The sequence below is a fragment of the Exiguobacterium sp. PHA03 genome, from assembly GCF_041945985.1.
Lineage (GTDB): Bacteria > Bacillota > Bacilli > Exiguobacteriales > Exiguobacteriaceae > Exiguobacterium_A.
The window spans coordinates 1,545,131-1,602,801 of the sequence record NZ_JAUTYQ010000001.1; the positions used below are offsets into that span (position 1 = coordinate 1,545,131).

General features: G+C 46.0%; 53 protein-coding genes and 1 other annotated feature (2 of these 54 running past the window's edge). Of the genes, 14 read left to right on the top strand and 39 right to left on the bottom strand.

Features of this window, described 5'->3' with window-relative positions; genetic code table 11:
- From Q7C19_RS08180 to infC, 4 genes are all read right to left on the bottom strand, one after another.
- Positions 1-63, bottom strand: partial view of a dUTP diphosphatase gene (locus Q7C19_RS08180; protein ID WP_035406331.1) — the 5' portion only. Its footprint begins 420 nt before the window's first position; the window shows 63 of its 483 coding nt (coding positions 1-63); it begins with the start codon at positions 61-63; the stop codon falls past the left edge of the window.
- Positions 64-181: 118 nt separating this feature from the next.
- Complete coding sequence (gene rplT / locus Q7C19_RS08185) at positions 182-541, bottom strand: 50S ribosomal protein L20 (protein ID WP_012371057.1); 360 nt, start codon at positions 539-541, stop codon at positions 182-184.
- 37 nt (positions 542-578) lie between these two features.
- Positions 579-773 carry a 50S ribosomal protein L35 gene (rpmI, locus tag Q7C19_RS08190; protein WP_023469015.1) on the bottom strand — a complete coding sequence of 65 codons (195 nt, stop codon included), beginning with the start codon at positions 771-773 and terminating at the stop codon, positions 579-581.
- 27 nt (positions 774-800) lie between these two features.
- Positions 801-1,331, bottom strand: a complete 531-nt coding sequence (infC, locus tag Q7C19_RS08195) for a translation initiation factor IF-3 (protein WP_035406328.1) — start codon at positions 1,329-1,331, stop codon at positions 801-803.
- A 432-nt stretch (positions 1,332-1,763) separates the two neighbouring features.
- On the opposite strand from infC, the gene Q7C19_RS08200 reads away from it, so the two are divergent.
- Complete coding sequence (locus tag Q7C19_RS08200; protein ID WP_035406325.1) at positions 1,764-3,233, top strand: catalase; 1,470 nt, start codon at positions 1,764-1,766, stop codon at positions 3,231-3,233.
- A 47-nt stretch (positions 3,234-3,280) separates the two neighbouring features.
- On the opposite strand, the gene Q7C19_RS08205 is transcribed toward Q7C19_RS08200, so the two are convergent.
- From Q7C19_RS08205 to Q7C19_RS08265, 13 genes are all read right to left on the bottom strand, one after another.
- Positions 3,281-4,486 carry a glycoside hydrolase family protein gene (locus Q7C19_RS08205; protein WP_375091942.1) on the bottom strand — a complete coding sequence of 402 codons (1,206 nt, stop codon included), beginning with the start codon at positions 4,484-4,486 and terminating at the stop codon, positions 3,281-3,283.
- Between the two features lie 217 nt (positions 4,487-4,703).
- Positions 4,704-6,644 carry a threonine--tRNA ligase gene (gene thrS, locus Q7C19_RS08210; RefSeq protein WP_368914662.1) on the bottom strand — a complete coding sequence of 647 codons (1,941 nt, stop codon included), beginning with the start codon at positions 6,642-6,644 and terminating at the stop codon, positions 4,704-4,706.
- 311 nt (positions 6,645-6,955) lie between these two features.
- Positions 6,956-7,873: a primosomal protein DnaI gene (gene dnaI / locus Q7C19_RS08215; RefSeq protein ID WP_035406319.1), complete on the bottom strand. Its 918-nt coding sequence runs from the start codon at positions 7,871-7,873 to the stop codon at positions 6,956-6,958.
- 12 nt (positions 7,874-7,885) lie between these two features.
- Positions 7,886-9,247 carry a replication initiation and membrane attachment family protein gene (locus Q7C19_RS08220; RefSeq protein ID WP_035406315.1) on the bottom strand — a complete coding sequence of 454 codons (1,362 nt, stop codon included), beginning with the start codon at positions 9,245-9,247 and terminating at the stop codon, positions 7,886-7,888.
- Between the two features lie 72 nt (positions 9,248-9,319).
- Complete coding sequence (nrdR, locus tag Q7C19_RS08225; RefSeq protein WP_035406313.1) at positions 9,320-9,796, bottom strand: transcriptional regulator NrdR; 477 nt, start codon at positions 9,794-9,796, stop codon at positions 9,320-9,322.
- Positions 9,797-9,809: 13 nt separating this feature from the next.
- Complete coding sequence (locus tag Q7C19_RS08230) at positions 9,810-10,178, bottom strand: hypothetical protein (protein WP_035406312.1); 369 nt, start codon at positions 10,176-10,178, stop codon at positions 9,810-9,812.
- Positions 10,179-10,285: 107 nt separating this feature from the next.
- Positions 10,286-10,672: an adenosylmethionine decarboxylase gene (gene speD, locus Q7C19_RS08235; RefSeq protein WP_023469024.1), complete on the bottom strand. Its 387-nt coding sequence runs from the start codon at positions 10,670-10,672 to the stop codon at positions 10,286-10,288.
- Positions 10,673-10,930: 258 nt separating this feature from the next.
- Positions 10,931-11,974: a glyceraldehyde-3-phosphate dehydrogenase gene (locus Q7C19_RS08240; protein ID WP_035406310.1), complete on the bottom strand. Its 1,044-nt coding sequence runs from the start codon at positions 11,972-11,974 to the stop codon at positions 10,931-10,933.
- A gap of 154 nt (positions 11,975-12,128) precedes the next feature.
- Positions 12,129-12,713, bottom strand: a complete 585-nt coding sequence (coaE, locus tag Q7C19_RS08245; protein ID WP_214852872.1) for a dephospho-CoA kinase — start codon at positions 12,711-12,713, stop codon at positions 12,129-12,131.
- Positions 12,710-13,540, bottom strand: a complete 831-nt coding sequence (gene mutM, locus Q7C19_RS08250) for a DNA-formamidopyrimidine glycosylase (RefSeq protein WP_035406306.1) — start codon at positions 13,538-13,540, stop codon at positions 12,710-12,712. Before mutM ends, coaE begins: the two co-directional genes overlap by 4 nt.
- A 16-nt stretch (positions 13,541-13,556) precedes the next feature.
- Positions 13,557-16,154: a DNA polymerase I gene (gene polA / locus Q7C19_RS08255; RefSeq protein WP_035406304.1), complete on the bottom strand. Its 2,598-nt coding sequence runs from the start codon at positions 16,152-16,154 to the stop codon at positions 13,557-13,559.
- A gap of 212 nt (positions 16,155-16,366) precedes the next feature.
- Complete coding sequence (gene pnpS / locus Q7C19_RS08260) at positions 16,367-18,100, bottom strand: two-component system histidine kinase PnpS (protein ID WP_035406301.1); 1,734 nt, start codon at positions 18,098-18,100, stop codon at positions 16,367-16,369.
- Positions 18,097-18,816, bottom strand: a complete 720-nt coding sequence (locus tag Q7C19_RS08265) for a response regulator (RefSeq protein WP_369792024.1) — start codon at positions 18,814-18,816, stop codon at positions 18,097-18,099. The genes pnpS and Q7C19_RS08265 overlap by 4 nt, the downstream gene beginning before the upstream one ends.
- A gap of 211 nt (positions 18,817-19,027) precedes the next feature.
- On the opposite strand from Q7C19_RS08265, the gene Q7C19_RS08270 reads away from it, so the two are divergent.
- Complete coding sequence (locus Q7C19_RS08270) at positions 19,028-19,453, top strand: divergent PAP2 family protein (protein WP_035406299.1); 426 nt, start codon at positions 19,028-19,030, stop codon at positions 19,451-19,453.
- 49 nt (positions 19,454-19,502) lie between these two features.
- On the opposite strand, the gene Q7C19_RS08275 is transcribed toward Q7C19_RS08270, so the two are convergent.
- From Q7C19_RS08275 to dnaE, 11 genes are all read right to left on the bottom strand, one after another.
- The gene (locus Q7C19_RS08275; protein WP_035406295.1) at positions 19,503-20,642 is read right to left on the bottom strand and encodes a zinc-dependent alcohol dehydrogenase; all 1,140 of its coding nucleotides are present in this window, start codon (positions 20,640-20,642) and stop codon (positions 19,503-19,505) included.
- A gap of 326 nt (positions 20,643-20,968) precedes the next feature.
- On the bottom strand, positions 20,969-21,907 hold the full coding sequence (gene mdh / locus Q7C19_RS08280) for a malate dehydrogenase (RefSeq protein WP_056062660.1): 939 nt from the start codon (positions 21,905-21,907) through the stop codon (positions 20,969-20,971).
- A 22-nt stretch (positions 21,908-21,929) separates the two neighbouring features.
- Complete coding sequence (gene icd / locus Q7C19_RS08285; protein WP_290752012.1) at positions 21,930-23,204, bottom strand: NADP-dependent isocitrate dehydrogenase; 1,275 nt, start codon at positions 23,202-23,204, stop codon at positions 21,930-21,932.
- 71 nt (positions 23,205-23,275) lie between these two features.
- Entirely contained in the window at positions 23,276-24,388 is a 1,113-nt protein-coding gene (gene citZ / locus Q7C19_RS08290) for a citrate synthase (protein ID WP_035406285.1), read from the bottom strand.
- Positions 24,389-24,606: 218 nt separating this feature from the next.
- Positions 24,607-25,077 (bottom strand): DUF441 domain-containing protein, encoded by a 471-nt coding sequence (locus Q7C19_RS08295; RefSeq protein WP_035406282.1) that lies wholly within the window; start codon positions 25,075-25,077, stop codon positions 24,607-24,609.
- A 58-nt stretch (positions 25,078-25,135) separates the two neighbouring features.
- Positions 25,136-26,884: a pyruvate kinase gene (gene pyk, locus Q7C19_RS08300; RefSeq protein ID WP_035406280.1), complete on the bottom strand. Its 1,749-nt coding sequence runs from the start codon at positions 26,882-26,884 to the stop codon at positions 25,136-25,138.
- 65 nt (positions 26,885-26,949) lie between these two features.
- Complete coding sequence (gene pfkA / locus Q7C19_RS08305; protein WP_035406276.1) at positions 26,950-27,918, bottom strand: 6-phosphofructokinase; 969 nt, start codon at positions 27,916-27,918, stop codon at positions 26,950-26,952.
- 147 nt (positions 27,919-28,065) lie between these two features.
- Entirely contained in the window at positions 28,066-29,001 is a 936-nt protein-coding gene (gene accA, locus Q7C19_RS08310; protein ID WP_035406271.1) for an acetyl-CoA carboxylase carboxyl transferase subunit alpha, read from the bottom strand.
- Entirely contained in the window at positions 28,988-29,848 is an 861-nt protein-coding gene (accD, locus tag Q7C19_RS08315) for an acetyl-CoA carboxylase, carboxyltransferase subunit beta (protein ID WP_056062672.1), read from the bottom strand. Before accD ends, accA begins: the two co-directional genes overlap by 14 nt.
- Positions 29,849-29,868: 20 nt before the next feature.
- Positions 29,869-30,387, bottom strand: coding sequence for a FadR/GntR family transcriptional regulator (locus tag Q7C19_RS08320; protein ID WP_035406263.1), 519 nt, complete (start codon positions 30,385-30,387; stop codon positions 29,869-29,871).
- 102 nt (positions 30,388-30,489) lie between these two features.
- Positions 30,490-33,651, bottom strand: a complete 3,162-nt coding sequence (gene dnaE, locus Q7C19_RS08325) for a DNA polymerase III subunit alpha (protein ID WP_290772122.1) — start codon at positions 33,649-33,651, stop codon at positions 30,490-30,492.
- A gap of 145 nt (positions 33,652-33,796) precedes the next feature.
- Between dnaE and Q7C19_RS08330 the strand changes: the two genes are divergently transcribed.
- Complete coding sequence (locus Q7C19_RS08330) at positions 33,797-33,991, top strand: YtzJ family protein (RefSeq protein WP_035406258.1); 195 nt, start codon at positions 33,797-33,799, stop codon at positions 33,989-33,991.
- A 65-nt stretch (positions 33,992-34,056) separates the two neighbouring features.
- Here Q7C19_RS08330 and Q7C19_RS08335 read toward each other — a convergent pair whose 3' ends face one another.
- Positions 34,057-34,992 carry a DHH family phosphoesterase gene (locus Q7C19_RS08335; protein ID WP_375091943.1) on the bottom strand — a complete coding sequence of 312 codons (936 nt, stop codon included), beginning with the start codon at positions 34,990-34,992 and terminating at the stop codon, positions 34,057-34,059.
- A gap of 63 nt (positions 34,993-35,055) precedes the next feature.
- On the opposite strand from Q7C19_RS08335, the gene Q7C19_RS08340 reads away from it, so the two are divergent.
- Entirely contained in the window at positions 35,056-35,364 is a 309-nt protein-coding gene (locus Q7C19_RS08340) for a YtpI family protein (protein WP_056062684.1), read from the top strand.
- 52 nt (positions 35,365-35,416) lie between these two features.
- Here the strand turns inward: Q7C19_RS08340 and Q7C19_RS08345 are convergent, their stop codons facing one another.
- Complete coding sequence (locus Q7C19_RS08345) at positions 35,417-36,727, bottom strand: DRTGG domain-containing protein (protein ID WP_023469046.1); 1,311 nt, start codon at positions 36,725-36,727, stop codon at positions 35,417-35,419.
- Between the two features lie 155 nt (positions 36,728-36,882).
- Here Q7C19_RS08345 and Q7C19_RS08350 point away from each other — a divergent pair, with 155 nt between their 5' ends.
- Positions 36,883-37,986, top strand: coding sequence for a M24 family metallopeptidase (locus Q7C19_RS08350; RefSeq protein WP_035406247.1), 1,104 nt, complete (start codon positions 36,883-36,885; stop codon positions 37,984-37,986).
- A 46-nt stretch (positions 37,987-38,032) separates the two neighbouring features.
- On the opposite strand, the gene Q7C19_RS08355 is transcribed toward Q7C19_RS08350, so the two are convergent.
- Positions 38,033-38,758, bottom strand: a complete 726-nt coding sequence (locus Q7C19_RS08355) for an SDR family oxidoreductase (RefSeq protein WP_375091944.1) — start codon at positions 38,756-38,758, stop codon at positions 38,033-38,035.
- A gap of 154 nt (positions 38,759-38,912) precedes the next feature.
- Between Q7C19_RS08355 and Q7C19_RS08360 the strand changes: the two genes are divergently transcribed.
- Positions 38,913-39,350, top strand: a complete 438-nt coding sequence (locus Q7C19_RS08360) for a universal stress protein (protein ID WP_029342342.1) — start codon at positions 38,913-38,915, stop codon at positions 39,348-39,350.
- 110 nt (positions 39,351-39,460) lie between these two features.
- Here the strand turns inward: Q7C19_RS08360 and Q7C19_RS08365 are convergent, their stop codons facing one another.
- From Q7C19_RS08365 to tpx, 4 genes are all read right to left on the bottom strand, one after another.
- On the bottom strand, positions 39,461-40,066 hold the full coding sequence (locus Q7C19_RS08365) for a 3D domain-containing protein (protein WP_035406242.1): 606 nt from the start codon (positions 40,064-40,066) through the stop codon (positions 39,461-39,463).
- 303 nt (positions 40,067-40,369) lie between these two features.
- Positions 40,370-41,581 carry an acetate kinase gene (locus tag Q7C19_RS08370; protein WP_035406240.1) on the bottom strand — a complete coding sequence of 404 codons (1,212 nt, stop codon included), beginning with the start codon at positions 41,579-41,581 and terminating at the stop codon, positions 40,370-40,372.
- A gap of 120 nt (positions 41,582-41,701) precedes the next feature.
- A complete protein-coding gene (locus tag Q7C19_RS08375; protein WP_023469052.1) occupies positions 41,702-42,610 on the bottom strand; it encodes a class I SAM-dependent methyltransferase in 909 nt (302 codons plus the stop codon).
- 100 nt (positions 42,611-42,710) lie between these two features.
- The gene (gene tpx / locus Q7C19_RS08380) at positions 42,711-43,208 is read right to left on the bottom strand and encodes a thiol peroxidase (protein WP_155960139.1); all 498 of its coding nucleotides are present in this window, start codon (positions 43,206-43,208) and stop codon (positions 42,711-42,713) included.
- Between the two features lie 165 nt (positions 43,209-43,373).
- On the opposite strand from tpx, the gene Q7C19_RS08385 reads away from it, so the two are divergent.
- Entirely contained in the window at positions 43,374-44,189 is an 816-nt protein-coding gene (locus Q7C19_RS08385) for an NAD kinase (RefSeq protein ID WP_023469054.1), read from the top strand.
- Between the two features lie 90 nt (positions 44,190-44,279).
- On the top strand, positions 44,280-45,050 hold the full coding sequence (locus Q7C19_RS08390) for a MerR family transcriptional regulator (protein WP_290772137.1): 771 nt from the start codon (positions 44,280-44,282) through the stop codon (positions 45,048-45,050).
- Here Q7C19_RS08390 and Q7C19_RS08395 read toward each other — a convergent pair.
- Both Q7C19_RS08395 and ezrA read right to left on the bottom strand, forming a co-directional pair.
- Positions 45,042-46,601, bottom strand: coding sequence for an amidohydrolase (locus tag Q7C19_RS08395; RefSeq protein WP_375091945.1), 1,560 nt, complete (start codon positions 46,599-46,601; stop codon positions 45,042-45,044). The genes Q7C19_RS08390 and Q7C19_RS08395 overlap by 9 nt on opposite strands.
- Positions 46,602-46,668: 67 nt before the next feature.
- Positions 46,669-48,375: a septation ring formation regulator EzrA gene (ezrA, locus tag Q7C19_RS08400; protein WP_290752050.1), complete on the bottom strand. Its 1,707-nt coding sequence runs from the start codon at positions 48,373-48,375 to the stop codon at positions 46,669-46,671.
- 222 nt (positions 48,376-48,597) lie between these two features.
- Between ezrA and Q7C19_RS08405 the strand changes: the two genes are divergently transcribed.
- The 3 genes from Q7C19_RS08405 to Q7C19_RS08415 all read left to right on the top strand — a co-directional run bounded on the left by Q7C19_RS08405 (position 48,598) and on the right by Q7C19_RS08415 (position 50,597).
- Complete coding sequence (locus tag Q7C19_RS08405; protein WP_023469058.1) at positions 48,598-49,083, top strand: GAF domain-containing protein; 486 nt, start codon at positions 48,598-48,600, stop codon at positions 49,081-49,083.
- Positions 49,084-49,316: 233 nt separating this feature from the next.
- Complete coding sequence (rpsD, locus tag Q7C19_RS08410; protein WP_035406229.1) at positions 49,317-49,916, top strand: 30S ribosomal protein S4; 600 nt, start codon at positions 49,317-49,319, stop codon at positions 49,914-49,916.
- A 153-nt stretch (positions 49,917-50,069) separates the two neighbouring features.
- A complete protein-coding gene (locus Q7C19_RS08415) occupies positions 50,070-50,597 on the top strand; it encodes a biotin transporter BioY (RefSeq protein ID WP_290752056.1) in 528 nt (175 codons plus the stop codon).
- 44 nt (positions 50,598-50,641) lie between these two features.
- Here the strand turns inward: Q7C19_RS08415 and tyrS are convergent, their stop codons facing one another.
- Entirely contained in the window at positions 50,642-51,889 is a 1,248-nt protein-coding gene (tyrS, locus tag Q7C19_RS08420; RefSeq protein WP_035406219.1) for a tyrosine--tRNA ligase, read from the bottom strand.
- A 55-nt stretch (positions 51,890-51,944) separates the two neighbouring features.
- Positions 51,945-52,152, bottom strand: a binding site (T-box leader).
- Between the two features lie 148 nt (positions 52,153-52,300).
- On the opposite strand from tyrS, the gene Q7C19_RS08425 reads away from it, so the two are divergent.
- A complete protein-coding gene (locus Q7C19_RS08425; RefSeq protein ID WP_375091946.1) occupies positions 52,301-54,904 on the top strand; it encodes a transglycosylase domain-containing protein in 2,604 nt (867 codons plus the stop codon).
- A gap of 47 nt (positions 54,905-54,951) precedes the next feature.
- On the opposite strand, the gene acsA is transcribed toward Q7C19_RS08425, so the two are convergent.
- On the bottom strand, positions 54,952-56,655 hold the full coding sequence (gene acsA / locus Q7C19_RS08430; protein ID WP_056062704.1) for an acetate--CoA ligase: 1,704 nt from the start codon (positions 56,653-56,655) through the stop codon (positions 54,952-54,954).
- 146 nt (positions 56,656-56,801) lie between these two features.
- On the opposite strand from acsA, the gene Q7C19_RS08435 reads away from it, so the two are divergent.
- Entirely contained in the window at positions 56,802-57,434 is a 633-nt protein-coding gene (locus tag Q7C19_RS08435) for a GNAT family N-acetyltransferase (RefSeq protein ID WP_023469064.1), read from the top strand.
- Between the two features lie 18 nt (positions 57,435-57,452).
- Positions 57,453-57,671 carry the 5' portion of an acetoin utilization AcuB family protein gene (locus Q7C19_RS08440; RefSeq protein ID WP_035406212.1) on the top strand. The gene runs 414 nt beyond the window's last position, so 219 of the gene's 633 nt are visible here — the first part of the coding sequence; its start codon is at positions 57,453-57,455; its stop codon lies off the right edge, out of view.

The window sequence follows — 57,671 nt, forward strand, 5'->3', positions numbered from 1 at the left end:
ATGTTCTGACTGAATCCGTTTATCCAACTGTTCTTGCATCTCAAAAAGTGTCAACCAATCCATCTTTAATTCTCCTTCTATCTAAAAAAATCATATGACCGTCTCATCGACGTGCCTTCTTATTTTATCATTAAATCGAAAAAAACGTCGGAGAATTAAATTCCCCGACGAATTGTAGAACTTAAGCGTTCAATTTTGCTTTTGCTGTGTCAGCAAGTGAAGCAAATGCAGTTGCATCTGTAACTGCGAGGTCAGCGAGCATCTTACGGTTAACGTCGATACCTGCTAATTTAAGACCATGCATCATGCGGCTGTAAGAAAGACCGTTGATACGTGCTGCCGCATTGATCCGAGTGATCCAGAGGCGACGGAAGTCACGTTTCTTTTGACGACGGTCACGGTAAGCGTACATGAGAGATTTCATGACTTGCTGTTTCGCAACCTTGAAGAGTGTATGTTTCGAGCCGTAGTAGCCCTTAGCTAATTTGAGTTGTTTTTTACGACGTTGACGAGTCGTATATCCGCCTTTTACGCGTGGCATATAAATTCCCTCCTAAATCTGTATACGATTGGATAAATTACTTCGCGATCATGTGACGGATGCGTTTGAAGTCACCCGTAGATACCATGCTAGCTTTACGTAATTTACGTTTCGCTTTTGTTGATTTGTTACCGAACAAGTGGCTTGTGTAAGCACGACCACGTTTCAATTTGCCAGAAGCAGTACGTTTGAAACGTTTAGAAGCACCGCGGTGCGATTTCATTTTAGGCATGAGAGATTCCCTCCTACTTCGATTCGATTAGTCTTCTTTCTTAGGAGCAAGCACGAGGAACATGCTGCGTCCTTCCATCTTCGGTCTCTGTTCCACAACACCGAACTCACTTAAATCCGTTGCGAGGCGTTCGAGAACGCGTCTACCGATTTCCGAGTGAGTGATGGCACGACCGCGGAAACGAATACTCGCTTTCACTTTGTTACCATTCTCCAAGAATTTCTTCGCATTACGGAATTTCGTTTGGAAGTCGTTCTCCTCGATCGTCGGGCTAAGACGAACTTCTTTCATCTGAATCACTTTCTGATTCTTCCGAGTTTCTTTGTCCTTCTTTTGCATCTCGAAACGGTATTTACCGTAGTCCATGATCTTACAAACTGGCGGTGTCGCTTGTGGAGCGACCATGACGAGGTCAAGTTCCGCTTCCTCTGCGAGACGTAGCGCTTCGTTGCGTGATTGGACACCTAGTTGAGCACCATCCGCTCCGATAAGACGAACTTCCCGGGCACGGATGCTTTCATTGATTAACAGATCTTTGCTAATGGTTAGCACCTCCATCGTGCATTGCACGAAAAATGAATGATAGAAAACGCTATAAAAAAAGCGTCGGCAGTTTTTCCCGCCCACACTCATAAGGAACGCCAAGGCACAGCATTTGCTATACATTGCGTATCTTCATGATGAACCAGTACGAGTTATCATACATGGTGAGAAGCGGGATGCTTCTGCTTTGTTGTCATTTCACTTTGCTATCATAGCACTTGTTTTCCCGTGATGTCAAGCCGCTTTCTATGTTCTTACAGAACGTTGCTCACATACTTGATTATAATAGCAATCCTTTTACGGATAAGCAAGAAGTTTCTAACCTGTTTTTCACGGGTACATTCATAACATGAAAAAAGATTCAGAACATTCGCAAGCCAAACTGTTTATTTAGAATGATTATTGTTTTATAATTAATTTAATCTTACATAAAGGGGAGAATAACAGATGACTGAAAAACGATTAACGACCAATCAAGGTGTACCAATCGGAGACAACCAGAATTCACGTACGGCTGGACGTCGCGGACCAACTTTATTAGAAGACTATCAATTAATTGAAAAGATGGCCCATTTCGATCGGGAACGTGTACCTGAGCGCGTCGTACATGCTCGTGGCTTTGGTGCTCACGGTGTCTTCACTGTCAAAAATTCGATGAAAAAGTACACGAAAGCTGCGTTTTTACAAGAAGAAGGGACAGAAGTTCCTGTTTTCGCCCGCTTCTCGACTGTTATTCACGGCACGCATTCTCCAGAGACGCTCCGCGATCCACGTGGATTCTCTGTCAAGTTCTATACAGAAGAAGGAAACTGGGATTTCGTTGGGAACAACCTTCCTGTCTTCTTCATTCGTGACGCCATGAAATTCCCGGATATGGTCCATTCTCTCAAACCAGATCCACGCACGAATATTCAAGATCCTGACCGTTACTGGGACTTCATGACACTTCGTCCGGAATCGACGAACATGCTCATGCACCTTTTCACGGATGAGGGTATTCCTGCAAGCTACCGTAAAATGCGTGGTTCTTCCGTTCACTCGTTCAAATGGGTGAATGCACACGGTAATACGGTTTATGTGAAACTACGCTGGGTACCAAAAGCTGGTGTTCATAATCTCTCAGCTGAAGAAGCAACAGAGATTCAAGGAAAAGATTTCAACCATGCTTCAAACGATACGTTCCAAGCGATTGAAGATGGCGATTACCCGGAATGGGATCTGTTCGTACAGGTACTTGATCCGGCTGACGTCGATCAGTTCGATTTCGATCCGCTCGACGCGACAAAAGATTGGTTTGAGGATGTCATTCCGTTCCAACACGTTGGTACAATGACATTGAACAAAAATGTCGACAACTACTTCGCTGAAACAGAATCGGTTGGTTTTAACCCAGGTGTCTTGATTCCAGGGATGTTGCCATCTGAAGATAAGCTACTACAAGGTCGCTTGTTCTCTTACTCAGATACACAACGCTACCGTATTGGCACGAATTATCAACAACTTCCAATCAACTGTCCGTTTGCACAAGTGAACAACTACCAACGTGACGGTGCAATGCCGGTCGGTCAGCAAACGAGTCCGGTCAACTACGAACCGAACCGTTATCAAGAAGAACCAAAAGAAACACCCGAGTATACGGAAGAAAATCAACCGTTGCTTGATGATAAACACGGTCGTCTCGAAATCGAGAAGACGAATAACTTTGGTCAAGCCGGAGAAGTATACCGTCGCCTGACAGAAGAAGAGCAAGCAGCTCTTCTGAAAAACCTCGTCAACGACCTTCAGCAAGTCCGTCATGAAAATACGGTCCTGCTCGCAATCTGTAACTTCTATCGTGCTGATGCATCACTCGGTCAGAAGCTATCAGAAGCGCTTCAAGTCAATATCGAACCGTTCCTGCAACAAATGCGTTCATAACGCAAAACGAGCACCCTCGACACTAGTCTTGGGTGCTTGTTTGTGTCTTAGTATGGAATAAAATCGTAACGCTCTGCCGTTTTATACGTGAACTCGTTCAGTTTTTTGAATAAGACGATTTGATCGAGTCCAACCTGCTTGACCGTATTTTGTTGCATGTACCGTTTTTGATCTGCTGTAAACGTATTATAGATTGGAGCATATCCGTTACTTTGGAACGGTTGCATTTGAATCGCGCGATCCGCGTCTTCCAATCGATTGTAGCGAATTGTCCCTCCGACAACTCCTCTACCGAGAATCGTCATCGCTTTTCCATCTGCTCGATGCACGTTTCGGATCGTATTGTAGCGGACCGTTGGATTCTCCCAGTTCATCATCGAAATCGCATAATCCTTCGTTCCGTCAATCGTGTTTTTTTCAATCCGGACATTCGTGTGTAATTTGTTTTCCGTGTATTGATGTGTGCCGATTGCCACATTGATGTTACGGAACAAGTTATTACGAATCGTGATGTCTTCATTTGGAGTGCCATCTTGATTCGACCACTTCCAGTTGAAGCCCTTCGTGATTGGATCTGGGGTATCGAGATTAATCGATTCATTCGGACCTGTATTCGGTATCATGACGGCATCGACGAATTTCATGTTTTCGATGACTGCCTTCTTCGTTGCATCAAGTTCCATCGCATGTGAACCCTTTTGATTCCGTACTGTGATGCCGCCGATATATAAGTTTTGATTATGGGCAATAGCGAAAGCCGAACCACGCGCATATTGATTCAAGTCGATCTGTGCATTCCCCTTACCGATGAGTTTAACGTTCTGTGAACCGTTATATTTGCCAACTTTTTTATTCAGACGCAAAACCGATGGCGCAACGAAATCAAAGACACTTGTCGTCGAACTAATCTTTGTCGTCCCTGTCTCTGTCGTCTTTTTGATGATGACACCATCCTCTAGGATCACCGTCGTATTGGACGGGATACCAACACGTAACGGGGACAGATACGTTCCCTTTGTTAGAACGAGGGTGCCTCCCCCTTCTTTTTCAAGTCGTTCCAAATAAGAACGCATCGTATAATGATTGCGTGTCTTTGCATTATAGGTCGTATATTTACGGATTGCTGGGTCAATCGCTTCTGTTTTTGGTGTAATCCGGTATGTTTTTTTAATCGTTGTCGCCTTCGCTTCGCTCGGATGAATACCGATTAAAAGTGAAGAAGCGATGAATACAGCGAGGGTTGTTTTCTTCAATCTGTAACTTCCTTCCCATTCTTCAAAATATTTCATCCACTGAAGGTCTATTATAGTATTTATCCAATTAAAGGAAAAATGACATTTGGTCATTTTAGATAGATTCAGTTGGATGTTCTACCTGTTTCATCGGTATGAAATTGGTTTCTTTCAAGCATCCCATCACAAAAACAATCCGCCCTACATCAGCAGGGCAGATTGTTTTTGTATACTTGAATTATTTTGAACGATTTGCGATTTCTTGCTCTAAATCTGCAACGAATTGTTCGAGTGATGCATTACTCGAGTCTTTTGAACCGTAACGACGAATGTTGACTTCGCGTGATTCAACTTCTTTGTCACCTAAAACGAGCATGACCGGTACTTTATTGACTTGTGCTTCACGAATACGATAACCGAGTTTCTCGTCACGGAAATCTGTTTCGACGCGGATTCCCTTTTTCAACAGGATCGCTTTGATTTCACGGGCATAGTCTTCATGAACACCAGAAACCGGAATCAATTTCACCTGAACGGGTGCGAGCCATGTTGGGAATGCGCCTTTGTATTCTTCGATCAAGTAAGCAACGAATCGTTCCATCGTTGATACGACACCTCGGTGTAAGACGACTGGACGGTGATCTTGTCCGTCGTTCCCTTTGTATGTCAATTCGAATCGCTCTGGTAAGAGGAAGTCGAGTTGGACTGTTGAGAGCGTCTCATCTTTACCAAGCGCTGTCCGAACTTGAACGTCAAGCTTTGGTCCGTAGAATGCGGCTTCGCCTTCTGCTTCGAAGTATTCGAGTTCGAGTTCATCCATTGTTTCTTTCAACTCACGTTGCGCCATTTCCCAGATCGCATCGTTGTCGAAGTACTTCTCTTTGTCCGCTGGGTCACGGTATGAAAGACGGAACTTGTAATCTGTGATCCCGAAATCAGCATAGACTTCTTGAATGAGATGAACGATGGCTTTAAACTCATCTTTCATTTGGTCAGGACGGACGAACGTATGTCCATCGTTAAGAACCATGTAACGAACGCGTTGAAGACCAGTCAAGGCACCAGACATTTCGTAACGGTGCATGCCACCAAGCTCCGCGACACGAAGTGGTAAATCACGGTACGAACGTGGTTCGTTCTTATAGACCATCATATGGTGTGGACAGTTCATCGGGCGAAGAACAAGTTCTTCATTGTCCATCTCCATTTTCGGGAACATGTCATCTTGATAGTGATCCCAGTGCCCCGATGTCTTGTATAGATCGACTGAACCGAGGACCGGTGTATAGACGTGCTCATACCCAAGTTCGAGTTCTTTATCGACGATATAACGCTCGACTGTCCGACGGATCGCTGCTCCTTTTGGTAACCACATCGGAAGTCCTTGACCGACTTCTTGAGAAGTGAAGAATAAACCAAGTTCCTTCCCGAGTTTCCGGTGATCCCGTTCTTTTGCTTCAGCGAGGAAGTGGAGGTGTTGTTTCAACTGATCTTTTGTTGCCCATGCTGTACCGTAAATCCGTTGTAACATCTTGTTTTTCGAATCACCACGCCAGTAAGCACCAGCAATGCTCATCAATTTGAAGACTTGTAGCTTCGCTGTCGCTGGAACGTGTGGTCCACGGCAGAGATCGAAGAATTCGCCTTGACGGTAAATCGTCAAATCCTGATCAGCAGGAATCGACTCGATCAATTCAATCTTCAACGGATCATTGAGTTCTTTATAGATGGCGAGTGCCTCGTCACGCGAGACGACTTCTCGTTCGATCGGCAAGTTTTCACCGGCGATTTTATTCATCATCTTCTCGATTTCTGGAAGGTCCTCTTCTGTCAGACGACGTTCCATATCGATGTCATAGTAAAAACCATTCTCGATTGTCGGTCCAATTCCAAGATGAATCGTTTCATCCGGATACAGACGTTTGATGGCTTGTGCCATCAAATGAGCTGATGAGTGACGAATCAAGTCGAGCCCTTCTTCTGAATCCGGCATGATCAATTCAATTGTACCGTCCTCTTCGATTGGACGACGGTAATCGATGGCGTGCCCGTTCAATTTAGCAGCAAAGGCTTTTTTACGAAGACCTGGGCTGATCGAAGCTGCCACTTCTTCAGCTGTCGTGCCGGCTGCAAATTCCTTTACGGCGCCATCTGGAAATGTAAGTGCGATGTTTGACATGACTGTTTCCCCCTTTTACAAAATAAAAAAGACTCATCCCTAAAAAGGGACGAGTCTTAATCTCGTGGTACCACCCTCGTTCCCGGACCATGCACTGGTTCGGCTCGAACACGCGTTAACGGGCGTGAGGCGCAAACGGATTAGCCCCGTTCGTGCTATGAGGGAGTAAAGACATGAATGATGCCATGAGAAGCTTCCACCGTTCTTCTCTCGCTAGTTTGGTTCATTTCATACTTCATATCCTCAATCGTTGCATCGTCTATTGACGTGTCATTAGTATAACGAATCCGTTGCTTCCTTGACAAGGAAAATTAGTAGCGACGTCGATTTTCACCAAGGAACTCGATTGGTTGCGTCGTCGTCCGGATTCGTTCCATCAGTCGTGCAGCCTTTAATTTATCGCCTTGATCATTTGTGATTCCGAAATGGAGCTCGAGTTCATCATAAGATAAGTTCGAGCTGAATAATGTCGGCAGACGATGCATCATGCGATACTGCAAAATGATCCCGAACAATTCATCCCGTACCCACGGACTGATCGATTCAGCACCGATATCGTCAATCAACAATACTGGAATCGTTTGAAATCCTTCGAGGAATGTATCAAACGAGTCAGACCGAATCCTCCGTTTCGCTTCAGCGACAAACCCCGGGGCATGGACGAGAATCGTTGCAATCCGTTCTTTTTTCAAAGCATTCCCGATCGCAGCCAAAAGGTATGTTTTCCCGACACCAAAGCTACCATGAAGGTACAATCCCTTTACCGTCTCCTTCGAGCGGAGATGATTGAGGAACTGAGACGCCGCACGTAAGGCAAGCTTACGGTCCGTCGTCGACAAGTCAAAATCACTGAAGTTCGCATCGCGGACTTCATCCGGCAGGAACAGGCTCTTAAATTTCTTCTCAAGCGCACGTTCATCCTCTCGGTCTTTTAACGCTTGCGACTTCTCATACGAGACGACGATCTGTCCTTTTTCGACGTGCAGGATCGGCTGGTACCCTTCGATGACTGCCTTACTTTCAATCAGTCGATTTCCGTCCATCTGTTCCGCATATTCATTCAATTTGAGCATGCCCCGCTCGATCATCCGTTGATCGATCTCCGGATGTGTCCGCAAGAACATGACGACACCTGGATGAGACAACACTCGTTGTTGAATCGCTCGAACCGATTCTGCGACGTCCGGTCGACTTAATATTTTTTCGATAGATGATTGAATATGTTCCATGTCTCGACTCCTTTAGTTCCCCTTCAGTTCTCGTAAGATCCGTTCCATTTCTTCATCATCTGGAACATCTGCTTCGAAACTCGCTTTTTTAGAGGCTTCGTACTCCTGCTGTTTTGCTTTCTCTTCTTGCAACCACTTCGGATTCGGACCGCCATTCGTGTTGCTTGTCCGTCCCCGGCGACCACCAACAGTTTGACGCGCACGTTCTTGTTTTTGCTCCTGCTTTTTTGAAATCAACTCATCCTGCTCCTGCGTCTTCGCTAGTGCCTCGGATGCCGTCACGTATCCCTTCTGTTTCCAATCATCAACGATCGATAAGAGGAAGTTCTTGCTGAAGCGATTATCTTTTTTGATGACGAGCGCATAGTAGTACGCAGCATTGACGATCCCAGACGACATCTCATAATCGATGATCAATTGTTGGATCAATTCTTCATCCCGTTCAGACAACGCTTTGACCTTTCGCAACTTCGCTACATAATGCTTCGGATGGGTGCTTTCCATCGTCTCCGTCGCTTCGATGTCTCCGACCTCGATCGTGTCTAGTGAGGCGACCTTCGCTTTTTTCTCCCGGCTGAGTTTTTGTTTCGCTGACAACATCATCTGTTTGCAGCGTTCTTGCTTCTCAGCATCGGTCATCGGCAAGTACGCTTCGTGACGGAAACGGGCATTCAACAGTTCCGCCATCAATGCTTCATTCGACTGCGTGACGTAAGCAAGCTTCACGAGCAGATGATCGATTGCCTTTGAGTAAAATGTTCGTGGCAGGAAACGATCGGTCTGTCGCTTCATCTCTTCTAGATCGAACGAATAGTCGAATTCATATACCGCACGTTCCTGTTTCGCATAAGCTTTCGGCTGATGAGCGGAAGCAAGACCAGCTTTTACGTCGAACACTTGATCAAATCGAACCGTCCGATCAACGATGTTCTTCGGAAGCGGCTCCGTCCGAAAACGATGCTGTAACGACCGGAACCGGATTTCACCGACGCGATAGAACAGCAGACTCGATAACACCCCGTCATTCAAGAAGGTGTTCGGCGCGAGCGGAACCCGGATTTGATAAATGTAACGATAAGCGGCTTGGCGCGCTTCGAACGTTCGAATCAACCCGATCCCTTCTAGCTTAAATAACTCTTCCTTGAACTCATCGACGGAAAACCCGAGTAGTGTTCCGAGTTCCGCATGGGAAATATACTGGGATTTCGTTTTCCCTGGGATCATCTCACTCCAAAACGTTTGATAGAGCCCAAGCGCTTTAACACCGATAATCGGCTGGTATAAATAATATAAAGATTGATAAGCTTCACGGTCGACGACACCATTGCTCATCACTAAGCAAAGGTCGGTACCGGAAAGTTCACGTTCTACCATCTGACTCGTCCTTTCCTTAGGGAGAAAAAGAGAGGTGCGCTGACCGGACAGACGACCTCTCTTATATCACGTTCAATTCTCACGGTCATTTTCCTGATGTCGCTCCATCAGTTCAGAGAGCTCTTGGAAAAAGACATTGATGTCCTTAAATTGTTTATAAACACTCGCAAAGCGGACATATGCCACTTCGTCAACGGATGCTAGTTCATTTAATACGAGACGTCCGACCTGCTCACTTGGAATCTCATGCTGAGCTGTCGCTCGTAATGCCTTTTCGACCCGACTGACGACTGTTTCTAGCTGTTCAATCGAAATCGGTCGTTTTTCACAGGCACGCACTAATCCGCGTAGAATTTTCTCGCGATTGAACTCGTCACGCGTTCCGTCTTTCTTTACGATGATTAAAGGGGTCTGCTCGACCATTTCGAATGTCGTAAAACGATAGCCACAAGACTCACATTCACGTCTTCTTCGAATCGAACCGAAATCCTGGACTGGTCTTGAATCCAGTACTTTTGTTCCGTTAAAATTACAGGCTGGACAGCGCATGCCGTACCTCCGTTCACGTGATTTCTTTTGTTCCAATCATCTTTAATCGATACCCTGCATCAAGTGATGCATAGATTCGCTCAATTTGTTTCTCGAGATCAGGTCCGAGAAGACTTTCACGGTGTAAGAAGAGATCGACGGCAGTACGTCCGCCTGCCACCATGATGACTGTCGCAAGTCCATCGACTTCTTTTAAGGTAAAAGCGAGTTCTCCACGTTCCGCGTCAACACGACGAACCGTTCCGCCATCTTGCTTTAAGATATTTTCTAAACCAGCAAATAACATTTCCACAGTTGCTGCGTAGTAGTGTGTGCGTAGGTTTTCGTTTTTATGTGTATCGGATGTCTCTAGCTGTTTTTGCAAACGTTCCTTCAGTCCCATGGTCATCCTCTTTTCTTTGTTTCTTCTACTATTAAGAATAACAGACGTCAGACATATTAAAAAGCCCTCGTCTGAACGACGAGGGCTTGACGAATTCGTGTGTATTGTCAGTTGACGTGCTGGACAGTAGCCGCTGGAACTTGAACAGGTCCCATACCACGTGGAATTTCGACATTTTCACGGATTTTCGCATCGAGCTTTTCAGCAATGTAGTTCGCTGCGATGGCTGGATCGATCCGATCCCCACAAGTAAAGACATCAACCGATGCATACCCGTGCTCTGGGAAACTGTGAATCGTTAAGTGCGATTCAGAGATAATGACGACGCCACTGACGCCGTGTGGTGCAAACTTGTGGAATGCTACTTCTCGTACTTCTGCACCTGCTTGAAGTGCTGCGTCAACGAAAAGTCGTTCAACGAATTCCATGTCGTTCAATTTTTCAGGATTACAATCCCAAAGTTCTGCAATAATGTGTCTTCCCATAGTATCCATTTGTGGATCCCCCCTACATTCAATGGTCTTCAAAGTAGTTGATCACTTACTTTGCGCCTGAGTCGTTCGCACCCACGGGGGAAAGTTAGTCCAGAGAGGTCCTAACCCTTTAAGCTGCGATTGCCAGACCGATTGAAGTTCACGATTTGAATTATAGCGAGTATCAAAAAGATACACAAGGATAAATTTCAAAAATTAATATATTTTAAGAAAAAAAACGGGACAGCCCCCGTCATTTCTGGGATCTGCCCGTTATAATTAATTCAATTCAAGTTCTTTTTCAACGGTTCCCATCGCCTCTAAGTGTGCCGAGACGAGGTGTACGAGATCGACGACGCGGCATGAGTAACCCCACTCATTATCGTACCAAGCGAGGACCTTCACCTGACGACCACCCATGACCATCGTCGAGAGCCCGTCGACGACCGTCGAACGTTCTTCTCCGTTAAAGTCGATTGAGACGAGCGGTTCCATCGTCATTCCGAGAATGCCATCAAGCGCACCGTCCGCTGCTTTCGTGAAGGCTTCGTTCACTTCAGCGACCGTCGTATCTCGACTGACTTCGACGACGAGATCGACGAGTGATACGTTCGGTGTCGGAACACGAAGCGCGAGTCCATTTAATTTCCCTTCCAAATGTGGCAAGACGAGCGCAATCGCCTTTGCCGCGCCTGTCGACGTCGGAATGATCGATGAGCCGCATGCCCGGGCGCGCCGTAAATCCTTATGCGGGTTATCAATGTTATTTTGATCGTTCGTAAACGCATGAACCGTCGTGACGAGACCAGATTCGATTCCGAATGCACGGTCGATGACTTGTACGACAGGTGCGAGACAGTTCGTCGTACACGATGCGTTCGAAACGATATCATCCGTTTCATGATCATACATGTCATCATTGACACCCATGACAATCGTCCGAACATCCCCTTTAGCAGGTGCCGTGATGACGACCTTTTTTGCTCCTGCCACTAAATGCTTCGCAGCGCCCGTATCCGAATTGAACTTCCCTGTTGCTTCGACGACGATATCGATGCCGAGTTCCCCCCACGGCAATAGCTCAGGATTGCGTTCACTGACGATTTGAATCTCTTTTCCGTCAACCATCAACGCCCCATCGATGATGTCGACCGGATAATTGAATTTTCCGTGTACCGTATCATACTTGATTAAATGCGCGAGTGTTTCGACTGGATAACTCGCATTAATTGCTACGACTTCGCTTTTCCCCTCAGCGATCAGACGTCGAAAGACCATTCGACCAATTCGACCAAAACCATTGACTGCCACCTTGACTCCCATGTGCGGATCCCCCTTCAATGTGACGGATGTAGCTCCGTTTACAGATAGAACTATATCATGAAATGTAAGCGATTTCATTATGTTCTCTAAAAAAAGTGAGAGAAGATGGAAACTTCTCTCACTTCATGTTTTTCATAACTTGTCATCATTTGCATCAATCACCATACCGACTTAACCACTCATCGATTTGTTGGTATAACGAATCAATACTACCGTCATTGAAGAATACATCATCTGCAAGCTCTTTTTTCTGTTCGATGCCGAGTTGCGCATGGATACGTGCATACGCTTCTGCTTCTGATAAATCATTACGTTGCATCAATCTTCTTAACTGCATATCTTCTGGGCAATAGACGACAACGACGCGTTCGAACAGGTTTCGCCAATCCCCTTCTAGCAGTAACGGAATATCAAATACGACGAGAGAATGTCCTGAACGTTCATAGGCATCTGCTGCTTCGAGCATCTGTTGTCGAATACTCGGGTGCATCAACTGATTCAATTGTTGTCGTTTTTCACTATCTTGAAAAATGATTTGTCCGAGCTTTGGACGGACAAGACGTCCTTTTTCAAACGCCTCTGGGAATGCCAGTTGGACTGCATCATATGCTCGCCCTCCCGGCTCAACGACTTCTCGCGCAATGAGATCCGCATCGATGACCGCTATTCCTTTTTGTTTTAAATAGCTAGAAACCGTACTTTTACCGGTTGCGATACTCCCTGTCAGACCGACTCTCATAAGGCAACCTGTTGGCACGTCGGACAGAAATGTGTTCCCCGTCCACCGACTTTGATTTTTTCGATGGCTGTACCACAACGAGGACACGGTTCCCCTTTTTGACCATATACCGCAAGTTGAAGCTGGAATTCACCTTTTCCTGACGGCGAGACATAACTCCGGATCGTACTTCCTCCTGCTTCCACCGCTTGTCGTAAAACGTTGACACCGGCTTGATGAATGCGTGAGATATCGTCGAGTGTCAAGGCGCCGGCTTTCGTCAACGGGTGGACGCGTGCAGCATGAAGGGTCTCATCGACATAGATGTTACCGAGACCAAGGAAGATGGACTGGTCGAGCAGTGCCGTTTTGATTGGACTTCTCTTTTTACGAATTAAATTCTCCGCTAACACTTCTGCTGTAAATTCCGGATCAAATGGTTCACGCTCCAGTTGTGCCAGTGGAGCAGTCTGCATCGCTGTTTGCTTATCACGTAATTCCATCGTTCCGAACTTCCGAACATCATTATAGTGAAGTTCCGAACCATCCGTGAAACGGAAGACGACATGCGTATGTTTATCCCGTTCAACCGGTTGTGGATATGGGAAGTACTTTCCTTCCATCCGCAAATGGCTGACGAGATAAAAACGATCAAAATCAAAGAGCAGGAACTTTCCGCGACGTTCGACGCGTTCGATCCTTTCTTGATGTAAGGCATCTGCAAATGGCGCCACTTCCATCCCCCGAATCATTTTCGGATGGTAGACTTTGACGGAAGAGACTGTCTTTCCAGAGACCGAACGTTCTAAACTGCGGCGAACGGTCTCGACTTCAGGTAATTCAGGCACATCTATTCCTCCTTGCTTACTTCGTTTCGTACCACGTATGCCCTGCGCCCCCATCGACGCGTAGCGGTACGGATAGTTCGACGGTCTGCTCCATCGCTTGTTTGACAAGTGCTTGTAAAGCGTCGAGTTCTTCGTCTGGTGCTTCAAAAATCAATTCATCGTGTACTTGTAATAACAAGCGTGCCTTCAGATTAGATGCTTTCAAAGCAGCATGAACATCAAGCATTGCTTTTTTAATGATATCTGCAGCCGAACCTTGAATCGGTGTATTGATCGCAGTACGTTCAGCAAAACCACGTAAGTTAAAGTTTTTCGAATTGATATCCGGAATATTGCGGCGACGGTTCATCAACGTTTCGACGAATCCATTTGCTCGTGCCGTCTCGATTGCTGTATCCATGAACTGTTTGATTTGCGGGAACAACTCGAAATAACGATCGATGAATGATTGCGCTTCTTTGCGTGTGATGTTCAAGTTTTGAGACAATCCATAATCGCTGATTCCGTAAATGATTCCAAAGTTGACGGCTTTCGCCTGACGCCGCATGTTTCCTGTGACATCTTCCGGTTCGACACCGAAGACACTACTTGCCGTTTGAGTATGAATATCCTCATCATGGAGGAACGCATCGACAAGCGTCTGATCCTGCGACATATCGGCCATGACACGTAATTCGATTTGTGAATAATCAGCAGCGTACAATGACCAGCCTGTTTGACTCGGAACGAAGGCTTTTCGAATCTTCCGTCCTTCTTCAATCCGGATCGGGATATTCTGAAGGTTCGGATTGACCGAACTTAAACGACCTGTTTGAGCGATTGTCTGAGCAAAACGAGTATGGATTTTTCCATCTTCCTTGATGACTTTTTGCAATCCTTCAACATACGTCGACTGCAACTTTTGCAGTTCTCGGTAAAGCATGATGTGATCGATGACTGGGTGCAGCGGACGCAGTTTTTCAAGGACATCTGCGGCAGTCGAGTAGCCCGTCTTTGTTTTCTTAAAGGCAGGGAGCTCGAGTTTTTCAAACAAAATTACACCGAGTTGTTTCGGAGAATTAATATTGAACGACTCACCTGCTGCTTCAAAGACCAATGTCTCAAGTTCTGTTAAACGCCCAGCAAGATCCGCTTGCATCTCTTGGAGCGTCGCGACGTCTACGCGAATCCCAGTCCATTCCATCTCAGCGAGGACACCTGATAGTGGACGCTCTAACGTTTCATATAACTCGTATTGTTGATTCGCCTTCAGTTCTTCTCGGACTTTTGGGAACAGCAATTCAACCATCCGTGCTTTCTCAGCTAAATAAGGATGAAGAGCTTCATCTTCTGGCGCGAGACGTTTCGCCCCCTTACCGAGTACTGCTTCCTCATTCGGCGCCATTAATGCATAATGACCAGCGATCGAAGCGAGTGTTGTACCGCCACTTAAGTTTAACAAATAGCCTGCTAATAACAGATCTTCGTACCCGTTCAATGTCAAACCGTGTTTACGCAATGCAAATGCGACTTGTTTCGCATCGAGACAAATCTTTTGATGTTCCGACTCGATCCATTGACGGAATGCTGGATCCTCGACGAGCGTCGGAGCAGCAACATAGATCGTGTCAGGCGTTGCTATCGCAAATCCAATGATGTCTTCTTCCATGTAATCTTCTCGAAGCTGTTCTGCAATCAATACGGCATCCGTGACGTCTTTAGGAAGTGAAGTGATCGTCACGACGTTTAATTGTTCTTTATCCTCTTCTTTGACGACAGGGGCGAATCGATTCGTCAATGACTTGAAGCCAAGTGACTGGAACAATGAATAAGGAACTTGGGTATCGACATTGCGAATTTGCAAATCATCTAGCGTCGTCTCGAGCGGGACATCCACCTTGATTGTCGCGAGTTCTTTCGACAGTCGTGCGAGCTCTTCGTTCGCGATGACTTTTTCTTTCTGCTTCCCTTTTAAATCCTCGACATGTTCGTACAGTCCTTCAACAGAACCGTATGCCGAAATCAATTTAACAGCCGTCTTTTCACCAATCCCAGGAATCCCTGGAATATTATCCGATTTATCACCCATCAACCCCTTCAAATCAATCATTTGAATCGGCTTTAGACCACCATACGTCTCAGCAAACAGTTCCTCTGTCATGCACTGGACGTCCGTGATCCCACGCTTCGTGATCAAGACTTCGACCTTATCCGTGACAAGTTGAAGTAAATCTTTGTCTCCTGTGACAATCCGCGTCCGATCCGTTGGCATTGTCCGTGCGAGCGTACCGATCAAATCATCTGCCTCATAGCGATGGAGTTCCATCATTTGAATACCGAGTGCTTCACAGATGTCTCGGACGATCGGGAATTGTTCTCGTAGTTCGGACGGTGTTTTTTCCCGACTTCCTTTATACTCCTGATAGACATCGTGACGGAATGTTTCACTCGAAGCATCAAAGGCAACGAGCATATGTGTCGGTTGCTCTTCTTCAAGCAACTTCAATAACATCATCGTAAAGCCATAGGCTGCGTTCGTATTTCGTCCTTGCGCGTCCGTCATTGGTGGTAAAGCGAAAAATGCCCGATAAGTCAATGAGTTCCCATCAATCAATAACAATTTATTTTCCATCATCTACGCCCCTTTAATCGATTTTCTGTCCCTATTGTATCACTCTGCACACATTTGTTCGCTAAAAATGACCAAAAAAAGACGATTGACTCAAGGAGAGTCAACCGCCAAGGGCATGACGACATGGGAGCTGATCCAGTCGCCATACAGATGATGAAGAAGGTACTTTCATCATAAGATACATCTATTAAGGAATTGTGAATCCACTGTGAAATTCAGCCATGTTTTGGTAAACGAATCGTAAACGTCGTTCCTTGTTGCTCCGCCGATTCGACATCAATTTCTCCATGGTGAAGATCAACGATGTGTTTAACAATGGCCAGCCCGAGACCCGTTCCACCTGAATTACGGCTTCGCGCCTTATCGACACGATAGAACCGTTCGAAGATACGCTGCGTCTCCTTCGGATGAATACCAATCCCATCATCTTTGATGATGAGTTGGACAGACTCTTCTCCATCCTCGAGTTGAATCCAGACGTTACCACCGTTCGGTGTGTAGTTCAACGCATTCGCAACTAAGTTGACTACGACTTGTTTCAACCGATTCAAATCTGCCCGGATGAAGACTTCCTCTTCCGTTTCGATATGAATCATCATCTCTTTTTCCGCTGCTCGTCGATGCAACAGCTCAGCGGTTTCGCGAACGAGACTCGTCACATCAACGATTGCTGTCTCAAGCTGATAGTTGTCTTGTTCCAGTCGCGATAGTTCGAGCAAGTCTTCGACCAATGTCTGCATTCGTTCTGATTCATCATGAATGATCCGCAAAAATTGTTCCCGGATTTCCGGAACATCTTGCGCACCATCGAGTAACGTTTCTGCAAACCCCTTGATGGACGTCAGTGGTGTTTTTAATTCGTGGCTGACATTCGCAACGAAGTCTTTGCGCATCTGTTCCAGCTTTTTAATTTCCGTAATATCGTTGAAGACAACGGTCGTTCCTTGCACGCGACCGTTCTTATCAAAAATCGGTGCGGCACTGACCATAAACGTCCGACTGTTGATGCCGAAACGGACACTCGATTGTTTGCGATTCGGTTTTTCTGTCAGGTAGACATCTTCAATCACCTGACTCATCTTTTCGTTCGGAAGTACGCGGTAATATAATTTTCCACTAGATGGTTCGTGAATATGGAACATCTCCCGATAGGTACGGTTAACAAGTAGTACATAACCCTTTTCATCAATCAGCATGAGACCGGCTCCCATGTATTCGATCAAGGATTCGAGTCGTGCCCGTTGCATCGCTTCACCGGATGATGCATTCTCTAGATTTCGTGCGAGGAGATTGATCGAGCGTCCTAAATCACGTGATTCATCTGGTGCCGCTAACTCGTAGACGCGTGACTTGTAATTCCCATGTGACAGTTCGTGCAACACATCGGTCGCCTCCGCGATTGGTCGTAGGAACCGTTTCGTTGAACGATAGATTGTCAAAAAGATGATTACGAGCGAAGCAAGGAGTGAGAAGAAAATGACCGTCCAAATCCGTGAATAGATAATATTCAAATCTTTAGCATAACGAATGAAACTGACGTACACTTCTCCACCATCTGCTGTTGGAACAGGCTTCGTGAACTGGACGACACTGTCATCCGTCTTCGATTCAAACGTGCCATCTTTGGGAATCGCTGAGAAATTGAGCGTTGCTACTTTCAGTTTCGTGACATCAACAGGAGTACCTGCGATGATTTCCCCACGTCCGTTAAATAAGATCATGTCAAAATTGGATTCGGCATACAATTGATTCACGTACTGTGCCATATCAGAAACTTCGCGCCCTTGTAGGATCGTCTCGACAAGCGAGGTTTCATCCATCAGTTTTTCTTTTTCATTTTGAACATAGAATTCCTTAAATGATTGTCCAAGTAGAAAACCGAGTGCAACAAGCACCAAACTAATGAAAGAAATCATTTTAAAGATGAACCGTTTCCGATACTTACTCATTCTGGTTTCGGCTCCTCCATCTTATACCCGAGACCGCGAATCGTTTTGATATAAATCGGTTTTTTCGTATTCGGTTCGATTTTTTCACGGACGTGACTGATATGCACATCCACGATACGCGTATCGCCGACGAAATCATAATTCCAAATCGCGGATAACAGTTGATCTCGTGTCAAGACACGTCCTTTATTTTTAGCGAGATATACGAGCAATTCAAATTCCTTAGGAGTAAGTTCAAGACGTTCTTCTGCTTTGAAAGCTTCGTAGTTATCCGGAACGATTTTGACGTCACCAATCAGAATCGTTCCGTCCGTGACCTCATCCGGGGATGCTGTCTGATGACTCATCCGTCGTAAAATCGCTTTTACACGGGCAACGACTTCGCGTGGGCTAAACGGTTTTGTCAGGTAATCGTCCGCACCGAGTTCTAGACCGAGCACCTTATCAAACTCATCATCCTTTGCCGTCAGCATCAAGATCGGTGTATTGATTTTCTGTTGACGTAGTCGTTTACATACTTCCAGACCATCGAGTTCCGGCAACATAAGATCCAGTACGATCAGTGCGGCATCTTGTTTTTCCGCTAATTTCAAACCTGACATTCCATCATGTGCCGTTTCGACGACAAAACCAGCCTGCTCTAAATTAAACTTCAATAGTGTTGCAATCGACAATTCATCATCTACCACGATAATTTTATCTTTCAAACCTTGCATCCCCCTCAAGTTTCGTTCTTTCGAATGAGGAATTCCGTGGAATCCGCTTCGTCTGTCTTCATCTTACCGACTTTTACTGGAAAATCACAAATCTTTCTGCTGTTTCTTTACATAATCTTTAAAGGAGACGATGAATCCCTCTTGATCATTCGTGTAAAAGCGATAAAAACGGGGAATCAATACATATCGTCAATCGTAGGAGGTAGAATGTATGGAATGGAATCATCCCCTTTTTGCAGCCATCACGGCATGGTTCATCGCTCAAGCAGCGAAGCTTGTTACGAGTTTGGTACGGACCCGAAAGTTCGACCTGGAGATCATGTTTGCTTCCGGTGGTATGCCTAGTTCACATAGCTCGACTGTCGTCGCGTTAGCCGTGGTCATCGGTTTTCAGGAAGGCTTCTCATCTTCGCTCTTCGCACTAGCTGCCATATTTGCCACAATCATCATGTATGACGCGACGGGTGTCAGACAAGCTGTTGGTGTTCAGGCAAAATTACTCAATGATTATTTTAAGGGAATTCGTCATGAGACCCCTCTTCTGAATGAACTCGTCGGTCACACTGAGTTTCAAGTATTCGTTGGTCTCTTACTCGGTTTAGCTGTCGGTATCTTGTGGCCAGTTTTCTTCTTTTAATGCAAACAACCCATCCGATTTTGGATGGGTTGTTTGCATGTGAAGTGACTTATGGTTTTAGAACGACCTTGATGCATCCATCTGTTCGATCGTTGAAGGTTTGATAGGCTGCAGCAGCATCATCGAGTGCCACTCGATGCGTCACGATGTCCGTCGGATCAAATTCCTTATTGATGATTTTCTGGAACAGTTCCGGCATCAAATGGACGACGGGTGCTTGTCCCATTTTCAGTGTGATATTTCGAGTGAAAAAGTCGCCGAGTGGAAATTGATTATATTTTTTCGCATAGACACCCGTCAACTGTACGGTACCAAACTTCCGGACAGCATCCTTCGCAATATCAATGGCACTCAACGTTCCCCCTTGCAAACCAATCTTTTGTTCGATTTTTTCAACAGGTGACATCTTCCCATCAAGACCGACGCAATCAATCACGACATCTGCCCCACCTTGCGTCAATTCTTTGATGTAGGCACCACTTTCTGCATGATCTGAAAAATTCACGGTCTCGACTTTATTCGTCACTTTGGCGTGATTTAATCGATAGACTTGATCATCCACCGCAATGACCCGTTTCGCACCTTGCATCCATGCGAATTTTTGTGTCATCAGTCCGACAGGTCCCGATCCGAGTACGACGACCGTGTCCCCTTTTTTCACACCAGCATGCAGGACACTCCAATATGCTGTAGGTAAAACGTCAGATAAGAACAACAACGCTTCATCTTCTAGTTCACACGATTCAGGAATTACGAGCGGCATGAAATTTCCAAATGGTACTTTTAAATATTCCGCCTGACCACCGGGATGTCCACCAAACTCTTCTGTAAAACCAAAATATCCACCTGTATCGACATGCGGATTTCCGTTTGAGTTATCACATTGACTTTCCATATCATGTTCGCAAAAGAAACAGTGACCGCAAGCAACGTTAAACGGTAACACGACGCGGTCTCCCCGTTTGACCTTCGTCACTCCTGGTCCAACTTCTTCAACGATGCCCATCGGTTCATGACCAATGACATAGTCTTTGTGAGCCGGCATATTCCCTTGATAAATGTGTAGATCCGAACCACAAATTGCAGTCGAGGTGATCTTTACGATGATGTCATCGTTTTTATCAATCGATGGATCCTGTACTTGTTTGACTTGAACATCTTTTGTTCCTTGGTACGTTACGGCGCGCATGTAAAATCCCCCTTAGTGGAATAAAATGACGTACCTTTGTCCTTACCCTAATACAAGCATTTATTCTACATGTTTTTTAAAATTGGAACTTTTATACTACATGGATCACATGGTGTGAACTAACCATTTTACTTTACACATTTATATATAAAAGAAGCTTATATCATGGCCCGATGCACCGTTTGTCTCAAAAATGGTCTTCTCGAACAATCTATCGTTTGATGTGATCGGCTGACCTGTCCGCATTGTCAAAACTCGCAACACCTACTGTAACGAGACGAAAAAGACGAACCTGTCGAAAGTGACAGATTCGTCTTTTTTTAGATTCAGGATTTTAATAAGTCGAGTACCGAACGGACGGTAGACGCAGAGCGGTTCAATGCTTCTTGTTCATCGACAGTCAGCTCGAGTTCGTAGACGTGCTCGACACCGTTCCCACCAAGAATGACCGGTACACCAAAGTACATATCGTTGTATCCGTATTCGCCTTCGAGATAAGCGATTGCCGGAAGAATACGTCGCTGATCCTTCAAAATCGCTTCGACCATCTGAGCAATTGCCGCTGCTGGCGCGTAATAAGCGGAACCGTTTCCGAGTAACTGAACGATTTCACCGCCCCCTTTACGGGTCCGGTCAACGATCGCATCGAGTCGTTCTTTCGATATGAGCTTCTCAATCGGAATTCCTCCTGCTTGAGAATAGCGCAGTAGCGGTACCATATCATCTCCGTGTCCACCGAGCACGAACCCTGATACATCCTTCACAGAAACATTGAGTTCTTCTGCTAGAAATGTCCGGAAACGCGCCGTGTCGAGGACTCCGGACTGACCGATGACACGTTCCTTCGGAAAACCAGATGCTTGATAGACCGTATACGTCATCGCATCGACCGGGTTCGTCAAAACGATGATGATCGATTCTGGTGCATGCGCGACGATTTCCTTCGTCACAGCTGTCATGACGGCAGCATTCGTGCTGACAAGGTCTTCGCGGCTCATGCCCGGCTTTCGAGCAATGCCGGCAGTGATGACGACGATATCTGCGTCCTTGATATCTGCATAATCCGATGTCCCTTTTACCGAAACATCAAATCCGAGGATTGGCGCTGCTTCTTGCATATCAAGCGCCTTTCCTTTCGTCGGATTTTCTTGCTCTGGTCGGTCGACGAGGACGATATCACCTAACTCTTGCTGGGCAAGGTAAAGTGCCGTCGTCGCGCCCGTAAAGCCACTTCCTATGACTGCGATCTTCTTCCGTCTGTTCATCGACTCATTCCTCCTGATCGGATTACATGTTTTTGATGAGTTCGTCCGCGAATTCAGAACACTTCACTTCAGTCGCACCATCCATGAGACGTGCGAAGTCGTATGTGACGACTTTTGCTTCGATCGATGTTTCCATCGATTTGATGATGAGATCTGCTGCTTCGTTCCAACCGAGGTGACGGAACATCATTTCGCCTGACAAGATGACAGATGATGGGTTTACTTTATCAAGTCCAGCGTATTTTGGTGCTGTACCGTGAGTTGCTTCAAAAATCGCGTGACCAGTCATGTAGTTGATGTTTGCTCCAGGTGCGATTCCGATACCACCCACTTGTGCAGCAAGTGCATCCGAGATGTAGTCACCGTTCAAGTTCATTGTCGCAACGACATCGAACTCTTTTGGACGAGTCAAGATTTGTTGTAAGAAGATATCAGCGATTGAGTCTTTTACGATTAACTTACCAGCAGCTTCAGCGTCTGCTTGTGCTTTGTTCGCAGCCTCAGTTCCCTCTTCTTCTTTGATACGATCGTACTGGTTCCAAGTGAAGACGTGCTCTGCGTATTCACGCTCAGCAAGCTCATAACCCCAGTTTTTGAAAGCTCCTTCAGTGAACTTCATAATGTTTCCTTTGTGAACGAGTGTCAACGAAGCGCGCTTGTGCTCAAGTGCGTATTCGATTGCTGCACGAACGAGGCGTTCTGTTCCCTCTTTTGAAATCGGTTTGATTCCAAGACCAGATGTCTCAGGGAAACGAATTTTGTTGACACCCATTTCGTTTTGAAGGAATTCAAGCAGTTTTGCAACGCCTTCACTACCTTCTGCATATTCGATTCCTGCGTAGATGTCTTCAGTATTTTCACGGAAGATGACCATATCTGTATCTTCTGGGCGTTTAACCGGTGAAGGAACACCTGTGAAGTAACGAACTGGGCGAAGGCATGTGTACAAATCAAGCTCTTGACGTAATGCAACGTTCAATGAGCGAATACCGCCGCCGACTGGTGTCGTAAGTGGTCCTTTGATTGCGATGATGTGCTCACGGATGAGATTGAGTGTCTCTTCTGGTAACCAGTTACCTGTTTTGTTGAATGCTTTTTCGCCAGCATAGACTTCTTTCCATTCAATCTTCTTCTCACCGTTATAGGCTTTTTCAACTGCTGCATCAAATACGCGTACCGCAGCATTCCAGATGTCAGGTCCTGTTCCGTCACCAATGATGAATGGAATGATTGGAGCATTTGGAACTTGAAGTGTACCGTTCGTTACTGTGATGTTTTCGCCTTGAAGTGTAGCCATGTCTAAAAATCCCCCTTAAGTAATTGTAATCTACATCAAAAATCAGGAGAGGATTACTCCTCTCCGTCCTTTTAACGTTCTTCGATGGACACATATGTCCGGTGCGTTTCACCCGTGTAGTCTGCACGTGGACGAATCAGACGGTTATCGCTATACTGCTCTAAAATGTGCGCCAACCAACCTGACATTCGACTTACCGCAAAGATTGGAGTGAAAAGTTCTGTATCAAGTCCAAGTGCATGGTACGTAGAAGCGGAATAGAAATCAACGTTTGGTTTCAATCCTTTTTCCGACTGGACGATCTCGTCAATCTTAACTGACATCTCATACCATTTCGGTTCCCCGATTTGAGCAGTCAGCTGACGACTCATTTCCTGAAGGTGCTTCGCACGTGGATCGCCGTCCTTGTAGACACGGTGACCGAAGCCCATGATTTTTTGCTTGTTCTCAAGTTTATTATGAACATACTCGTCAACCTTTTCAACCGAATCAATTTCTAACAGCATCTTCATGACGGCTTCATTCGCTCCACCGTGAAGAGGTCCTTTTAATGCACCCATCGCTGCTGTCACACCTGAGTAGACGTCAGAGAGTGTCGCAACACAAACACGTGCCGTGAATGTCGAAGCGTTCAACTCATGGTCTGCATGAAGAACAAGCGCTTGGTTGAACGCTTTTTCAGCCACTTCTGTCGGCTCTTCGCCTGTCAACATGAACAGGAAGTTTGCAGCGTAAGAAAGACCTGTTTTAGGTGCGATTGGCTCCTGCCCTTTTTTAATACGCGCGTAAGCCGTAACAAGTGTTGCGATTTGCGCTTGTAATTTGATGGCTTTAGCGTAATTCGCCTCTGTCGACATATCTTCAGATGTTTCATCGTAAAGCGCGAGTTGAGAGAGCGCTGTTCGAATCATTGCCATCGCATTCGCCGACTTTGGTGCTGCCTTCATCGTCTCGAGAACGGCAGTCGCAACTGGTGCTTCGGAAATGAGTGCTTCCGACAGTTGCTTCAATTCCTCTTCTTTTGGTAGACGGTCGTTCCATAATAAGAAGACGACTTCCTCAAATGAGGCGTGCTCCGCCAAATCATCAATTGTATAACCGCCGTACGTCAATTGACCATCGATGATCGAACTGATTTTCGATGTCGTCGCGACGATTCCTTCTAAACCTTTAGTTTGCGTCATGACAATAATCCCCCTTTTTTTCCCCAGAAATTTAAAACGCTTTCATTTCCGTATTGAAAAAAAGACGTCCACTCAAGAGTCGTTCCCCATGCTTGTACCGCTGTACTCTTGAATAGACCATCTTGTTTCTGTTCTTAGTATAAACAAAATTACCCAAAAAGTGAATGAACTTGCATACTATTATCAAAAAATTAATTCGTATTCTTTGCTGATCCTGCTCATCCCGTGAACGTTTTTGCGATGATATCCCACATTCCGATGACAAGCGCAGCGATCCCAGCACCAATTAGCGGACCAACGGGTACTCCCCGAAAGAGTCCAACTGCGAGAATCGTTCCGGCAAGCAATGCCGTCGTGACAAGTGGGTCTTCTTTCATCAGACCAACACCATGTGCTGCGACGATTGCAACGAAGATTCCTGATAAAAATGAGATGATGCCGATATGCCCCCGAATACTTTGAATAAGTTCCTTAAATCCGATATCCCCTGCTGCGATCGGTACAAGAATCGCAGCCGTAATCAATGTGACACCCCACGTGATTCCTTTTGCCTGCAAGGATGGAAATAATCGACCATCTAGTCCGATCGCCTTGACGATCAACAGGAAAGCAGCAGCAATGATCAATGATTTATTTTGTGCGATGACCCCGATGAAGACGAGGGCAATCAAAAATAGATAAGCTTCCATACGTCCTCCTCATGAAAAAAAGACGGACATGACCTAAGTCACGTCCGTCATGAATGAATTATGCGTTATACAGTTTACCTGTCAATGGATCGATTGAGATCATTTGACCGTCTTTGAAGACTGTCAATGCATTTTCAACACCAACGATGACCGGTTTACCGAGTGATGGTCCAACGATACCAGCATGGCTAGTCAATCCACCATCTACTGTGATCATAGCTGCAGCCAATTCAATTGCAGGCATCATGTCACGATCTGTTGAGTTCGTAACGAGGATCATGCCTGGTTTCGCTTTCGCATTTGCTTCTTCAGCATTGTTTGCGATGACGACTTCACCAACAACACCACGTTCGCCGATTCCGCGACCGTTTGCGATCTCTTTACCAACGATGTGAACTTTTAGCATGTTCGTTGTACCAGCAGTCAAAGCAGGGATACCAGCCGAGATGACGACGAGGTCACCGTCTGTAACAAAACCAGCATCTTTCGCTGTATCTGCAGCAAGTGTCAACATATCATCCGTGTTGTCTGAGAGATGATCGACGACGATTGGATACACACCCCATACGATGTTTAACTGACGTGCGACACGTGCGCTTGGTGTAACAGCGACGATGTTCGGCTCCGGACGGTATTTCGAGATACGTGATGCTGTGTAGCCCGATTGTGTCGGTGTCAAGATTGCTTTTGCATCCAAGTTGATTGCTGTGTGCGTAACGGCTTGAGCGATCGCATCCGTTACTGTGTGCTCACTGCGAGTTTGACGATCTTTCAACAAGAGTTTGTAGTCGAGCATTTTTTCTGTACGTTTTGCGATCGAGTGCATCATTTTGACAGATTCAATCGGGTAGTCCCCTGCTGCTGTCTCACCTGAAAGCATGATTGCATCCGTACCATCAAGAATCGCGTTCGCGACGTCTGATGCTTCAGCACGTGTTGGACGTGGGAAACGTTGCATTGAATCAAGCATTTGTGTTGCTGTGATGACCGGTTTACCAAAGTCATTACAAAGCTTGATCAAGTCTTTTTGAGTTGGTGTTACGTCCTCTGTCGGGATCTCGATACCGAGGTCACCACGCGCTACCATCAAACCGTCTGAAATCGCGAGAATTTCTTCGATGTTATCGACGCCTTCTTGGTTCTCGATTTTCGGGAAGATTTTGATGTGAGTCGCATTGTTTTTCTCAAGCAATTGGCGAATCGCAACGACGTCAGACGCACGGCGTACGAATGATGGTGCGATTAAGTCGACATCGCTCTTGATTCCGAATTCGATATCAGCTACGTCTTTATCTGTCAAAGCAGGAAGGTTAACCTTCACGTTTGGCAAGTTGACACCTTTTTTCGTTTTGATGACACCTTCGTTTTCGATAGAGCAACGAAGTTCACGGTTTGGAAGTTTTTCAACGACACGAAGACCGATGAGACCATCATCAAGCATGATCATCGAACCAACTTCGACGTCATCATAAAGTCCTTCATACGTAACAGAGAACTTATCTTTTGTTCCGACGATTTCGTTTGCGTCACCACTGACGACGATGACTTCTTGTCCACGTACGAGAAGTGCTTTTCCATCTTCGAACGTATGCGTCCGGATTTCTGGACCTTTCGTATCAAGAAGAATCGTAACGATTTTGTTTGCTTCTTTTGCTGCACGACGGATATCTGTGATTCGTGCACCGTGTTCTTCATAATCGCCGTGTGAGAAGTTCAAACGAGCGACGTTCATACCTGCTTCGATCATTTCTGGGAGACGTTTTTCTGACGCCGGTCCGATCGTACATACAATTTTAGTTCTGCGCATATTCCATAAACCTCCTACGGTGTTTGGCCAAGTTCTCTTGCCCATTCCAATCCTATCGACGTTCGTTAAATCGAAAGCTGTTTTGAAAGCTCAAGGATTTCAAGATCCAGCTCATGTTTGTTTGCGTCGAGTGCCTCATCGATATCGAGATCAATCATCTTGCCACCACGTACACCTACGACACGTCCTTGTTTTCCTTGAAGTAGGATTTCGATGGCATGTGCCCCCATCCGACTTGCAAGTACACGGTCCGCTGCCGTCGGTGCTCCACCACGTTGAACGTGACCAAGAACCGTGACGCGTGTATCGAGACCTGTTTCTTTTGCGATAGCGTCTCCCACGTCCTGAGCACGACCTGCACCTTCAGCGACGATGACGATCGAGTGTTTCTTACCGCGGTTGACACCACTTTGAATGCGATCGAGGACTTCTTTTAAATCTTCAGGACGTTCAGGAACAAGAATCGATTCTGCTCCACCAGCAAGTCCTGCATATAATGCGATATCACCCGCATCGCGTCCCATGACTTCAATGACATACGTCCGCTCATGCGACGATGCTGTATCACGGATTTTATCGATCGCTTCAAGCGCCGTGTTGAGCGCTGTATCAAAACCGATCGTATAGTCCGTTCCAGGAATATCGTTATCGATCGTACCTGGAAGTCCGATTGTCGGGAAGCCAAGTCCAGTCAATTTTTGGGCACCACGATACGACCCGTCTCCGCCTACGACGACGAGTGCATCAATTTCAAATTTCTTAAGATTGACGACCGCTTTTGCTCGTCCTTCTTCTGTACGGAACTCAGGGCAACGTGCTGAACGTAGGAACGTTCCACCTCGTTGAATGATGTCACCAACTGATCCAAGGTTCAACTGGACGATGTCCCCGTTGATTAATCCTTGATACCCGTTGTAGACACCGAATACTTCTAAGCCATGAAAAATCGCTTTACGCGTGACAGCACGCACCGCGGCGTTCATACCTGGTGCATCACCGCCACTCGTTAAGACAGCAATCCGTTTTAAACTCACGTTAATCACCTCTCCATTAATCTGAATCTAAAATAGCACGTTGTTTTCTTGTTTTACAACAGGGCAGATTGCATAAACTTTCACTATCTTTTTCATCATCAATTCCGGAAATGAGGAATATCAATCATGATAGCGATTACATGGTGCTTATGTGCCAATTTGGTGATATTTTTCGGTCCGTTGATCGAGGAGCTCTTCCTTGGTCAGATGAACCAAAGTTTCGAGCTTCTGTACCAAGACAGATTTTAATTTATCCGCCTGTAATGACACATCAAGATGTGCTCCTCCGATGACTTCAGGAATGATAGCATCCGCGATTCCAAGGCGTAACAAATCAGGTGCTGTGATTTTCATCGATTCTGCAGCCTTTTCCGCAAGACTCGCATCTTTCCACAATAATGCTGCAGCACCTTCAGGAGAGATAACGGAATACGTCGAGTTCTCAAGCATCAAGAGCTGATCACAAACGCCGATTCCTAAAGCACCACCTGAACCGCCTTCACCAATGACAATCGAGATGATTGGCACAGTCATCCCAGCCATCTCAAACAAGTTTTTCGCGATGGCTTCACTTTGACCGCGTTCTTCTGCCGCACGTCCTGGATATGCTCCTTTCGTGTCAATGAACGTAATGATCGGTCGGTTGAATTTTTCCGCTTGTTGCATGAGACGCAGTGCTTTCCGGTACCCTTCTGGATGTGGCATCCCGAAGTTACGACGAATGTTCTCTTTTGTATCTTTTCCGCGTTGATGACCGATGATCGTCACGGGACGACCATTTAGCGTTCCGATTCCACCGACGATTGCTGCATCATCATACCCATGACGATCACCGTGCAGTTCGATGAAATCTTCACAAATCGATTCAATGTAATCGAGTGTCGTTGGACGTTCTGGATGACGTGCCAACTGAACACGATTCCACGCTTTCATATTCCCGTAAATATCGAGTTCTAACCGATGAAGGCGTTCTTCAAGAAGTTGCAGTTCTTCCTTGAAGTCAAGTCCTTGCGTTTCCGCCATGTCATGAAGTTCAAGAATTTTTTCGCGTAACGCGATGACTGGTTGGTCAAATGGTTGCATGGTTCGTTCCCTCCGCATGTAGCTTTAAGATTCGCGTATAGTACGTCTTCAGATCGTGTCGTGATACGACATCGTCCAGTTGACCTGCTTGCAATAAGAATTCTGCTGTTTGGAAATCTTCCGGTAGTTTTTCACGAATCGTCTGTTCGATGATCCGGCGACCCGCAAATCCAATCAACGCACCCGGTTCAGCAATGTTGAAATCACCTAGCATCGCAAAACTTGCTGATACACCACCGGTTGTCGGATGGGTCATACAAGAAATATAGAGTAACCCTGCATCTGAATGCTGTTTTAAAAAGAGACTCGATTTCGCCATCTGCATGAGACTGACCATTCCTTCTTGCATCCGTGCCCCACCTGAAGCAGAGAATATCGTGACAGGTAGACGATGTTTCGTCGCGTAACGAACAGCTTCAGAAATTGCAGCACCAACGGCAGCTCCCATCGAGCCCATCCGGAATCGCGCATCCATGACACAAGCGACGAGTGGGTGACCATTCACATTCCCGACGCCACAGACGATCGCTTCCTTAAGACCCGTTCTGACTTGATCTCCTTTTAATTTTTCCGGATAGTCCTCAAATCCGAGGGGATCCGCTTGAACTGCTGGCAGATCAAAATATGTTACCGAACCTTCATCAAATAATTGCGTAAAACGTTCTTGTGCAGTCAATGGATGATGATATCCACATGAACAGACGCGTAGGTTCGCTTCTAGTTGTTTCGTATATTGGATCAATTTACATTTCGGACATTTTGTCATTAAGCCAACAGGCACATCGACACGTTGCTCCTTTGAAGTCAACGTGACGAACTTTTTAGGTTTTCGAAAAAATGCTTGCACGTTCAGTTCCCCCTTGTCATCTATGGGCGGTTCAAGAGTTGTTCCCGTTCCACTTGCGTATAGAGTTCCCCTTGACCGAAGCTTTTATGGAAGGCATTGACTTGTCGCCAGATTCGTTCAAACAGATCGTTATCGACCGTCTGAATCAATGTCTCACGAAACGCTGCATCGGATGCAACGACTGGTGCAAGCACCGAAAGGTCATCCAGCTGCGCGAGCGCTGCTTGCTCAAGCAAGCGGAGCGTTCCTGCCAAGTCTTCGAACTTCGAATCGCCAGTCACTAAGAATTGAGCGATGATTTGAATATAGGTATGATCGTCACGGTTCAACAGAAAGCTTCCGCCTCCATGTCGTGTCTCGACGATGCCTAAATAAGCGAGCGTCCGTAATGCTTCTCGTACGGACGGTCGGCTGATGGATAGTCGTTCTGCCAGTTCCCGTTCCGATGGGATTCGGTCTCCTGGAACTAATCCATCTTGTTCGATCATCAATTTAATCGCCGCGATATTGGCTTCAAACGCATTTCGTTTCTTCTCCATATCGATACGGCACCACCTTTCTGACCCTTCAGTCGGTTGCTTTAATCGGTGGCATTGGTCAGACCAATTACCCTTTATTATAACAAATCTTATTACCTACTACTAGTTTGAGCGAGGCACATTTTTCAGGACGACATGATCCTCACCAAACTGCATACGTAGACGAGCTAATAATTCCTCATCATGCCGAACTGCATAAAGTGGCGGTAACGATTTCGTCTCGCGTGAATCAGCGTAGCGAACGACGACTGGAATATCGCCTGGCGCAGCTTCTAACAATTGTTCGAGTGTGGCTAGCTCATTTTTTGATGTTAGCTTGACGAACAATACATCTTGTCCGAGTGGCCGGAGCCGTTCCAAAATGAATTGGCGCTCCCCTTCACGATCTTGAACCTTCAATTCGATCAATAAGACATTCCCTAAATAAAGAGAACGACGGAACCGCTCATACTGACTTGGGAATACGACGACTTCTTCATTTGAATACCCATCAACCGCTTGAATGACCGCCATCTCTTGACCGCGTTTCGTCTTGAATTCTCGGATTTGATCAATATAGCAGATTAAATAATGCGTGTCTGCTCCGACACTAAGATCATGAAAATAAGCAGATTCGACCGGTGCTTTCATCGCTGTCGTCAAAGGAGAATACGTTAACCAGAATCCGAGTGCATCTCGTTCCAGGCGTGCCCAGTCGGAATCGCTTCGTTTCGATGACTTCTGTGTCCGGCGTTTCCCGAGGATTGCCAGTTCGTCCGGTAATAAGGTATTCGATGATTCCGTGAAGTACTCGAGCACCTCTTGTTCAGCGAGTCCACGATCGCCGTGCGTCGCTCGGTCTAATGCGCCACTATAAAGTAGTAATTCGATTTTTGCTCGTTCCTTTTTACCCCATCCGACATGAGTCAATAGATCGGCGATCGTCGCCGTGTGCTTCGACGCTTCTTTTAACCGTTCGAACTCTCGCTCGGAAATACCTTTAATCACATGGATTCCAAGTCGAATCCCCTTTCCCTCTAGTGAAGAACGATAATCGGAAATCCAGACGTCCGGTGATAGGACAGGGAGACGTCGTTCGCGCATCAACCGGACGAGGCGTTCCGGTTGTTCCACCGAAACGAGAAAGAAAATTTGCGGGAAATGCGCTTTGATATACCCAAGGGCATAACTAATCTTTGAGTAGGCGACTGCATGACTTCGGTTAAATCCATATCCGGCAAAACGTTCGATTTGTTCATAAAGTGAATGTGCTACTGTATCATCGAATCCATTCGTTCGTGCACCTTCTAAAAAATGGAGACGTTCCTGTTCGAGCGAATCCGTACTCTTCTTGGAAATCGCACGTCGTAATATATCTGCTTGAGCAAGCGTAAAACCAGCCACTCGCCGTGTGATTTCCATGACTTGCTCTTGGTAGACGATGATGCCATATGTCGACGCCAGCACCTCTTCTAATACAGGATGTACCATCTGATAAGGTTGACCGGCTTTTCGTTTTGCGTACAGATCAATGAATTTCATCGGTCCTGGACGATAGAGCGACATCGTGGCGACCAAATCTTCAAATCGATTCGGTTTCACTTCTCGCAATGTTTGTTTCATGCCTGGTGATTCGAATTGGAAGATATCATCCGTCTCAGCGCGGGCAAAGACTTGGAACGTCGCACGATCTTCTTCTGGAATTTGCGAGAGCGTAAAAGAGGGGTGTTCTCTTCGAATCAATTCTTCCATCCGACGCAAACGACTAAGATTGCGCAGCCCCAGCAAGTCAATCTTCAGTAATCCTTGACGTTCTAATGCTTGCATCAGGAACTGCGTCACGTATCGCTCGTTCGGTCCTGTCTCTAAGGGTGTCGTCTCGACGAGATTCTCTGACCCGATGACGACGCCGGCTGCGTGAACCGAACGTTGTCGCGGGAGACCTTCGACTGCTTGCGCTAGCTGTAAGAGTTGTCGACGTTTTTCACTTCCAGAGAACCAGCGATACGTCTGTTTATTTTGTTCGATTCCTTGTAACGTCGTCGATTTCCCAAGTTGTTTGACTGCAGCATCCAGTTCATCTTTTGAAAACTCCAGTGTTCGTCCGACGTCTCGCAGAGCGGCTTTGGCACCAAGCGTTGATAATGTTCCGATTTGAGCGACATGGTCTTTTCCGTAACGCATCACGAGATCTTCTAATACCTCTTCGCGTCGTTCATCTTCGATATCGATATCGATATCCGGCATCGAAATCCGCTCTGGATTCAAAAACCGCTCAAAGAGTAATCCATATTTCAACGGATCAACCGTCGTGATTCCAAGCGCATAACTAACGAGAGAGCCTGCTGCCGACCCACGACCAGGTCCAACATGAATGCCTTTCGCCTTTGCTCGTCGGATAAGTTCCTCGACGATCAAAAAATAATCAGCAAATCCGGTTTGTTCGATGACGGACAGTTCATAGGCGAGACGTTCCGCCGCTTCTTTACTTTCATGACCGTGTGCCAGTAATCCTTCTTCAGCATGCGTCCGTAGCATCGCATTCGAATCTTCTGCGACGCGCGGTAATGGACGTTGCTGGAACGGTAACTCTAAGCGTTCAGATGTCGCGGCAAATTGCTCAGCCATCGTGATTTCTCGCTCCGTAAAGTCTTCGAGTAACTCTTCTCGAGTCTTTAAATGCATCAAACGATCTGTTTTTTGATCTTGGAACGTCGTTGCTTCACGGATCGCACGTATTGCTTGATAAGCTGGGGCTTCAGCTCGATGAAGATAACGGACAGGATCGACCGGGATTGTCTCTACACCGAGTGATGCGGCTACTTCCCGATAACGCATGCGACTCTCTCGCTCGACCGTCGAGCGACTCGAAGTCACTCCCATATATGTACGCGCCCCTTGAACGTGTCCCATCCACTGCACGACGGAACGACGTAGACGTGTCATATCTTCCGATGCCTGACGAAGCGGAACGAGCACCGCAATGAGCGATGAGGCTTCAATAACCGGTTGTTCACTAGCTAATCGGTACAATTGCCGTAAGCCATCAGAAGAAAAAGCAAACCACAAGATACAACAGTCTTCTTCCTCGATTCGCTGTTCCCAGCCAATGACCGGTTGTAACTGTCGACGCTGACACGCCTCGATGAATGCCGGAACTCCGGTTAATGTCGTTTCACAGATGATCGCTCGTCCAAGCTGACGATGAACAAGCTCATCGAGGTACGTCTCGATTCGAATCAAACTTTGTAAGGGACTATATTGTGTCCGGACATTTAAGTGCATCTTCTATTCTCCTCTCTCTTCTGATGAAAGCTTAAAAAGTTTTCAGAACATTCATATCTAACTAACTCAAGTACTCGCCATCTGATTTATTATTCGCTACAATAAGTATAGAAATATCATGACGGGTACGGAAGGAGCATTTCTCATGATTTTGAATCGTAGTCAAATCGCACGTGAAAAGGTTGAACAACTAAAGTTAGGTGTTACTGCTTTTACTGAAACGGAAGAAATCGCTGAGAAGATTCGCAAGTCGGTCGCTGAACTTCAACTGAATGTCATTGAAGACCACACCGATCGTGGCGTATGGTTCATTCCGCAAGAAGAAACAAAAACGAAATAAGCATAAAAAGGCTGTTCGCTCCGCTTCCTCATGAGAGGAATGAGACCGAGCAGCCTTTTTTCCATTTAAAACTGGAAGTTCGCAGCGACCTCATTCAGACGATTAACGACACGTTCGACTTCACTTAACTGTTCAATCGTCGCACCAGACGCCATTGGATGTCCACCGCCATTGAATTCTTTTGCTACTTCATTGATGACTGGACCCTTCGAGCGAATTCGGACGCGAACTTCCATATCCGTTTCGAGGAACAGCGCCCAGCACTTCATTCCTTGTAAACCGGCAAAACTATTGACGAGTAACGATGCTTGTTCGACCGTTGCTCCAAATTGCTTCAATGTATCCTGTGTCAAAACGACATAACCGACGCCTTGATCCGTCAATTGGAGATGTTGAAGAACATATCCTTGTAGATGAAGCGCCGCCAGTTCTGTTTGGTACATATTGCGATACAACCAATCTGTATCAATCCCTACATCAATCAATTGCGCCGCGACTTCAAACGTTCGTTTCGTCGTACCACGGAATTGAAAACGTCCCGTGTCACCGACGATTCCCGCATAGAATTGAATAGCAGCTGATGCCGGAATGTCGTATCCCCATTCATTCAATAGATGAACGAGCAGTTCCGATGTCGAACTCATCGTCGTATCGACGAGTTGCACTGACGCGTATGGATCCTCATCGGGATGATGGTCGATTTTAATGACGTCTTTTCCTGTCATCGCGACCTTCCCGTCAATCCGTGCTTGATTCGCCGTATCCAAAATCACGACTAACGCCTCTTTGTATAACTCGTCTTCTACCTGATCGAGCTTCCCCATAAATGACAATGATGTCGCCATCTCACCTGCCGACAAGACTGTTTTTTCAGGAAACTGGTGTTGCAATGTCAATTGTAAGCCGAACTGACTACCGAGTGCATCGGGATCCGGTCGTTCATGACGATGAATGATGATCGTATTTGCAGCTTCAATCATTTGTTTGATTTGCTCTTTCACTGTGCACAGCTCCTATAATCTTGATATGATACTAGATGAAGACAAAAAGGAGGTCCTTTTAACATGCAATTCATCCTCATCGCCCTCATCGTTTTCTCGCTTGGTGGGTATTTGTTAGCAAAACGCCGCGCGTTCCATACGAAAAGTACGAACCGAAAATACTTGTTCAATACACAAGCGAGCATTTGGTTGAGTCTGTTCGTCATCCTATTTGCCGTCAATCAGTTCGTTTCCGGGAACGGATTAACGACACTCGTCGGAAAAGTTGTCTGTTCTATTTTAATCATCGTCGGTGTTGCTTCATTCATCGCTGGATTCATCCGTTACAAAAAGATTTATCCATATGTCGTCCGTGAGATGGAGCAATCCTGAGCGAGATTCAGAGGAACCGAAGTCAATCGACTTCGGTTCTTTTTGTATTCACTTAACGATCGATGAGTTGCGAAGTCACGAGTGCTTTCGCAACGATTTGTGTACCTTGATACATTTCGACATCGACTTTCCCGAATTTCCGACCAACGTCAAAGACATTGGCCCGGATCGTTACCGTGCTCTCGATCTGAACAGGTTTAATGAAATAGATGCTGACGTTTTCAATGACAAGGTCACCTTTCTTCATGTGACGCAACATTCGCGTCGCCCCTTCGACGAGAAGCGTCGTCAATACACCACTTGAAGCAGTCCCCATGAAATTCGTCATTTGTGGAGAAACCTCAAGGGATAAGTACGGTCCCCGTTCGTCCTCTGCCGCTTTAATCTGCCCTGTGATCAGATCATCGAACGTCTCCCCGACCTGCGGCTGGCGATTCGCCAGTTGCAACGCCTTGAGGACATCTTGACGGCTAATGATCCCAAGCAATCGCCCATACTGGTCAATGACCGGTAACATTTCGATGCCTTCCCATACCATCTGATGCGCAGAATTCGTGACACTCGTTCGAATGCCGACCGTAATTGGATGCCGCGTCATGACTTTTTCAACAGCCCAGTCATGTGGACGGTCAATGATGTCCTTCGCCGTCACGACACCGACGACCTTCATTTGTTCATCGATGACAGGGTAACGATTGTGTTTCGTCTGTTCGTTCAACTCGTGCCAACGTGAAATCGGATCCGTCGTCTGTAAATAGAACGTATCATGTAAAGGGATCAAGATATCCGAGACGAGTAAGATTTCTTTTTTGATCAATCGATCATAAATCGCTCGGTTGATCATCGTTGCGACCGTAAATGTATCGTATGACGTCGAAATGATGGGTAACTCCATCTCATCCGCCAATCGTTTTGCATCCTCCGTTGTATCAAATCCACCGGTGATCAATACAGCGGCCCCTGCTTCAAGCACAAGTTCGTGTGCTTTTTCACGGTTCCCGATGATGACGAGACTGTCGACATCGATGTAACGCATCATCGCTTCAAGCTTCATTGCGCCAATGACGAATTTCGTCAATGTCTTGTGTAATCCGTTTCTTCCACCGAGAACTTGACCATCGACGATATTCACGACCTCCGCGAATGTCAGCTTCTCAATATTTTCTTTTTGTTTCTTTTTGATTCGAATCGTTCCGACTCGTTCAATCGTCGAGACGAACCCAAGATTCTCCGCTTCCTTGATGGCGCGATAGGCCGTTCCTTCGGATACGGTCAAGTCCTTCGCGATTTGTCGGACGGAAATCTTCGTTCCGACATCAAGATCTTCGATATGTCGAATGATCTGTTCGTGTTTCGTAGGCATACTGTATCCCTTCTTTTCCTTTTTTCTACTCTCCTGTCATTATACTGTACTACTCTAAAGATGAAAACGTGTACTAGTCTGATTTACGATAAATGTTTTTCGAATCGGACGATGGTATACTTATGTAGAAAATGAGCAGAGAGGTGGAATCACATATGAGCGAACGTACGAATTACATTAGTGCTTTCTTGAAAGAACAAGGAATCGATTTAGCTGTCATTACTTCAAAGGCGAATGTCTTTTACTTTTCAGGAGTCTACGCCGAACCTCACGAACGTGTCATGGCAGTCCTCGTTGATGTAACCGGCAAACATGTATTATTCTGCCCGGCACTCGAAGCAAGTATCGTTGCAGCGAGTCCTTGGGAAGGAGACGTCGTCACGTATGAGGATCATGAAAATCCATTCGATCGTTTAGCTGAATTATTCAAGACATTTGAACATTCAAACAATCGGATCGGTATTGAAGGTGAACATATGACGTTTAGTCGATATCAAGAACTGAGCTCACATCTTGAAAATGCAGCCATTCTTGATATTGGTGAGTCCTTACAAGCGCTTCGCTTGAAGAAAACACCGGAAGAAATTGCTATCCTTCAAGAAGCAGCAGCACTTGCGGATGAAGCGATCGAAATCGGTAAACAAGCGATCCGTCCAGGTATCACGGAAATCGAAGTCATTGCGGAAATCGAATATGAAATGAAGAAAAAAGGCGTCCGCGAGATGTCGTTCGATACGCTTGTCCTATTTGGTGCAAACAGTGCTGATCCACACGGTGTCCCAGGTGACCGCGTCATCCAAGAAGGCGATTTCGTCCTATTCGATCTCGGTGTCATTTGGAAAGGCTACTGTTCAGACATTACACGGACCTTCATTTATGGTCAGGCAAGCGAAGAACAGACGAAAATCTATGAAACGGTCCGCCAAGCACTTGAAGCCGCGACAAAAGCGAGTCAGATCGGTACGACACTCGGCTCGTTGGATAAAGCAGCCCGCGACGTCATCACAGAGGCTGGCTACGGTCAGTACTTCACACATCGCGTCGGTCACGGACTCGGAATCGAGGTTCACGAATTCCCGTCCCTCGCTTCAAACAACTTACTGACGGCTGAAGCTGGTATCGTCTACACGCTCGAACCAGGTATCTATGTTCCCGGAGTCGGCGGCGTCCGGATCGAAGATGATATCCATCTTACTGCGGAAGGTCCGGTTGCGTTAACTCGCACACCAAAACACCTTCAATCGATTCCATCATCTTAAATCAGTAAAAACACCTAATCCAAGCGATGGATTAGGTGTTTTTTATTTACTTACGGGATTGATGGACGACATTGACGCCCCCTGTCACATCAAGAATCGCACCTGTGATCATACTTGATTCTTCTGCGAGTAAGAAGGAGATGGCGCGAGCGATATCTTCCCCGACACCCGTTCTTCCGACCGGTGTTTCTTCATCTTGCTCTGCTTCGGAAATCCGTTTCGTCTTGTTATCACCGACAATGTTCCCCGGATTGACCATGTTGACCGTAATGCCGTGCTCTGCCTCTTCAAGCGCCACACTCTTCGTCAAACTCACCATCCCGCTTTTAGCAGCAGCGAACGCCGCCCGGCACACCCATCCTGGCGCTGTCGCACTTTCCGGAAAACCATACGTGATGATTCGACCATAGGCTTGCTTACGCATGACGGGTAATACTTGACGTAATAACCAGAAACTAGCGGTCAGATTCCCGATAATGACTTCATTCCATTCTTGATCGCTATAATCTACTAATGCTTTCCGCTCGAATATATATGGTCCTGCATTAAGTATCAACGCATCAATCCGACCTTGCTCGTTAATCGCTTGTTGAGCTGCGTGTTCCACTTCTTCTTGGTTCGTCACGTCTGCTTGAATCGTCACAAGATTCGGATGTGTAAACTCGGGTTCAGAACGATGGAACGCTGTTACTTTCCATCCTTCTTCCAATAACTGGCGTGTTACTCGTTCTCCCAGTCCTTTTGTACCTGCTGTAATTAACGCGTGCCTCATCTTGGCATCGCCCCCTTTCACTGACTCCATCTTACGACGGAATGGAAAGGTAGGACAATTTTTAGAACTCGTTGAATGTTTCGTCCGCTTCCAGTAAGAGAATGGTATAATTAGGGTGTACTCATCATATCGATTACGAAGGGATGGATTCATCATGGCAATCGTCTATCATAATGTACTTGTAGCAGTAGATGGCTCAAAAGAGGCAGAACGTGCCTTCGAGACGGCAATCGATGTTTCATTGCGAAATGATGCAAAATTGATCATCGCACACGTCATTGATACACGGACGTTCGCAACAGTAGAAGCATATGACCGTACCATCACGGAACGTGCTGAATCTTACGCGAAGGAATTGCTAGACGAATATGTCAAGACCGCTCAAGATCGCGGTGTACAGGAAGTCGAAGTTGCAATTGAATACGGTTCTCCAAAAGTCACGATTGCCAAAAAACTTGCTCCTAATCACGATGCTGATTTAATCATCTGTGGCGCGACCGGCTTAAACGCTGTTGAGCGTTTCTTCATCGGTAGTGTCTCTGAAAGCATTACGCGTTACGCAAAATGTGACGTCTTGATCGTTCGTTTATGAACCACTCTTCTATCAAACAAAGCCTCTCTCCCTTCATCTCAAAGGAAGAGAGGCTTTTTGACGACCTGCTTAAACAAAAAACCATCGAACCAATGTCCGATGGTTTGAAATCATTTGTATTTTACTGTAACGGTACGACGACCCCAGTTGAATGCTTCTGAACGAGAGTAGTAAAGGATATCCATCTTCTTACCTTTGATGGCACCGCCAGTATCAGCAGCTGTATATGTCCCTTTCAACTTCCCTTTGTAATACACTTTGACTGTCGAACGAAGTGGAATGACACGTGGATCAACAGCTACGACTTTCTTTTTCGAGCTTTTGATGTTCCAACCGATTGCTGTCAGGTTGCCACTGCCTGGATCATACGGTGTATAAGCTGTCGCACTCACGTTCGTGACTGTTTTCCAACCGCCCGTAGATTGTTTTTTTGATCCGCTTGACGTCACGACCTTCGAGTAGCTCGCGCTAAGATAAGCCGTCTTACCTTTGTAGCTTACTTTGTACCAGTTCCCTGTTTTTGCTTTGTACGATAACGTTTGGTTCTTATATAGAAGACCGAGTTTCTTCGAAGAAGTAGTAGCTTTTTGACGAATGACTAGGCTATCGACTGTTGACTTGACGCTTTTCTTAGTTGCAGCCTCTGCTTGAAGACCTGCGAACGAACTGAGTGCTAACACGACCGTTAAAACACTTGCGAGCATTCGTTTCATCATGTATTTTCTCCTCCATCATTGTTTCGTGTTTGTTAACTGAGATTAATATACATGACAAAAGCAAGTAGTGCCGTTACATATAGACCACAAAAATATGTCTGTACTATTACCGTTATGTTACAAAAGACTCATTTTTTTAAGAAATGACCCTTTTTTAGGTTTATTTTTACGATGATGACGCTTCTTTTTTCGTTGTATGACAAACGCCGTAACAATAGATCATACGTTCGCGTATCACTTTTCTGGGATTTCATCAAAAAAAGGACTAAATTGTCGTATTAACGATTCAGTCCTTTTTAAAAATTATGCGTTTTGAGCAACCAATCCACCAACACGAACTGTATCGCGTGCGATCATCAATTCTTCATTCGTTGGAATGATAATGACTTTGACTGGTGAGTGTGGGTAGTTAATGAAGAGTTCTTCTCCATGAGCTCCATTGTTGAGTGATGGATCCCAGTAAACGCCCATGAATTCGAGACCACGTAGGACACGCTCACGGATTGAATCTGAGTTTTCCCCAACACCAGCTGTGAAGATAATGGCGTCAACACCATTCATCTCAGCAGCATATTGCCCGATGTATCCGTGGATACGGTTCGCGAAGATACGGAGTGCCATCTCTGAACGGTGGTTTCCTTCCTTCGCAGCCGTTTGGACGTCACGCAAGTCACTTGAAAGACCTGAGAGTCCGTAGATTCCAGACTCTTTGTTCATGACGTTCAAGACTTCTTCCGCTGTTTTCCCTGTTTTCTCCATCAAGAATGGAATCAAAGCTGGGTCAAGTGAACCAGAACGTGTTCCCATCGTGATCCCTTCAAGCGGTGTGAAGCCCATCGTCGTATCGATTGATTCGCCACCCGAAACTGCTGCGATTGATGCTCCGCTACCTAAGTGACATGAGATCAAACGAAGGTCTTTTAATGGACGACCAAGTAATTCAGATGCACGTTCCGTAACATATTTGTGGCTCGTACCGTGGAAACCATATTTACGGATACCGTATTCTGTGTAGTAATCATACGGTAAGCTGTAAAGGAAGTTTTCTTCTGGCATCGTTTGATGGAACGCCGTATCGAAGACCGCCACTTGCGGCACTTCCGGAAGCAATGCTTGGAATGCCCGGATTCCGATCAAGTTTGGTGGAATGTGAAGTGGTCCGAGTTCTGTATACGACTCGATATCTTGCATGACTTCATCCGTGATCAATACAGAGTCTGCATATTTTTCTTTACCATGAAGAACACGATGTCCGACACCTTTAATCTCATCGTAAGACGAGATGATTCCGAACTCCATTAATTTTTCGAGGGATAACTCGACTGCTTCTTTATGTGTTGCAAGCGGGAGGACATCTGTATACTTTTGTCCTTCACCATATTTAATCGTAAAGATTGCATCGTCTTTACCGACACGTTCAACGAGTCCGACTGCAATCATCGTTTCGTTCGGCATTTCGAGCAATTGGAACTTCAAAGACGAACTACCTGCGTTTACCGCCATAATTTTTGCCATGATTTTTCCCCTTTTCCATTTGAATCCAATGAACATTCACATCTGTTTAGGTTTTCTTCTATTTCTGTTCTACAACTAGAATAGTCAAATTAACGACAGATTTCAATCACTTTGCGTAATTCATTTTAATTCTGTGTTAATCCATTCATCAATCTGTTTCACCATACCACCAAACGCACGGGCATCTGTGAAAGATGGTAGTTCAGCAAGTAACGCTTGTTTTGGCATCTTCATACCGGCTAAATGATTACGGACGATCAAATAACTTTTTGCTGCCTGTTCTTGTTTGAACATGGTTAACGGCAATTGTAAAATGCCGATGACGTGCGCTTTTGATTCAAAGTACTGTTTCAACTTGCCTTCCGTATCATGCTGGAACAAACCGTTCGGAATGACAAAAACACCGAACCCACCTGGTTTGACATATTGCATCGCTTGTTCGATCAATAAGAAATGACTATAGCTCATACCCTCATCTCGTTTCAAGATGTAAGAAGCAGCAGCCTCTTCATCCGGATAATAACCGACTGGGAGATCAGCCATCGCAAGATCAACTGGATCTAGCAACAAAGGTCGTAACGCATCTTGATGCGTATACGTAACAGGATAGTCGAGTAATTCCGTTACCGCTGCCGATAAACGAATTAACGTCTCATCTACCTCAACTGCTTCAGCAGATGTGCCCGTCGAAAGCTGACTCAAGACAGCGTGTAACATACCACCTGTTCCACTTCCTAATTCAAGTAGTCGGATGTCCTCCTTACCTACCAATTTCCCGATTAGATAACCAGCAAACAAAGCGACGCTGTCTGGCGTCGGCAAATGGTTCGGTTGCGCTTGTTTCATCCCTTCTAAAATAGCAAGCGATACTGCCTTTCGAATGACCTCTTTGTCTACATTTTCAGTATGGCGATCGTTCAACCGGTCAATCACAGTCGTCAACGCTTCTAGGTAAGGCATATCAAGATCACGTTCGATTTGTTTTGTTTGACGTGTTAATTCCTTATATAACTTTTCTAACGGCTCCATGTACGTCATCCTCTCCAAAACGAAACGGCCCCCCGTAGAGCGGGAGCCGTTTCTATCATTAGTTCCATTGTAACGCTTCAGCGTCGTTTGTAAACCATTCTTACTTCGCTTCACGTGCTGCAGCGAGTGCTGCTTCGAAATTTACCTCATCCGTTGATTCTTCGAGGTATTCGACATACGTGATCTCGTTGTTCGAATCTAAGACGAAGACAGAGCGAGCAAGCAGACGTAATTCTTCGATTGCCACGCCGTACTGTGTACCGAATGAAAGATCACGGTGATCAGACAATGTCACGACTTGATCAAGACCACTTGACGCACACCAACGACGTTGCGCGAACGGAAGGTCGTTTGAGATCGTCATGACCGTCACACCTTCGATTTTAGCTGCTTCTTCGTTAAATTTACGAGTCTGCGCATCGCATACCCCTGTATCGATTGATGGGACGACACTGATGATTCGAACACCTTGGTATGTATCACGTGTTACGGGCGATAAGTCGTTAGCTAACACTTGAAAGTCTGGTGCTGTTTGTCCGACTTGAACCGCTGTACCTTGAAGTGTGATTGGATTTCCTTTAAACGTTGCCATATGAATTCCCCTTTTCCCCTGATTGGATATACTGTATTTTCTATTTAACTATAGGAATGATCTGCGAAGATGGCAAGTATTCTGCCATAATTGATGGACTTCAGTACCCGTCTTTCTAAAAAACAGGTATAATAAAAGAGTTCATGAAACGCTTTCAAGGGGGAATTGACCATGGCTCGAAATAATGTCTACCTGTACTACCGAAATACACAAAGACACGAGACGCAGGTGCGAAAGTTGATTGATGTCGGTACACGATACGGACTGAATGTCGTCCAAGATCATCGACAAGCAAACATCATCGTCTCGATTGGTGGAGATGGGGCTTTCTTGCAAGCGGCACGCTTCACAGGTTTCCGTGATGATGCGATCTATGTCGGATTCGCTGAAGGACCAAACTCGTTCTACTGTGACTTTGATATCAATGATCTTTCTGCGGTCGAAGCAATCTTTAAAGAGACGGGCAATCGTGTCTCGGATGGCGAAATCGAAGTACGTCGTTATCCACTACTTGAAGCATCCATCAACGGTGGACCACCGATGCTCTGTCTGAACGAATGTTCCGTAAAGTCGAGCATCATCAAATCACTCGCAATCGAAGTCTATATCGATGACTTCCTGTTTGAGACATTCCGCGGGGATGGAATGGTCATCTCAACACCGACGGGATCTACGGCTTATAACAAGTCACTTTCTGGTGCGATCGTCGATCCATTGATCCACTGTCTTCAAGTCAGCGAGATCGCTTCCGTTAACAATAACCGGTACCGGACACTCGGTTCTGCTTTCCTATTGAACCGCGGACGGAAACTCTCGTTACGCATCATTGAGGACGGAAACGATTATCCGATCATCGGGATGGATAACGAAGCACTCAGCCTGACACGAACGGATTCAGTCGATATCCAGCTCTCTGAAAAAGAACTTAAAACCGTCAAATTGACGAACAATACATTTTGGCATAAGATTCAACGCTCATTCTTATGACAATAAAAAAATCTGCCTCCTCAGGGCAGATTTTTTTATTGCGTCTTCCGTTACGTCACCCCTTATACTCCAATCAAAGGAGGTACACAGATGATGTATTCCACTCAGGAAATCGCCAAACTTACCGGCGTCACAAAACGAACGCTTTATCATTATGAGACGTTCGGTCTCCTTGTGCCAAAGCGCAACGATGCCGGTCACCGATATTATAGCAGTGAGGATCTTTTACGTTTACAACAAATCCTTCTCTATCGCTCTCTTGATTTTCCGCTGTCAGAAATCCAAAGATTACTTACACAATCTGACTCCAGTCATCACACGATATTGAAAAAACAAATTGTACTACTTCAAGAAAAAGCTTCGCATTATCAGATGCTCGCTCAACTCGCTGAACAAACATTACTCACTTTAATAGGAGGACTCCCCATGAAAGATGAACAATTATTCCGCGGTTTACGTCACGAAGAGATCGTCATGCACGAAAAACAACATGCAGAGGAAGTCGAGGAACACTACGGTGACACCGACGCATATCGAATCAGTGCAAAAAGACAAAAACAACGTACCCCAAATGAGAAAGAAAGACTTAGCGCCATGCACAAACAACTCGATCAACGCTTGACGATCCTTTACCGCGACGGACGTGCGGCATCTGACCCGGACGTTCAACAGGTCGTCAAGGAACAACATGACTTCATCGATACGTACTATTACCCATGTGAGTTATCTATTTTTGAGTCACTCGGTCAGATGTACGTGTCCGACGAACGGTTTCGCGCTTATTACGATACGTATGCACCTGGACTATCTTCTTTTTATTCAGAAGCTATTTCGCACTATGCAGAAGCAACATCAAACTAAGGCTGCTTCTGCCTGATAGACGATTTTACCAGCTTGGACAGTCTCCACTAAACGGTTATTCAAGATGGCTTCACCACGCAAGCGATAGAAGTCTTCTTCAAAGATGACGAAATCGGCATCGTATCCTGGTAGGAGTAATCCTTTGCGTCCATGTGTCTCGGTCGCGAGATGTGGATTTTTCGTAAAGAGTAACAAGGCTTCGTACATCGATAACGTCTCATTCGCCTTATTGACACGTCCCGCTGTTCCTTCCGTCGCTGCATACAGGGAACGCCGGACATCGGGGTCAGAGATCGGCGCATCTGCCCCACCGCATAATAATGCGCCGGTCTCAGCTAACGAACGTAAACGATAACTCCAGTCTAAGCGGTTCAATCCGAGTCGATCGACGATAAAGTCTGCGTCATCCAGTAAAAAGACCGGTTGAACGTCAATCAAGACCGGTAACTTCCGAATTCGTGCAAGTGTTTCTGGTCGAACGACCGTCGCATGAATGATCCGATCCCGCTTGCCTTTTGGTGCTGGATATTTCTCGAGCGCCTGTACGAATCGTTCAATCGCTAAATCACCGATGACATGTGCCGCAACTGTAAACCCGTAACTACGTGCACGCTTGACGAGTTGTTCGAGTTGTTCTGGTGTATGCACTTCGATACCACGTGTCGTCGGATCATCAGAATAACCACGACCGAGAAGAGCTGTCCGTCCTCCGAGTGCGCCGTCGACGAATAGTTTCATCGCACCAATTGACATCGTTGATGGCAAAATTGGTTGCTGTTGCACGAACTCATCGATGACAAGATGATGAACGAGTAGATGTGTATGGAAGCCTGTCTCTTCTGTCACTTCTTTATATGCTTGGAGGATTTCCGCGACATCTCCGTGATACGATAAATCTTCTGTGTGTGCCGCAATGATGCCGTATTGATACAAACTCTTGATTGCTGATCGGAGTGACGATTTGTTTCGCTCTAAGTTTCCAGCTTGTAACGCATACAAAGGTTCAAGCGCCGCATCGTACAAAAATCCGTCAGCTTCGCCGTTATCCGATAAGCCGATCTTTCCACCATCGATGACAGTCGATGCTTTATAGCCGAGCTGTTGGAATAAAACATCGTTGACAAGTGCGGTATGCCGGTCTGTCCGTTTTAATAAGGCGGGAGCGTCCGGGAACAACTGATTCAGCCATGCTTTTGTCGGCGCACGGTCAAGTTTCGTTTCGTCATATCCTTCCGCCACGTGAATCCCATTGATTGGTTCTGCCTTGAGGAAAGCTTGTCCTAATGCTTCAAGCGTCGTATAACGCGAGGCATCGACACGGTTGATCGCTTCCCCGTAGCCAATCAGATGAATATGTGCGTCTGTGAAGGCTGGATAAACAGCTTTTCCGTTCAAGTCTTGAATCTGATCGATACGTCTACCGAAACGTCGACGTAGTTTTCCTTCCTCCCCCATTGCGATGATCCGCGTCTTCTCGACGAACATCGCTGAATGGACGTCCTCTTCATGTGCCATCGTTCGAATCAATCCGTTTACGTATAGTGTTCCCATTCTACTCACTCCTCTTTTTACAAAAATAGGGTGACCATGACGGTCACCCTGAATTGTCGATCCTGATTTAAACGTGCAACGTTTCCTCTGGTGCACACGATCGTTTAATGCGTTCGATCGCGTCCGGATCGTATTCATTTAGGACACGTTCCGCTAAGACGATCGTACGTTCATAGTCTCCCGCTAAGAACTTCGTTTCCGCGATCGTCAGCGACATATGTATCTCATTGTCGTGGCGACGGTATCGGTTCGCATACTGGACGAGCCGTTCGGCATACGTGACTTCGAACACTAATGTATCTAACCGTTCTTGCACATGTTTAAACGTTTCTTGGACGTCTTGGCTTTGTGCAACGATCGATCGGACATTAAACGGTAACTCTTCGAGCCGTGTCTCAAGCGTCTGTAGCGAACGATTCGCATTACGTAGTGCTTCTTCAACTTCCGTTGGTAAGTTCGGTAATCCAAGTCGTTTCAGACGAAGACGTGTTTGCGAGAGCTGATGACGCCATTCGACGATCCGTTCGCGCACTTCTGTCTCTTCTTTTCGAAGCGCTTGAAGTTCGACCGTAAAGCGTTCGTACTGAATCATCAACTGTTCCTCTAAGCGAATCGCATCGCGCATTTGATCTTCGAGCATACTGAACGGAATGATTTTCCCAGCAATCGACTCATCGAGATCTTTTGCTGCTTCAAATAGTAGCTCTTCGTCACGCTGGATCGTTTCGTAGTGAATTCCAAGATCTGCTGAGATTTCATACTTTTCACGTAAGATACTGAACTCTTGCGCCAATTGATGAATCCGTTCGCGCATCCGTAATGCTTTTTGTTTCAAGGATTGATTTTCTTTTTTCACTTGATGACGTGCATCAACTTCACGACGGAACGTATCATACATTTGATCAACGTCGGCTGATAACTGTTGAATCGCTTCTTCTAAACCATCGACTTCAAGCATCTCGATTTTTTCAGAAAGGCTCAGACGTTGTTCCTCGAACCGTTTGATCTCGGATTGAAGACCGAGTGGTTCAAGCGGATACCCATCTAACGACATTTCCTTATAACCCGCTCCGAGCTGATCAATCCGTTGACGCAATTCATGTGCGAGAATCTTCCATTGTTTCGGCACGAGTTCAACAAGCTGACGCGTCGTCGCTACTTCTTGCTCAAGCAACAAGCTTGTTTCGTACGCCTTCGTCACTTCACCCGAAGCTTCGTATTGACACATCTCATTCCAGTGCGCGTTGATTTGTTCACTTCGTTCTTCCAGACGCGCGAGCGCCGGACCGAATGAGTTCGCTTGGATCAATAACGATTTCCGAACTTGCCCAGAATCAGCTTCCCCTTGCGCTTTCAACTCTGCTAGAACCGATTGATTCGTTTTGAACGTCGACATCTCGACGAGCATCTCATCGATCAATCCTTCGAGTTCCGCAATCAATTGTTCCGTTACTTCAAGGTCATTCTTGACGGCGATGAACCGGTATTTATCGAGCGCTTCTTCCGCTCGGTAAAGGGTTTCATCGATTTGAGCGACGTGGACCGTTAACAACTCTTCCCACGCTTGATGCCAGGAGCTGAACTTCGTCTCCGTCTCACCCGCCATCGGTAGTTGCTTTAAGTCCTGCAACTCCTTTGGAATCGATGCACTGACGATGCCTTGTTTGCGCATATCAAGTTCATCGATTTTCGTGTAGTATTTTTTTCGACTGATCATGCTGAATAGCATGACGAGTAATACGATGACGATGACTCCGATCACCCATGCCCACATTTGTCACGACCTCCACTCTGTCGTACGACTTTAGATTTTCTCTAAATCGCAATAATCTTATCCTTATAATAGTATAGCGCAACCGTTTTGCATAGATTTACAGAGGCTTTTCCTGATTTCTTCCGCTGTTTTGAATCCTTTGTCCAAAAATCAATTGTTTGTCAGCTACACGAAAACTCGTTAAACTAAAAAAAATACGCTTTTCACGGGAGGAATTTTATTATGTTCGAAACAAAGACATATGAAGGTGACCGGACGAAACAATATGACATGCTGTCAAAACAACTCGATGCGTTATTAATGGGAGAAGACAATCAAGTCGCGAACTTATCGAATGCGAGCGCGTTACTCAACCAATTCCTCGACCGTATCAACTGGGTCGGCTTCTATTTGACGGATACCGAGCAAAACCAACTCGTCCTCGGACCATTCCAAGGACTTCCAGCATGCGTCCGTATTCCATTCGGTCGTGGTGTTTGCGGAACGTCCGCAGCAGAACAAACGACACAACGGATCGAAGACGTTCATCAATTCCCAGGTCATATCGCATGTGACGCGGCATCGAATTCTGAAATCGTCATTCCACTCGTCAAAGACGGACAAACGATCGGCGTCCTCGATATCGACAGCCCAGAATTCAACCGTTTCGATGAAGTCGACCAAGCTGGTTTAGAAGCATTCTGTACGACACTACTTCGTCATCTGTAATTCTGATTGACAGTCGATTGTCCACACCGTATACTTGTAAAAGTGCAGAAATGATAACGATAGCGGTCAAATCGCTTACGTATCACATTTCATGACTCGGTGAATAACCGGAGGGGCATCGTGTAACTTTGCTATCAAGCGAGGGTGCCACATCATGAAATGGGCGTAACGTGGGTTTGATGGCGTTATTATTTTTATGCAAATAATAACGAACACTAAGGAGGAGTCTTATTATGGCTCGCTATACAGGTCCAGCTTGGAAACTTTCACGTCGTCTCGGTATCTCACTTACTGAAACAGGAAAAGAAATCGCAAAACGTCCGTACGCTCCGGGACAACACGGTAACAGCCGTCGTAAAATGTCTGAGTACGGTCTTCAACTTCAAGCGAAGCAAACGCTTCGTCACATGTACGGAGTAAACGAACGCCAATTCAACCGTATGTTCAACGATGCTGGCAAAATGCCTGGTATTCACGGTGAGAACTTCATGTTCTTACTTGAAACACGTCTTGATAACGTCGTTTACCGTATGGGTATGGCTCGTACACGTCGTGCTGCTCGTCAGCTCGTCAACCACGGTCACATCCAAGTTGATGGCGCTCGCGTCGACATCCCGTCGTTCCGCGTGAAACCAGGTCAAACGATCTCAGTTCGCGAAAAATCGAAGAACTTTGTCGTTATCAAAGAAGCACTCGAAGTTGCTCCAGCAACTAAAGACTTCGTTACTTTCGATGCTGAGAAGCTCGAAGGAACGTTCGTCCGTCTTCCTGAGCGTTCTGAATTGAACGATCAAATCCAAGAACAACTCGTCGTCGAGTACTACTCACGTTAATCGATTGTTCCAGCACTCACTTCGGTGGGTGCTTTTTTTGTACATATCATGAAAATGTATACCTGGTCTTAAAAAAAGAGTGACGCCAATTATTTATTTGTGTTAACCTATAAACATACATAGTTAACACAAATAGAAAAGAGGACTTTATTCATGAAAACAAGAGATTTAACGTTCATCGCCCTTGGTGCTGCCATCATCGCAGCCGTCAGCTCTTTGCCGCAGATCCAACTGGTCGGCGCCGTTCCGATCACACTTCAGATGCTCGCAATCATGACGGTCAGTGCCATTCTCGGTGGAAAACGCGGTGGACTTGCTGTCTTGATCTTCTTATTGCTCGCAGCTGCTGGTCTCCCTGTTCTCGGCGGAAAAGGTGGACTTGCTCCATTCGTCGGACCAACTGTTGGGTATTTGATCGCCTTTCCGATTGCCGGATTCTTCATCGGTCTCATCGCTGAAAAAACACGTCGTTTCGTCCCCCTCTTCATCGGGATGATCGTCTTCGGACTTGGTTTAGTCTACTTGCTCGGAACATTCGGTCTGATGGCTGTACTCGATCTGTCGTTCAAAGATGCTTTTGCGATCAACTATCCTTTCGTCTTATGGGATACGATCAAAGCCGTCATTGCCACGACGATCGCCGTTCGCTTGTTGCCACTTCGCTTATTCCGGACAGCTTAAAAAACGCTCTCTGCATCTATGTGCAGGGAGCGTTTCGTTTATCATCAAGCATGCTCGACGACGAAGTATTTTTTCTTTCCGCGACGTACGATCGTAAAGCGACCGATTGCATCTGATTCAGTGATTTCTTTCGTTAAGTCTTGCTCGCGTTCTCCGTTGAGGTAGATCGCACCGTTCGTGACGTCTTCACGTGCCTGACGTTTTGACGGACTAATCTTCGCCTCAACGAGCACGTCGACGAGGTTGTTTGATTCGCCGAGTGTAAAGCGTGGCATGCCTTTGAAGGCATCTTCGATATCTTCGACTTGCAACGATTTAATATCTCCGCTAAAGAGTGCCGTCGTAATACGTTGTGCTTGTGTCAGACCTTCTTCACCGTGGACGAGAACCGTCATTTCTTCTGCAAGACGACGTTGTGCGACGCGCTTCTCTGGTGCTGCCTTGACTTCTTCTGCAAGTGCATCGAGTTCTTCGTGCGTCAAGAACGTGAAGTATTTCAAGAACTTGATGACGTCGAGATCGTCTACATTGAACCAGAACTGGTAGAACTCGTACGGTGACGTTTTATCAGCATCTAACCAGACCGCACCACCTGCTGTCTTACCGAATTTCTGACCATCCGCTTTCGTAACGAGCGGTACTGTCAATCCAAATGCTTTTTCTTCATGACCAGCACGACGAATCAGCTCCATTCCTGCTGTGATGTTCCCCCACTGATCACTACCTCCTACTTGAAGACGGCATCCTTTGTCTTCGTAAAGTTTCAAGAAGTCAAACGATTGAAGTAACATGTATGAGAACTCAGTGAATGAGATACCGTTTTGAAGACGTGAATCAACAGAGTCCTTCGCAAGCATGTAGCTGACCGGGAAGTGTTTTCCGATATCACGTAAGAAATCGATGATTGTCAAATCTTTCGTCCAGTCTAAGTTATTGGCGATCGTGACCGGGTTTTCACCTTCAAGTGGTAAGAAACGTGACAGTTGATCTTTAATCCGATTCGCGAACTCTTCGACGATATCCGATGTGTTCAATGACCGTTCCGTTGCACGACCACTCGGATCCCCAATCATCCCAGTTGCCCCTCCAACGAGACCTACGACATGGTGACCCGCTTGTTGGAATCGTTTTAAGACTAAAATCGGCAACAAGTGTCCGATGTGAAGTGAATCTGCTGTTGGATCGAAGCCTGTGTAAAGCGTCGTCGGATTCTCGAGTAATGTTTTCAGCCCTTCTTCATCTGTCATTTGGTTAATTAACCCGCGAAATTCTAAATCCTCTAATAACGTCATTGTTTCTCCTCCTAAAGTTCACTATTAACAAAAAAAACCGTCCCTTCGTCTAAAACGAAGGGACGGAATATTCCGTGGTACCACCCTAATTGTCCTTTTGTGTAAAAGGACCACTTGGTTCGTCGATAACGGGACGGACCGCTTGATTTCTCAAGAAACTCCTGGAAGCGTAATTCATAAGTTCACTGTGTCCTAGTTCGCAGCACCACTAGGTCTCTGTCACAGGGAGTGACTTACTACTATATTCCGATCATGGTTTAGCGCAATATACGAAAATAAGATGGTTTCATGATACGTCGAAGGCGAATCCGCTGTCAAGTCCGATTTCATTAGTAGATTTATGGTATAATACGTCTATCTGTGATTTAATATTAATTTACACCTAAGTTTAAGATGCAAAGGAGATCATTTATGCGCGAGAACTGGTTCAAGTTTTGGAATCATCCCCGGACGAAAGCCGTTCGGCACTGGTCAAATATCACATATGATGTTTCATGGAACATCATTTTGTTCCTCATCATAGCTGTCTTACTCGTCGGTAGTTTTTCTGTTGGTGCAGCGGGCGGCTATTTCGCTTCGCTCGTCAAGGACACAAAAGCACCACCATTGACTGAGATGAAACAACAAGTCAACAGCTATGCCGTCACAAGCCAAATTTATTGGGGAAGTGGTGAAAAGCTGACGAACATCTCAACAGATGAAGAACGTCAGCCTGTCGATATCAAGAAGATTTCTCCTTACTTGATCGATGCGCTTTTATCAACGGAAGATGTAGACTTCTATCAACACGATGGTGTCGTTCCAAAAGCGACATTACGAGCAGTTCTACAAGAACTAACGAATTCTGCGTCGCGCACAGGCGGAAGTACGCTAACACAACAATTAATCAAAAACCAAATCTTGACGAACGAAGTCTCATTCGAACGGAAAGCGAAAGAAATTCTTTTAGCATTGCGCCTTGAAAACGCGATGTCAAAAGATGAAATTTTACAAGCGTACTTGAATGTCGTCTCATTCGGTCGCAATTCACTCGGTCGTAACATCGCTGGGATCGAGGCTGCATCACAAGGAGTTTTCAACAAATCCGCGAAAAAACTGACGTTACCACAAGCAGCTTTTCTCGCTGGGATTCCTAAAAACCCTTATTACTACACCCCTTACCTTCAAGGTGGCGTTGTCAAAAAGGACTTGACGCCAAGCGTCAACCGGATGAAAACAGTATTGAAGCGGATGTATGTCGCAAAAAACATCACGAAGGAACAGTACGAAAAAGCAATCAAGCATGATATTACGAAAGATTTCGCGAAACAATCAAAACGTTCTCGTGATACGTATCCGTATGTCTACGATTTAGCCGAACGTGAAGCGACGAAAATCATGACGAAGTATCTGATGAAACAAGATGGCGTGAAAGAAGATGAAGTGAAACCGTCTGAACTGGCAGAAGTGCGTGCCAACTATCAAGATCAAGCACTTGTTGCACTGCGCCAAGGCGGCTACAAAGTTCACTTGACACTTGATAAAAAAATTCATGAAGCGATGCAACAACCTGCGAAGAACAGTGCGAACTTCCCAGGAAGCATGCAATACAAACAAGTCGTCGATCCAAAAACGAAAAAAAGCGTTTCGAAACAGGATCCAGAAGAAACAGCAGCAGTCATGGTTCAAAATGAAACGGGACGTATCCTCGGATTCGTCGGCGGACGGTATATGGATGGAAAAGCTGACGATTTCAACCGGGCATTCCAAGCCAAACGTCAAATCGGGTCAACGGCAAAACCAATCCTCGTTTACTCGAACGGGATTGAAAATCGCTTGATCACACCAGGGTCTACCGTTAATGATGAAGAGTACTACTACCAGACTGTACCACGTCAACCTGGCGATCGTCCGATCAAGAACGAAGGTGGACGTTACCGTGGTAATGTAACGGTTCGTACGGCATTAGAACTATCATTGAACGTACCGGCCGTTAAGATTTACGAGAAGATGAACATGTCGAATTCGATTCAAAAACTCGTCGATATGGGAGTTGAAGTACCTGATGCGATCCGTTATGCCCCTTCTGCGGCACTCGGAACGATGGAAATCACACCTGTCGAACTTGCAGGTGCTTACGCGACACTTGCCAACTATGGTGAATTCGTCCAACCGTACATCATCTCGAAAATCACGAAAGACGGAAAAGATATCTATAAAGCAAAACCGAAGAAAAAACGGATCTATGAACCACGAACAGCTTACCTGACACTTGATATGATGCGTGGTGTCTTCACGAAAGGTACAGCGACGTTCGCTAAAGCTAGATTGAACGTACCGGGAGATTGGGCCGGTAAGACGGGTACGACCAACGATGTCAAAGACTCTTATCTTGTTGGTTCTACTCCTGGTGTAACCCTTGCCGTCTGGACAGGACACGACCAGAACAACTCACTCATCGGTCCGTCAACGTACTACCAACGTACGCAGACGCTCTGGTCACAGATGGCGAATGCATCGTATGGTGCGAACAGCAGTTACTTCAAATCTGGCGCCCGCTTCACGCAACCATCTTCTGTAACAGCAAATGACTTCCAAAACAGTGGTCGCTTCAAAGAAGAAGATAAGAAGAAAAAAGCCGAAGAAGCAAAGAAAAAAGCCGAAGCGAAGAAAAAGAAAGAAGTAGAAGAAAAGAAAAAAGAGGCAGACGCACAGAAAAAAGAAGATCAACAAAAACAACAAGATCAAGCTAAAGAAAAAGCAGATGCTGAGGCAAAGAAAAAAGCAGCAGATGACGCAAAACGTGCTGCCGATGCAAAAGCAAAAGCCGAAGCGGATGCAAAAGCCGAAGCGGATGCAAAAGCAAAAGCCGACGCAAAAGCCGAAGCTGATGCAAAAGCAAAAGCAAAAGCTGAAGCCGATGCAAAAAAGAAAGCCGAAGCGGACGCTAAGAAAAAAGAGGCAGATGCGAAGAAACAGCAAGAGCAACAAAAGAAACAAGATGAAAAGAAAAAAGATGCTGCTTCTGAAAACTAACAAAAAGGATGAATCACCTGTTTCGGTGATTCATCCTTTTTTCATGTTCAATCCTCCATCGTCGATAAATCGCCCGTTTCCAAGTTCAACTCCCATGCTTTCAGGACACGGCGCATGATTTTACCACTTCGTGTCTTCGGCAACTTATCTCGGAAATCAATTTCTCTTGGGGCCGCGTGAGCAGCTAGACCTTCCTTGACGAATGCTTGGATTTCTTGTTTTAATTCATCCGTTGGCTCATAACCATCACGTAAGGCAATGAATGCCTTAATGATTTCGCCTCGCACCGGGTCTGGTTTCCCGATGACTCCGGCTTCCGCGACTGCTGGGTGCTCAACGAGACGGCTTTCAACTTCAAACGGACCGACCCGTTCTCCAGCCGTCATGATGACGTCATCGACACGCCCCTGGAACCAGAAATAGCCTTCATCGTCCATATAGGCAGAATCGCCTGACACATACCATCCTTTAAAGAAATAGGATTCATATTTTTGTGGATTGTTCCAAATTTGACGCATCATCGATGGCCACGGTGTTTTCAAGGCAAGGTTACCCATCCGGAACGGTGGTAACTCGTTTCCTTGATCATCAATGATCGCAGCTTGGGTTCCTGGAATTGGTTTCCCCATCGATCCCGGTTTAATGTCCATCGACTTGTAGTTACAAATCATCATCGCGCCCGTTTCTGTCATCCACCATGTATCATGAATGCGTTGGTCAAATGCTTCTTTTCCCCAACGAATAACTTCTGGATTCAATGGTTCTCCGACAGACAACACATGACGAAGACTTGAAAGATCATGGTGATTCGCGACGTCCGCCCCCGCTCCCATTAACATCCGGAAAGCAGTTGGCGCGCTATACCAGACCGTTACGTTATACTTCTCGATAACACTATACCAGAAATCTGGATTGAAACGTCCACCGACAACGACGTTCGTTGCCCCATTTAAGAACGGTGCGAAGATACCGTAACTTGTTCCTGTGACCCATCCTGGATCAGCCGTGCACCAGTAGACATCGTCTTCTTGTAGATCGAGTACCCAACGTCCTGTCATTAAATGCTGAATCATCGCATTTTGAACATGGAGGACACCTTTTGGCTTCCCTGTCGATCCTGAAGTATAGTGCAAGATCAATCCGTCTTCACGATCCAACCAGACCGGTTCGAATACATCGGATGCTTGCTTGAACGCTTTTCGGAAATCAAGTAATGTTTCTGATTCTTCAACGCCTTCATCAACGAGTACTACTTTTTCAAGTGATTCCAGTTCCCCAACTGGAACACGCGGGAGCAACGCTTTCGTTGTCACGAGTAGTTTCGCTTCAGAATCAACTAAACGATCACGAACAGCTTGTTCCATGAATGCTTCAAACAACGGACCGACGATCGCCCCAACTTTCAGTGCACCAAGTAGGGCAAAGTACAGTTCTGGTGAGCGTGGCATGAAGATGAAAATCCGGTCACCCGTTTTGACTCCTGCATCGACTAATACGTTTGCCGCTTTATTCGTCAATCGTTTCATGTCTGCATAGGTGAATCGTTGTTCCGTCATTCCATCGAAATAGATCAGCGCATCCTTGTTCGCCCGCTCGCCTTCTGCGTGGCGGTCGATTGCTTCATAGGCCATGTTGACTTTCCCCGTTGTCGCCCATGAAAAGTACTGCTCAGCATCTTTCCAGTCGTACGTGTTCGTTTCATCATACTCTGCTAACCAATGCTTCCCCGGAAGCGCTTTCAAAACTTTCATGTCTCGTTCCTCCCCTTCTATGTTTTCCTCTTTATTATAAGCTAGTTATCCGTCAGTTCAATCCATTTGCCGTCAATTTGTTAAAAAATCCCTCTCTTTACTCAAGCGCTTTCGTCTATAATGAATAGGAAGGTGGTGACGCTTACATGTTTGAAAAACAATTCAATCATCGGACGCATGAAACATCACTCGGTCCTGTTGACATCGAAGGTCCCGTACCGAGTCAAACACTAGCAACGTATACACTCGATTCAGGGTTAACGGCTTTTCGTCCACCCGCTGAACAACATCAAGCGCTCGTTGAGATCGCAGACCTTGAAGAAGGACGGATCATCGTCGCTCGTCAAGGAACGGAAATCATCGGTTATGTGACTTACTTATATCCTGATCCCTATGAAACATGGAGTGAGGGAAACAATCCGTACATCTTGGAACTCGGGGCGATTGAAGTCTCCTCTCGGTTCCGCGGACAACAGATTGGTAAAAAATTGCTTGAAATCTCCATGCTAGATCCTGCCATGGAACATTATTTAATTCTAACGACTGAATATTATTGGCATTGGGACTTAAAAGGGAGTGGACTATCAGTGTGGGATTACCGGAAGATCATGGAGAAGATGATGAACCATGGTGGTCTTGTCTTTTTCCCGACCGATGATCCGGAAATCGCCTCCCACCCTGCTAACTGCCTGATGGCACGTATCGGAAAACACGTCTCACCTGAAGTCGTCGCTCATTTTGATGCGCTACGCTTGAGAAGACGCTTCATGTATGACTGAGCTCGAGGAGGAATCGTCATGTTAATCGAACAAATCATGAATACGACGTGCATCACGATGCAACCGACGAATTCCATCGCGCATGCGGTTGAACTCATGCAACGTCATCAGATTCGTCATATTCTCGTCGTTAATGCCCGTCATGAACTCGTCGGTCTTGTCGGACTAAAGGAAATTCAAAGCGCGAGTAGCATCTTTCATCCGGACACAGCAAAACAAGACCTACAGTATCCCGTT

Bases quoted from the DNA above. Each gene is read 5' to 3' on its own strand.
- citZ (WP_035406285.1), bottom strand. From the start codon at position 24,388: ATGACGCAAACTAAAGGTTTAGAAGGAATCGTCGCGACGACATCGAAA.
- Q7C19_RS08385 (WP_023469054.1), top strand. From the start codon at position 43,374: ATGGCTCGAAATAATGTCTACCTGTACTACCGAAATACACAAAGACAC.
- infC (WP_035406328.1), bottom strand. From the start codon at position 1,331: ATGGAGGTGCTAACCATTAGCAAAGATCTGTTAATCAATGAAAGCATC.
- Q7C19_RS08340 (WP_056062684.1), top strand. From the start codon at position 35,056: ATGCAATTCATCCTCATCGCCCTCATCGTTTTCTCGCTTGGTGGGTAT.
- Q7C19_RS08200 (WP_035406325.1), top strand. From the start codon at position 1,764: ATGACTGAAAAACGATTAACGACCAATCAAGGTGTACCAATCGGAGAC.
- mdh (WP_056062660.1), bottom strand. From the start codon at position 21,907: ATGAACAGACGGAAGAAGATCGCAGTCATAGGAAGTGGCTTTACGGGC.
- Q7C19_RS08270 (WP_035406299.1), top strand. From the start codon at position 19,028: ATGGAATGGAATCATCCCCTTTTTGCAGCCATCACGGCATGGTTCATC.
- tyrS (WP_035406219.1), bottom strand. From the start codon at position 51,889: ATGACGTTATTAGAGGATTTAGAATTTCGCGGGTTAATTAACCAAATG.
- Q7C19_RS08295 (WP_035406282.1), bottom strand. From the start codon at position 25,077: ATGGAAGCTTATCTATTTTTGATTGCCCTCGTCTTCATCGGGGTCATC.
- ezrA (WP_290752050.1), bottom strand. From the start codon at position 48,375: ATGTGGGCATGGGTGATCGGAGTCATCGTCATCGTATTACTCGTCATG.
- speD (WP_023469024.1), bottom strand. From the start codon at position 10,672: ATGGATACTATGGGAAGACACATTATTGCAGAACTTTGGGATTGTAAT.
- polA (WP_035406304.1), bottom strand. From the start codon at position 16,154: ATGATGGAAAATAAATTGTTATTGATTGATGGGAACTCATTGACTTAT.
- Q7C19_RS08390 (WP_290772137.1), top strand. From the start codon at position 44,280: ATGATGTATTCCACTCAGGAAATCGCCAAACTTACCGGCGTCACAAAA.
- rpsD (WP_035406229.1), top strand. From the start codon at position 49,317: ATGGCTCGCTATACAGGTCCAGCTTGGAAACTTTCACGTCGTCTCGGT.
- Q7C19_RS08415 (WP_290752056.1), top strand. From the start codon at position 50,070: ATGAAAACAAGAGATTTAACGTTCATCGCCCTTGGTGCTGCCATCATC.
- acsA (WP_056062704.1), bottom strand. From the start codon at position 56,655: ATGAAAGTTTTGAAAGCGCTTCCGGGGAAGCATTGGTTAGCAGAGTAT.
- Q7C19_RS08360 (WP_029342342.1), top strand. From the start codon at position 38,913: ATGGCAATCGTCTATCATAATGTACTTGTAGCAGTAGATGGCTCAAAA.
- accA (WP_035406271.1), bottom strand. From the start codon at position 29,001: ATGCAACCATTTGACCAACCAGTCATCGCGTTACGCGAAAAAATTCTT.
- Q7C19_RS08345 (WP_023469046.1), bottom strand. From the start codon at position 36,727: ATGCCTACGAAACACGAACAGATCATTCGACATATCGAAGATCTTGAT.
- Q7C19_RS08375 (WP_023469052.1), bottom strand. From the start codon at position 42,610: ATGGAGCCGTTAGAAAAGTTATATAAGGAATTAACACGTCAAACAAAA.
- Q7C19_RS08320 (WP_035406263.1), bottom strand. From the start codon at position 30,387: ATGGAGAAGAAACGAAATGCGTTTGAAGCCAATATCGCGGCGATTAAA.
- Q7C19_RS08355 (WP_375091944.1), bottom strand. From the start codon at position 38,758: ATGAGGCACGCGTTAATTACAGCAGGTACAAAAGGACTGGGAGAACGA.
- pyk (WP_035406280.1), bottom strand. From the start codon at position 26,884: ATGCGCAGAACTAAAATTGTATGTACGATCGGACCGGCGTCAGAAAAA.
- Q7C19_RS08220 (WP_035406315.1), bottom strand. From the start codon at position 9,247: ATGGTAGAACGTGAACTTTCCGGTACCGACCTTTGCTTAGTGATGAGC.
- rpmI (WP_023469015.1), bottom strand. From the start codon at position 773: ATGCCTAAAATGAAATCGCACCGCGGTGCTTCTAAACGTTTCAAACGT.
- Q7C19_RS08230 (WP_035406312.1), bottom strand. From the start codon at position 10,178: ATGGGACTGAAGGAACGTTTGCAAAAACAGCTAGAGACATCCGATACA.
- Q7C19_RS08330 (WP_035406258.1), top strand. From the start codon at position 33,797: ATGATTTTGAATCGTAGTCAAATCGCACGTGAAAAGGTTGAACAACTA.
- icd (WP_290752012.1), bottom strand. From the start codon at position 23,204: ATGGCTACACTTCAAGGCGAAAACATCACAGTAACGAACGGTACACTT.
- Q7C19_RS08350 (WP_035406247.1), top strand. From the start codon at position 36,883: ATGAGCGAACGTACGAATTACATTAGTGCTTTCTTGAAAGAACAAGGA.
- Q7C19_RS08370 (WP_035406240.1), bottom strand. From the start codon at position 41,581: ATGGCAAAAATTATGGCGGTAAACGCAGGTAGTTCGTCTTTGAAGTTC.
- pnpS (WP_035406301.1), bottom strand. From the start codon at position 18,100: ATGAGTAAGTATCGGAAACGGTTCATCTTTAAAATGATTTCTTTCATT.
- Q7C19_RS08405 (WP_023469058.1), top strand. From the start codon at position 48,598: ATGTTCGAAACAAAGACATATGAAGGTGACCGGACGAAACAATATGAC.
- Q7C19_RS08435 (WP_023469064.1), top strand. From the start codon at position 56,802: ATGTTTGAAAAACAATTCAATCATCGGACGCATGAAACATCACTCGGT.
- Q7C19_RS08395 (WP_375091945.1), bottom strand. From the start codon at position 46,601: ATGGGAACACTATACGTAAACGGATTGATTCGAACGATGGCACATGAA.
- nrdR (WP_035406313.1), bottom strand. From the start codon at position 9,796: ATGCGCTGTCCAGCCTGTAATTTTAACGGAACAAAAGTACTGGATTCA.
- rplT (WP_012371057.1), bottom strand. From the start codon at position 541: ATGCCACGCGTAAAAGGCGGATATACGACTCGTCAACGTCGTAAAAAA.
- Q7C19_RS08425 (WP_375091946.1), top strand. From the start codon at position 52,301: ATGCGCGAGAACTGGTTCAAGTTTTGGAATCATCCCCGGACGAAAGCC.
- dnaI (WP_035406319.1), bottom strand. From the start codon at position 7,873: ATGGAACATATTCAATCATCTATCGAAAAAATATTAAGTCGACCGGAC.
- Q7C19_RS08275 (WP_035406295.1), bottom strand. From the start codon at position 20,642: ATGCGCGCCGTAACGTACCAAGGAACAAAAGATGTTCAAGTCAAACAA.
- dnaE (WP_290772122.1), bottom strand. From the start codon at position 33,651: ATGCACTTAAATGTCCGGACACAATATAGTCCCTTACAAAGTTTGATT.
- Q7C19_RS08265 (WP_369792024.1), bottom strand. From the start codon at position 18,816: ATGCAAGGTTTGAAAGATAAAATTATCGTGGTAGATGATGAATTGTCG.
- coaE (WP_214852872.1), bottom strand. From the start codon at position 12,713: ATGAGAGTCGGTCTGACAGGGAGTATCGCAACCGGTAAAAGTACGGTT.
- Q7C19_RS08365 (WP_035406242.1), bottom strand. From the start codon at position 40,066: ATGATGAAACGAATGCTCGCAAGTGTTTTAACGGTCGTGTTAGCACTC.
- thrS (WP_368914662.1), bottom strand. From the start codon at position 6,644: ATGTCAAACATCGCACTTACATTTCCAGATGGCGCCGTAAAGGAATTT.
- Q7C19_RS08240 (WP_035406310.1), bottom strand. From the start codon at position 11,974: ATGGGAGTCAAGGTGGCAGTCAATGGTTTTGGTCGAATTGGTCGAATG.